Genomic DNA, 52076 nt, shown 5'->3' on the forward strand with positions numbered 1-52076 from the left:
CCCGCGCAAGTCTCAGCCGATCGAACAGCACTTCATGTTCACGGATCAGGGCATCGACTGCGCCGACCGCAACAAGAACACTCTGACTAGCTCGTCGTCCGGCTGGAACCTCAATGGCGCGATCATCGACAGCAAGGGCAACATCACGACGCCCGGCAACATGACGGCCGGTCAAGGGACCGGTGATCAGGTTGATCTACAGGGCCACACCCACGGCACCGGCCCGGCGCCCACGGCAGGGACCTAGGCCGTGACGTTCTCGCGCAAATACATTGACGTTTCGATCTCGCTTTCGAACGGTGAATTTCAGGGCGGCGGCAACACCGCGAAGTTGAGTGGCTTGCGCGTTCTCTGTGGAATTGAGAATGCCGGCTCGCCCGACATGGGCAAGGCGACCGTCAGCATCTACGGCCTGCCGCTGACCTTGCTGAACCAGTTGACGCAGATGCCGTACAACTCGGATGCCATCGGCCAGAACACCATCACGATTATGCCCCGCGAAAAGGGTGGTCAGAGCGGCATCGGCTTCAAAGGCACAATCATCCGTTCCTTCGCCGACATCGAGCAGCCGCTGGGCGCGCTACGGGTCGACGCACTGGCTGGCGTCTACGAGGCCGTTGCCGAGGCGAAGCCGACCAGCCGCGCGGGGTCGACCGACGTTGCGCAGCTCATGGGCCAACTCGCCAACATGGCCGGGCTGACGCTGGAGAACAACGACGTTCAATGCAAGGTCATGAACCCGTATCTGCCGAGTTCGGCGCGTCAGCAGATCAAGTCCTTGGCTCGAATGGCCGGGATCAATTGGTACATCGAGAACGGCACGCTCGCGATCTGGCCTAAGAATGGCTCGCGGCAAGGCGCCTCCACTCAGATCAGCCCGCAAACCGGCATGCGAGGCTACCCACGGTTCACGGCCAGCGGCATCGAGGTGACGACGCTTTACAACGCATCGTTCAAGTACGGTGGAAGCGTCGAAGTACAGAGCGACCTCAAGCCGGCCTGCGGCATTTGGTATATTACCAACTCCTACCATGAGCTTGAGAGCGAGACGCCAAGAGGGAAGTGGTTCACGACACTTTCTTGCTCAAAGCTGAAGATTTAAGGACACGCAGATGCCTACGGTTGTGGACGCTTTGATCGTGACCTTGGGCTTGGACCCCAAGGAATTTACGAAGGGCCAGCGCGAGGCGGCCAAGGCGGCGATCCAGGGTCAGAAGGACATAGAGAAGGCCGCGCTCGCTCAGGAGAAAGCGGCGGTCCGGGCGGCGCGCGAGACCGAGAAGGCGGCCAAGCAAGAGGCCAAGGCCCATCGAGACGCACTCAAGCAAATCGAAAAGGACGAGAGGGCGGCAGCTAAGGAGGCTGAGCGGCACGCCAAGGAAGTCGCCCGCGCGCACGACCAGGCGGCGGACTCGCTAAACCGGCTCGGCCGAAACGCCCTAAAACTGTTCGCCATCTTCACCGGGGGCCGCGCGGTCGGCCAGTTCGTAACCGATATCGGCAAGGCCGACGCCGCTATGGGCCGGATGGCTGACCGTCTCGGGATCGCACCCGAACGGATCGCGGCCTTCGACAACGCTGTGAAGCGGGCGGGCGGCACGGCGGGTGAAGGGTCCGCCTCGTTCCAGCAGCTCTCAGATACCCTCAACGAGCTGCGCACTTCGGGCAATGCGTCGGCCCTCGTGCCGTTCGCCCGGTTGCAGGGTATCAGCGGCCAGCAGATCCGGCTCAACGGCAAGCTGGAGGAGTCGTTCGGCGACCTTGCAGAGGCGGCCAAGGGCACGGCCGAGAAGGCGGGGGCCTCTACGGCGAGCTTCCTCCTCAAGCAGGCCGGCTACAGCGAAGCCACCATTAACCTGCTGCTGAAGGGCAGGAAGGCCGTCGAGGAGGCCCTGTCACGGTCGCAGAAGGCCGGGCTCGTGTCCAAGGCTGACTCCGATGCGGCACGCGCCTTGGGCGAGCAGTACGAGGATCTGTCCGACCGGGTGACGGACTTCGGGCGGAAGATCAGCACGGCTCTCACGCCGGTCATTACGGATTTGATGAAGCGCTTCGCCGACTGGCTGGACCTGAACAAGGACTGGCTCAAGGACGACATCGTGGGCGAGGTGACGAAGTTCGCGACCGAGTTGCGCAAGATCCCGTGGGACGATGTCGGCAAGGGCATCAAGGCCTTCATCCAGGGCGCCAACAGCGCCGCGCAGGCGGTCGGCGGCTGGACCCGCGTCGCGGAGATCTTCTTCGGCCTATGGGCAGCCAGCAAGGTCGCCAAGGTACTCGTTGGTATCGCGGCGATCCGGAACGCGCTCGTCATCGGGGACACGTCGCTATTGGCCGCTATGGCCCGCGTGGGCTTGCCAGTGGCGATCGGCGCCGCCGCGATGGGGCATGGGTTCCAGACGCCTGAGGAGGCCTCCAAGGATCCGGACCAGGCGGTACTTCAAAAGGAGGGCATCGACCGCCGCGAGCGGTTCCGGGGCGCCGTCCGACGCGGTTGGAATGGCGTCAAGCGGTTCTTTGGGGGCGGCGAGGCCGAGGCTGATGAGGGTCGCGGCGGCATCCGCACGCGAGCCAATCGCGCCGGCCGGCGCCGTAACGCTGCGATTGATGACGCCGTTGCCAGCGGGGGCGTCGGTGTCGGACGGGGCGCCACGTCTGCAGAAGGACGCGAGAACGTCAAATCGTGGCTCGACTTCTTCCAGCGCGATAAAGACAAGGGTGGCATGGGTCTCCCACTGGGCAAGGCCGAGGCGATGGTCGCTATGATGCAGGGTGAGAGCGGTCCAAATCTTAATCCGCGATCCTACAACCCGAATGACAACGGCGGCCCGAGCGGTGGCACCGCACAGTGGCACGACCGTTTCGGCCGTCGCGAGCGGTTCTCCGGCCTCAAGGCTTTAGCCGACAAAATGGGCAAGCCGTGGACGGATCGAGAGGTGCAACAGGCTTATTGGAAACAGGAGGCCGAGACTTCGCACAAGGCTGTTTTCCAGCGGATCGAACGTGCAACGAGTGACGAACGAGCCCTTGGGGAAGGCGTAGCTGGTTTTGAGGTGCCGGGTGATCCTGCGGGTGAAATCCGAAAGCGGCTCGCCAATCTCCGACGCTTACAGCAAGAGCGAAAGCAGCGTGACCAGGATGTATCTACCATCCAAGCCGGCCCGCGCCGTCCCGAGATTCTAGCCGACCCCTCAGATGAACGCCGGAAGCCGATGGCGTCTCTGATGTACGGCGACACTCCTCCCGCTGCCCGCATCGGTGCTGCGGCTGTTGTGGCTCAGTCTAGCTCAGCGCAGAGAGATCGGTTGGCCTCAATCAGCAACGACAACCGGAACACCAGCACCTCAACGGCCGAGTCCCATTTTCATGGCGATATGATTTTCCAGAACGCCGGAGACAGCCGTGAGATTGCCAGCAATTTGAGAGATCGTCTGAAGGAAAGGCAGTTCGTACAGGCGGCGAACTACGGCCAAGGCTAGTCGTCACCGCGCATCGAGTTTTGCGTGCATCTGTGCCAACGATATTGCGCCGTGCTTTGACTCTTAAGGCCGTAGCAGAAGCCGCGCTCGACTAACCGACCAGCAATAAAATCACGCTTCTGACACGCTATCTTCGTCTCAAAACCCTCTGGGTCGGTGCTCCCCTGGCAGGCGCCATTAGCCTCGCCCCATGATCGTTGCAGATTTGGGGTGGAGGGCGATACGGCGGCCTGCGCCATCGTGGCGGTTGTGAAGATCACGACGGCGAGGGCGTAGCGCATTCTACCAAAATGGGCGCAGGAAGCGCGGCTGTCGAGATGCATCATGGATCGCCCTTACGCCGCCGTTGGGTGGGTGTCTCGGTTCGTAGGCCCGCGCCTAGTCCTGATCCGATTCCGGAAACGTCAGGGTCGTCGGACCCCCGACAGCCTTGAACTTCACCGTGTAGGTGTAGATCAGGCCGTTGATTTTTTTCGTCAGGTACGATTGGGCGTAGTTCGCATCGGAGGGTCGAAAATCTGTACCTGCCTCCCGCTTGATGTCGACGATCGCGGCCTCGACGACCTCCTCCACGATGTCGCCGCAGATCCCCAGCGCCGCCTTGCTTAAGATGTCGGCGCTGTCGCCCGATGGAAGAAACTGCTTGAGGTTCGTGTCTAGGCACCCCTTGAGCTGACGAAGCTTGCTGTCGGCCAGCGTGTCCGCTCTTGCGGTAACACCCGTACAGACGGGCAGGGCAGCGGCGAGGGCAAAGAAGGCGTAGCGCATCAGGTGTTCCCTGGCCCGTCCCGAGCAATGCGAGTCTGAACTTTCGCAAGAGCAGCTAGGATCCGATCTTCTCCTAGAGGGAGATCGCCGCGGATCTGGTCGACGCCGCTCGCCAGCCGGGCGCTGTCGTCGCGCATCCGGTTCCAGTGCTTCTCTAGGCGCATAAGCATTTCGCAGGCGAGGCCTTCGGCTTGCTGCTCTCGCCTCACCATCTCGGCCACCTCGGCACGCATGCTGACGATCTCTCGGAGGAGAGAGCCGGCATCGGGTGCGGGTGCGTCGGCGACCATGGGGTATCCAATACCCGTGCGGGCTTCCGGTTCAAAGGCTGGCGCGGATGGTTGCCCAAGCGGCATCGCGGCGCCTCTGTCACAACCCTTCGTTAACCAGCCTTGACCACCGACGTGCAACCTTTACGTGGGATTGTACGGAACGGCGCGCGACACGGTGAAAGCTCGCAAGGGCTGAGATCTGCCGGCCGTAGGACGATGGACGCTTTACCGCCCCATCGGTTCGCAATGTGGGGTTACCTGGCAGGCCCCACCGCGCTGGGCTTGGCGGGCGGCTTACGGGCCGCCCGTCACAGCCGCCGATCCGCTCTCCGCAGAACCAACGGGCTGTTGAGGTAGCGCAGCATCGGCTTCGCATTGATCCGGTAGAATGCCGTCAGCCACATGTCGCAGCGCGTGCCCGACAGCTTCACGACGGCTCTGAAAGTCCGGTTCGTCCGCGCGAACGTGTAGATGGTTCCTATCGACATCGAAGGCGGATCTTCGGCAACCAGGGTGCCGTGAGCCAGGATCTCCGGCGTCCACGTCAGATCGAAATAGTCGATGTCCGCATGCCGTGCCCTGATCTTCACCAGCGACTCTCGTGACAGGTAGACGTTGTGCAGCCTCGCGCCGAGGTGCGCGCGCCCTTCCTCCGGCATCTGACCGACGACGACCGAAGCGTCCGGCGGCGACATGAGCAGGGCGTGGATTTGGTAGGCTTCTGCTGGCACCCCTATGATTGATCAGGGCGCGTGGAGCGAGTCAATTGCACTCAGGTTGCCCGGCTCTGTGAGCGCCGCTACAGCCTCCCCGATGTCCGACAAGCTCAACGCCCTCCTCGAACGTCGGAAGGCGCACCAGCGCACGCTCATCATCGCGATGGCCGAGCATGATGGACTGCCGGCCGGGAGTGCTCTGCGCCAGGTCGCCGAGTTGGAGAACGTCATCGCGGCCGTTGAGGCGGTGGTGGGTGAAGAGGCCGAACGGGCGCGGCGTCAGTGATCCCGAAGGAATGCACATAACTATGCGGATCTCCGCCTCAATCGCCGCGCGCCTGCTAAGCTACCAACTCCATCTTACCCGTTGAGCCAGGTTACGTATCGGCCCGGCCTGGGCGTCATTGAGCGTTCCTCCAACCTCATGGTCAGAGTGGCGCGGCTTCGACTTAGAAACCTAGGCATAGGCCGAAGCCTTACACCTCCCCCCAGATCTGGCGTACCCGAGCCACTGTAGGCCGTGCAGCCATTCGTTCGAAATGTGCCGCGAGGTTTGGAGGGAGCGGGATGTCTTGCTGCGGCGCCCAGCGCTCTGCGTAAAACAGCGCGGTATCGCCGATCGTGAAGGCATCGCCTGCCACGTAGGCGCGGTCTGCCATCTGCCGATCGAGGATCGTCAGAGCCTGATCGATGATCTCGCGGCCCTGCTCCTTCACCGAGCCTTGGCCGAGCTTGAGCGTCTGGTGCAGCATGTCCTGCGGCTCGTAGTTCTCCGTCTTGAAGATCCGACCGAACCCTTGCAGGTGCAGGGTGCCGATCGCGTAGTCCATGATCTCGAAGCCCCACCGCTCGGCTTCAGGATCTGCCGGGATCAGCCTCTTGTCTGGGTTTGTGCGGGCGAGCCACGTGGCGATGGCGCCGTACTCGGTCATGACCGTCCCATTATCTCCCACGAGGGTCGGCACCTTGCCCTTGGGATTGATCGACTTGAACGGCTCCTGCTGCGTAGCGCCGCCGGCTACGTCCATCTTCACGCTTTCGTAGGGCCTGCCGATCTCCTCCAGCAGGATGTGAATGCCGATCGCACAAGTATGCGGTCCCCAGTAGAACTTCATCGACTGTCTCCAACCTCGAAGGGCGGTAGTGCGCGGAAGCTCGAAATGGCCCGTCGCGCCTGAGCGGAAGTATGCGCCCTATTTTGAGGGCTCGGCGGAATTGGTGCCCGATGGTGACGCCGTGCGGTTCGGCAATGGGGCTTGAGGATCGTGCGCGGAGTCACCGGTCGGGTTCGCAGCCGGAACCGGCCGATCCTTGTTTTCTGCGGTCGAGTGGCCGCCGGGGTTCGGCGCATCCTTGGCGGCCGACTCCTCCCGAGGCACCGGCGCTTGGCTCCAGCCATCCTGCGCGCTGCGATCCTTGTCGCCCATCGCGTCGACCCCCTTGATCTCACCGGGCTTGGTCTGAGCCTGCACGGGTGCGGCAAGCGCTACAGAGGCAAGCAGGGCGACGGCCATGCTCAGGGAGAGAGAAACACGGACCATCGACTGTCTCGGTGGGCGGTAGGGGGATCCACGAGAAACCAGCTTCGCCATCGGCATGTTCCAGCTTCATGGAACACCCTTCCACAGCCAGATCGCTCAGCCGACACTCAAAACTCGAGAAGGCGCTGAGGTGGCGAGTGGCTGAGCCGATGTCGGGCTTTCCGCTCTCAACGGAGCGCTTCGTCAGCACGGCAGCGGGAAAGAGGCCGATGCCCGGGAACAGCACAACGTACGGATGGATATCCCTGCAGGTTTGACCTGCGGGAGAACGGGTTCGATGAAAGCGCTGACATGGCAGAGCCGAGGCAAGATCACCTGCGAGACCGTTCCTGATCCGAAGATTGAGCACGGGCGCGACGTCATCATCAAGGTCACTGCCTGCGCGATCTGCGGCTCCGATCTCCACCTCATGGGTGGGTTCATGCCGACCATGGAGTGCGGCGACGTCCTCGGTCACGAGACCATGGGCGAGGTCATCGAGGTCGGGCGGGACAACCAGAAGCTCAAGGTCGGCGATCGCATCGTGGTGCCGTTCACGATCTGCTGCGGCGAATGCCGGCAGTGCAAGTGGGGCAACTGGAGCTGCTGCGAGCGCACCAACCCGAACGGCAAGATGCAGGCGGAGACCTACGGCTACCCGCTCGCGGGTCTATTCGGCTTCTCGCACATCACCGGTGGTTTTGCCGGCGGCCAAGCCGAGTACCTGCGCGTGCCCTACGCCGACGTCGGTCCCATCGTCGTGCCAGAGGGCCTCACCGACGAACAGGTGCTGTTCCTCAGCGACATCTTTCCGACCGCCTACCAAGCGGCCGAGCACTGTGACATTGGCCCGGAGGACACGGTCGCGATCTGGGGTTGCGGCCCGGTCGGCGTGCTCGCCGTGAAGTGCTGCTACCTGCTCGGGGCCAAACGCGTCATCGCCATCGACAGCGTGCCCGAGCGCTTGGCGCTGGCCCGGGAGGCTGGTGCGGAAACGATCGACCTCTCCCACCAGAACGTACAGGACACGCTGATGGAGATGACCCATGGCCTCGGGCCAGACTCGGTCATCGAGGCGGTCGGGATGGAGTCCCACGGGGCGGACACCACGCTTCAGAAGGTGTCCTCCGCCATCATGGAGCACACCGTCAGCCTGGAGCGGCCGTTCGCGCTGAACCAAGCGATCCTGGCCTGTCGCCCCGGCGGCAACGTCTCAATGCCGGGCGTATTCGCCGGGCCGGTCGGACCGGTGGCTCTCGGCGTTCTGATGAACAAGGGACTGACCCTGAAGACAGGCCAGACGCACATGGTCCGGTACATGAAGCCGCTGATGGAGCGTATCCAGAAGGGTGAGATTGACCCGTCCTTCATCATCAGCCACCGGTCCACGAACTTGGAGGACGGCCCAGCGCTGTACGACATGTTCCGAGACAAGACCGACAACTGCACCAAGGTCGTGTTCAAGCCACACGGTTGATATTGAGCCCGAGCCGCCCCTTGTAATCAGGAGAGGGGCGGCTACCGAGCTACCGCGCGTGCCGACGTCGAGGGTTTTAGGCGAGCATAGATAAAAGGTCGCTGATCCTGCTGTTCCCGGCGAAGCGGGCAAACAGGGCGAGGCTGACGTCCACCATGCGCTTGGTTTTCGAGACCACGATGGAGCGGCGTCGGAAGCGGGCCAGCCAATGCCGCTGCCGGGCGTTGTCCCGCTCAATGCCGTGGGTCTCGTCCTTGCCGGTATAGTGCTGCCCGAGCGGCAGGAGCACGGTGTAGGCAGCGTAATCGTCGGTGCAGTAGAGCCGGGTGCGCCAGCATGTGAGACGCGCGATCAGGCGCTCGCACGTGGCCTTGTCACGACCGCCGCACTCCCAGTCCACCAACTGCCCTGAAGCACGATCCCAAGCCTTCCAGATCCAGAGCGGCTCGGACTTTTTTTCAGGTAGTGCCACATCTCATCAAGCTCGATCACCACAGCCCGGCCTTCCGGCTCGGGCTTCTGCGCGTAGGCGGCGGCGAACTGCTCCAGCCAGGCCTGGATCGTGGGTGTCGAGACACCCAGCAGCTTGGCGGTGCGGTTCATCGACAAGCCGCTGACATACAGCAGGACCGCGGTGGCTTTCATCGCCAGCGGCTTGCCGCGAGCGGGCGTGTCGGTGAAGTTCAGCCCACAGGCCTTGCACCGATACCGCTGCTTGGAGCGCATCAGCCCGTTCTTGACCTGCTCCTCACTCCCACAGCGCTTGCACCGCAGCCCCATAACCCACCTCCTGCCAAATTCGCTCGGCGAGGAAGGTGGGTCATCTATGCAGTCCTAAAACCCTCCCGACGTCAGCCTCTCTGCGCACGACGTCAGCCCGAATTGGGCGCACAGGGCAAGGCACAAGCCCTGATCGCAAAAGCTGCCAGAGAAGGCACCCCGAGCGTCCCTGTCAGCCGCTGATAAGGAGTAACGGGGGAGTAATGGGGTCAGGGGTCAGCCGCTGATCGAGAACGGCGTTGCCCGAACCGTTGTGACGCTCTGGCTTATGCGGCGACGGCGTCGCAGCGGAAACGTTGCGAGGGATCCGCCAGTGCCCGTTCCATCTCCTGCCGAAAACCCTCGGCTCCATCGTGCCAGCCGGCCGGGTCAGCCTCGTACAACGCCATGACCTCGTGAAAGCGCTTGTGTGCGCATCCAAACGCGGTGTCGTGCATGTCGTGCTTGTCGAAGAACACCCCGATGCTGCAGGCATGCGGATCCTTCGATGCATCCTTCCAAGCCACCGGTAGGGGCTGACCCATCAGGGTCCGACACGCCTCCACCACGCGCAGGTGGCCTGCATAGGCGCCCAGCATCGACGTCGGCGTCCGGTCCATCTCCATGCCCACCGTCGGCCGTGCCGCTATCCATGATGCGACGGACGCTCCAGGCATCGGCCGTGCGATCCCGTAGCCTTGCCCGAGATCGACCCCGAGCACGCGCAAGGCGTCGCGGATCTCAGCCGTCTCCACGCCCTCGACGATAAGCCGCTTGCCGATGCTGTGAGCTAGGCTTTGTAGACTGAGCACGAAGTGTAGGTCCCGGGGCTGCTGTCGGAGCCCTCGCGCAAACGACTGGTCGAGCTTCATGATGTCGACGGGCAGGTCGCGTAGATTAATCAGGGACGAGTAGGCGCTGCCGATATCGTCGAGTGCGATGCGGATGCCGAGCGCACGGATGGCCTGCAGGCGCTCTGACATTCGAGCATAATCCGGGGTTGCGTGGCCTTCCAACAGCTCCAGCACCACTGCGCCGTGCGGACTGAAGGCGTGCTGATCGAGTACGTCGCGCAGAAGATCGACGAACCCATCCGCGAGCACCAGCGGCACCTCGACGTTGACGCTGACGTAGGGACCTGGACCATCACCCGCCAAGCTCTGCCGCAGCGAGACCGCTTGCCCGAGCATCGTGCGAAACAGTTCGGTGACGGCGTCCTGTGGCAGGCTGGACAGGAAGTCCGCCGGCGGAAGGAGCTGGTTGCCGCGCATGAGCCGCGCGAGCGCCTCGTAGCCGACGATTTCGCCTGTGCGCAGATCTTCGATCGGCTGAAAGGCAGCCTGAACGTTAGCATTCAACTGGTTTGGCTTGAGATCACTCCGGTTAAGTGGCTTGCAGACCCGACGTGGGCGCTTGATCATCAACTTTCCTAGTTGAAGGCGAGCTAACCGGGATTGAGTACGACCCAGAATTGCAGTCTGATCCAAGTTAGATTTATCAGTCGTTAACGGCTGCGACAAAGCAGCACATATTTATTAGGCCTGCTCGACCTGCCGAACGCCGACAGAGCTTTTTCCGCATAGCTCGGACCGCTGTTTTCTGGCCTCGGTCGCTAGACCTGAAATGATCAATGGCCGGGCAAAGGGGCTGCTGCGAAGGCTGCGGGCGGCCGCACGGGCGGATGGTCTACCACCTCGGCGACGGTCGCTGGTGGGATGCGGATGCCGGTCGGTGGGGCGACGGCTGGGGCCGTCGGATCCGGATCGTGGCAGAGGCCGACATCCTCAGGCGGGTGCGCCGGACCCGGGTGGTTCTGGCCGCCGCCCATCGAGACCACGACACCTCGAACAACGCGGACGCCAACCTCGCGGCCTTCTGCCAGCGGTGCCACATGATCCACGACCGGCCGGAGCACCAGCGGCGTCGGTGGCGCACCCTGTTCCGGCGGAAGGCGCTCGGCGACCTGTTCGGCGGGCCCTACGCGTAGAGCGTCTCCAACCGCCTACTGACCGCCGTGGCGGCAGAGTAAACGAACGGTTCACCAACTCAGCGCAATTGCTCGGATCGCCTTGATCCCACCGCGATGTGACGACGTTCTACCGGCACACCCACCGGAGATACGCAGCCATGCTGATCCTCAATCCGCTCACCGGACAGATGGTCGAAGTGCGTGTTCCCCGACCGGGACCGAGGACCGCCTGATCAACAGCCGCCCTTCACGCGCGACCAAAGCCATGACCCTTTCCGACCTCAACAAGCCCGCCGAACTCACCGTGTGGCCCGGCCATGCCCCGGCCCATGTCGCTGACGCTCGTAGCTTCTCGACCCTGCGCGCGGCGCTGGTCGCAGCAGCCGAGGCGATCGACATGGAGGGTGCAAAACCATGGATCATCACCGAGGCCGGCGACATCCTGGCGCCCAACTGGATCCGCGCCAACATCGGTACGTCCCGTCTGCAATAGGGGGTCGTGGGTCGGTACTTGCGGTGTACAACTCCCCCGCCGTGCCCACACTTAAGCAACTGCTCAGCCAAGGCCTTGCTCGCCGCGCGGCATGACTGCTGCTAGATCGCATCTTGGCTTCGGTCCGCCGTGACAAACTCCGGGTGAAGCCAGGAGCCCGCCCGGTTGCCCCCAACGGGCGGGCTCTTTCACGCCTTACCGTGTCGATCGCGCGCTGGTGACAGCCGCTTCCTCATGGCACCCACCGGCCATGGCGATTTTCGACAAGGCCACCTGCGAGGTGCGGATCGACGGTGCGTGGCGGCTTATGCCGCTGATCGAGGCACATACCCAACATCGTGCCGCCGATAAGCGATGCCCGGCCTGTCACGGGCGGGTGCACACGCAGGGATCCTACGCAGCGCAAGGGACCGTCGCCATGGCGCACCGGCGCACCCACGACGGCTGCCCGAGGTTGCCGCGGTACTTCACCGGGGAGCCGAAGCCGCACCCGCAGGCCCTGGACTAAAGCCCACCACCCGCGCGGGTCCTATACGCGGATCCTCGGAAAATCTTGCAGCTGTGAAACTTCGCGCGGGGCGGTTCCGTACCGCTCGGCCATGAGTGCTCAACACGACAAACCCACGTCCCAGGCTTCCGCCTTGGCCGTGCAAGCCCATGCTGCCCGCATCCGGAGTGCCTTTTCGATCGAGACCCTGGCGGCGCTGGCCCAGGTAGATCCCGAAACGATCACGGCATTGGAGAAGGGCGACACCATCAAGGATGTGGCTGCATGGGATCGGGTTTTGGACGTGCTCGGTCTACGTTCTGACAGCCACCGCTAACTTGCAGGCCATGGGCCGGCGCTCGCGGTGCCCAGTTCCCCCGCCGCACCGACCCTCACATGACCGCCCGGCCAAGGCTTCACGGGCGAGACCCAGGGAACTAGCCTGGGAACACTTGTCGTCACGTGCTCGCCCGCTGCACGCCTTGTGGTGTCGCGAACGCCTCGGGCGCGCGAGCGGGAAGAGGCGGGGCTTTAGCATGGGTTTCAATCCAAGCCATCGTGCCTGCGAACCCCGCACCCTCGGTTGGCACTGAGTAACGTAGGCTGAAGCGTCGGAACTGCTCCGGCAAAGCCGATAGCCGCGCTTGCGCGAGAACGTCGATAGCGTGGTTCGACGAGCAGGAGAGCGCGGTACTGCTCGCTCCAATTCGCCTTGAGCGCTATGGGCGAGGCTATCATCGCTGCGGCAGTCGCACGATGCTGTCCACGGATCTGTCCGGGAAGAGCTGACTATGCCGAACACGTTTGGCCTGAACCGCACGCTGGGCGGTGCCATCGGCGTCATCGCGCTGGTGTCGGTCCTCAGCAGCGGCGCAGTTTTGGCAACGCTCAATCGACTGCACGAAGCGACCGAAGAACGCCGCCAGGTGACACTGGTGATCCGCGGGCTGGATGCATTCCGGGCCGCTATGCTCAACCAAGAGACCGGGCTGCGGGGCTACCTGCTCACTGGGCGAGAGAGCAGCTTAGAACCCTACCGCGCGGGGCGTTCTGCTCTGGACGAGACGATCGACCGTCTCGGAACCTTGATCGGCAACGATACCGTGTCGGCACGCTTGCTCGTTGATGCGGTGGCAGCCGCCCGTACATGGCAAGCTGACGTAGGTGAGGCTGCCCTACGCAGCGCAGCCGACCCAGCGACACGCCCTGCCGCAGTCCGGATCGAGGCTGAGGGAAACGGCAAGCAGCTCTTTGATGCCCTGCGGGAGAAGCTCGCGACCATCGAAGCACTCAATGAGAAAGCTCGCGTGGCACTGAATGAGCGGGTCGCGTTGGCTGAGCGCAACGCGAGTATCGCCTTGTGGGGCGGCACTCTGATCACGCTCCTGATCTGTCTCGCGATTGGGATCGCCATCAACCGTCTGATCGTCCGGCCGCTGGTGCGCGTGATGAGCTTCGTCGAGCATATCGGGACGGGCGACCTCTCGCATACGCTCGGTGAAGGTGGGCACAACGAAATCGGCCGTCTGGGTCGAAGCCTGAACGCGATGGTGGCTGGGCTCTCGGACCTCGCCAGGACCAACCGGGCCGCCACCGCCGACCTCAACGCCGCCGCGGCCGAGATCCGCGCCTCGGCCCAGGAACAGGCAGCCTCCGTCGAGCAGCAATTCGCCGCCGTGCAGGAGACCGCCGCCACTATGGATCAGATTACCCAGTCAGGCGCGCAGACGGCCAAGCGCGCCACCGAGGTGATCGCCACCGCCCAGGCGACCGCCCAAACCTCCCGCCAGGGCCTGCGTGCGGTCTCCGACACCGCCAAGGCCATGGACGCGATCCGCGAGCAGGCCGAGGCCGTGGCCGGCAACATCGTCAGCCTGTCGGAGAAGACCCAGACGATCGGCGACATCATCGAGACGGTCAACGATATCTCGGAGCGCACCCACCTGCTCGCGCTCAACGCCGCCATCGAGGCGGCCGCGGCGGGCGAGAGCGGACGCAGCTTCTCGGTGGTCGCTTCGGAGATGAAGCTGCTCGCCGATCAAGCCAAGGCCGCCACCGTACAGGTGCGCGGGATCCTCGGGGAGATCCAGCGGGGCATCAACACCTCGGTGATGCTGACCGAGGAGGCGGTCAAGCGCGCGGCGGCCGGCAAGACCCGCTCGGACACGACGCAGCGTACCATCGAGGAGATCACCGCCCGGGTGGAGGAGGGCGCACAGGTGTTCCAGCAGATCATCGCCTCGACGAACCAGCAGCAGATGGGCATCGAGCAGGTGATGGGCGCGCTGCAGAACATCCGGCAGGCGAGCCAGCAGACGGCGGCCGGCACCCGGCAGGTCGAGACCGCCTCGGCCAACCTGACGGAGCTGGCCCAGGCGCTCATGGCCCTCGCCGAACGCTACCGGCACTAGGCATCGGCCAAGGTCTATTCCGGTGCCCCGGGCTGGGTCAGTCCCGATTGAGCGATCTCCGCGAGGAAGACCTGTGCACGCGCGATGAATACGTCGATCTGCACGATGCCATAGTTGATCGCCGTGATGAGGTTCACGTTGGCGTCGTCGATCTGAGGATCGCCGGTCGCTTCGCGGCTACGCACATCCGCGAGTACCACCGTCATCTGATCGCGCTGCGCTCGCATGTCGGCGAGGATGACCTCACCCCGCGCCGCTTGCAGACTCGTCGCCCGGCCACTAGCCAGCAGCTGCACCGCAGCGACATCGACCCGGTCGAGCGAAGTACGCTTCTCGCCTCTTCTGCGTAGCGGGACGATGCCTTCGCTCATGATCCTGCGTCCGTAGGTGGCCGATCCCGGATAAGCGGACGTCGTCTCGGCACCGCGAGTACGTGCCCGGAGCGCGACACCGTCAATGGTGATGGCCATCATGCCATCTCGACTTGCCTTCCCGTCTGCGCCACCCGCCGCTCAGCCTTCAGCTCACGCTCGGCCATGACCCAGAAGTGCAGATCGTAGCCCACGGGCCGGTGGTTCCGGTCCCACAGATCGTAGGCGCGCTCCCGGATCTCAGCGTGCGAGATCGTGGGCTCTACCGGACACGCAGCGCACGGATCCTGACTCACCTGCCGACCTCGCTTGATCCGCCGAGCGCCGAAAGCATCACCCCGTCACTTCCGATCTCGGTAGCCGGATAGCCGAGCGCCCGTGCGAGCTGATCCCGGGCGCGCCAGACGCGGCTCTTCACGGTCCCGACTTGGCAGCCCATGACCACAGCGGCTTCATCGTAGCTCAGATCTTTGATCGTCACGAGCACCAGCGCCTCCCGCATCACCGGCGCGAGCCGGTCGAGGGCGGTGCGCACGTCCTGAAGGTCGAGGCGCCCGGCCTGGTCGGGCGGGATGGCGAGCCGGGCAGTGTAGCTGCCGTCCTCATCCTCAACCTTTCGATGCTTTCTACGCCCCGAGTAGAAGGCGTTGCGCAAGATCGTGAAGGTCCAAGCCTCGAAGTTCGTACCGGGCTGGAAACTAGATTGATTTCTCCAGGCTCGTAGGAGTGTATCCTGCACGAGGTCGTCGGCTGCCGTGACGTCGTGTGCGAGCGAGATGGCGAACCTTCGCAGGCTCGGCGCTACGGTGAGGAACTGCCGTTGAAACTCAGCCTCATCGCGGCTGCGTGCTTCGCCAAACGCGATGTCGAGTTTGGCCAGCAGGTCGGCGAAGTGCCCCGCAGCATCCAGCTCGGCATCCTCCTGCGCGTAGGCAGTGGCGAGCAGGTTCCCGAGACGTTTCCAGATCTGGTCGGAGAGCACGGCCCGGGATGCGTGTGAGGGATCCTCGACCGGTTCCGTACTCATCGTTGGAGCCAATAAGGAACGTGCGTCATCAGCTATCGCGGTTCGTTCGATAAATCGTCCGCCTGCATACCCTCACCGCATAGCTTGGTCAGTGCGACCAACCGCGCGAATTCTCAAACGGTCTGATCAGTTGAGGTCGCCCGCTGCCCTTCGCCAGCCAATTTCAGAACATCCACCCCAAGCCTACAACGGCATGGGGCAGATCCAGGGCGGCGGCGTGCCGGATGGGGTATATGGCAAGGGGGCATGAACGACGTCGTACAGCGCAGCGGCGCGCAGATGCGGCGGGCGGATTGAGGCTCACGGAACCGCCTCCCCGCTCGCGTGTCTACCTAGTACCCCAAGCGTAGAGACACCTATGCCCGCCCGGCCCAGTGCCGCGGCGGGTTTTTCGTCTTGCCTAGAATAGGAATGCAACTTTGACACGTTTTACAGTCTCATATGCAGCAGGCATGAGCGAGATAACGACAAAACATCAAACCAGCAGATCTGCTTTTGAAGAAGCGCGCGAGTACATCCGCAAAGGCTATCATGATGTGACGTTGATGGATTTTGGGACGGGTGTCCGCAGCAGTGAGAGAGAAATCCGGACCAGACTTGACCGTGTTGATGAGTTTTACCGCGACAGCTGGGTGAAATGAGGCTTAGGCGCCGTAGCATTTAACGGGAGGCTAGGCGCACCAACCATTCTTGTGGCGTCCCGAACTGAGGACAGCAGACAGTGAAGGTGGAGTGGCGCGAAAGACACTCAAACGCATGTTGCTATTCGTGTCCGGCGTGCGCGGGCACACACCGAAGCAACGTCGGCGACTTGATGCAGGATCGATCGCGCGCAATCCGAGTTGCCAGACGCTTCAGGAGTTTCCTGCCGCACCAATCCCGACAGGAGATCGACATGACCAAAATTACCCTCGCCACCGCGCTCGTCACGGCTCTGGCGACCCCGGCATTTGCCCAGGCCGTCATCGAGACCCCAACCAGCACCACCGTGATCGTGCCACCTGGTGCGCCCGGCGTCGTCACCCGTCAGCCTGGGTCGACCGGTGCAGAAGCAGCCGGCACGTACTCGCCAACCGGCCGGGCTGCGGATGGCGTCGCCACCGACTCCGCCGCTGCCGGCAACGAGGGCCAGCCCTCGCGTCTCGGCTCGACCGGCAGCGGCGGCGGTAAATGATCCGATAGCCACAGCTTCGGAACGGGCTTTGCTCTAGCAGACGCCAGTTCGTTCCTGAGACCACGAACCTCCTCAGCCCCGCCGGTCCAGCCGCGTGGGGCTTTCTTTCGACCTCAGCGCTGGTACTCTTTCGGCAGAGGCTCGGCGTAACGCACCGGGCGCTCCTTACCTTCAGCCCGCTCGGTTCGCCGGCGCGGGCTTTTTGTCGGCATCAGCGCGTCACCGCCTCGATGTCGTCCTCGTAGATCGAGTCCGGCTGGCAGGCGTGCCACTCCTTCTTCTCCTCGCTCTGCCCCTTCCGACCATAGCAGTAGCCGGCCTGGGCGAGACGCCCGCTCAACCGGTCATGAAGCCTGCACTGCTCATGGGTGACAGCCGGGTCCCCGGCGGCCTCACACGCTTGCGATGCTTTCAGCTCGGCGGTCAGTAGCTCGGGAACGGTCGGAAGCTGCTGCTGGGCCTGCGCCCCACCGGCAGCGACGACGAGAGCGAGGGCGGCGAGGGCTGTGCGCATCCCGGCAGGATAGCGGCCGGGATGGCGGTGTCGAGGATATATGCTGTACGAGCTTTCAACGTCTATGACTTCCGAGCTCCTACAAAAATTCCGGTCAGCACCATGCCAACAAGGCCTATGACGGTCACTCCTGTACTGCCGACGAGATATTTCAACACATCAGCGTCGACTGAAAATCCTTTAAACTTGAAACCATCAAGTATAATAGTCGCAAAACTCAATCCGCAATAACCAACCATAAATCGGTAGGTTTTTACAGCGAAGGGCTCAATGAGCTTATCAAGAATTTCGGTGGTGGCATTTTTGCGCTTTTGCTCGCGTAATTCATCCTCGAGGACCAGCTTCTCCTGAGAGATGCGATCGAATTGTGCCAGAAATCCGCTAAATTGTTCCTGAGTATATATTGCATCTGGCGCCGGTATTGAGACCGGCGCGCGCTTAAGATCATCAAGACTAGCTCGTTCTTCAGTGGGCACGCCCGGCCCGAGCTAGATCTAGATAATGGCGACGGATGAGTGAGTCCTGTATATCAGAGTCTCTACCAAGTTTAACGTATGTCTCTGTCCAAGGAGTTCCCGGCTGATGAGTCATTCGAGATAGCTCTGAGCCAGAAAAGCCGTTATATTTATCCCAGACCAAGTCAATTATTGCTTGCTCATCAACGCTCAAATGGGCCGCAATAGGCTTTGAAGTCTCCGGATCCTCCAAGAGCTTACTGCTTCTGCCAAACCCGTATCTCTTAATATGATTCCAGATCGACCTGTATACCGGCCCGCCATCCCAGGCCTCGGCATTTTCAACAACTAACGGCTGACCATTAATGGCTAAATTCCAACCGTGAGCAATGTACACGAGCTTTTGAATCCACATCTGGGCAGGAAGCCCAAATGCGCTGCGTCGTCTCAGAAACTCGTTTGCTATGCCCTTGGGCGAATGGTTCGGCATTTGATGGCACCGCCCCGCACGTGCGGCCCCCTCGAATCATCAGCCCGCGTCGGATTGTATCCGCGCGGGCTTTGATATCATGTAGTGGATATCGGACAAAAAGCGAACCATCTGCCTTGACGCACTTTTCGAAGCCGCACCCCCGGCCCATCGCCGTTCTCCTCAATGAAGATGACGCCGGCGGCTCGTGGTACGGCCATTGCTCGCCCGGCCCAACCACCCGTGCGAGGCGCCGCCATGCCGACCAGGAGCCAGGATCCAGCCGAGTACAGCACGCTCGCCGAGCGGTGCGCAGTTGCCATCGCCGACGCACACTGGTTCCGCCACATGGCGACCCGAGCCTTGCGGGACGGCAAGCCCAGGGCGCGGATCCGAGCCGAGCGGGCCCGCACGGCGGCACGTATCATCCTGATGCGAGCGAAGCAGGATGCCGCCACGCATCGCATGATCGTAGAGGCAGCGACGGCTGGGAAGAAGGCTACCTGATCCGGGTTGCCTTGGGCGCCTCTTCCATAGGAGCACCTTGCCAGTCTTGCCGATGGAGATGACGCCGGCGGCTTCGTGAGCTGATCCTGATCGCTCCTGAGATTGCGATAGCATGGCGATCAGGTCGTAGCTCAGATCTCGATTAGGCGACCTTGCGACGCCCCTTCGGAGCGCTCTTGGCCATGGCGCCTGGGCGTCCGAGGCCGATCGACTTCGCTAAAGCTGAGCGCATCTCGGCGTAGCTCGCAGCCACCATCGGGTAGTCCGCCGGCAGGCCGTAGCGGTCGCGGTAACCGCGTGGGTCGAGACCGTGCGTGGTCAGGTGTCGCCGCAAGGTCTTGTACGGGCGCCCGTCGATGAAGCTGATCAGCGCGTCCGGCGTGATCGACTTGCGGATCTGGGCGGCGGTCGGCTTCTCGACGTCAGCTGCTGGAGCATCTATGCCAGGGGCGCTACTGGACGCCAATCGAGAGACCGCGCCGTGCACATTCCTGATAAGGCTCGGAAGCTCAGATGTGGGGACCGGATTCTTTGAGACGTAGGCGGCGACGATGTCTCCTGCCAGTTCGACGGATGAATAGTGGGGCATAGGCTGATCCAATCGGATTCAGGCGAACCAGCTCGGTTCGCGACATGCGCCCTTATTGCATAGATATTTTATAAATTATTTGGTTATCGATTGAGTCTTTCAATACTCGCATGCGACAAATGTGTTGTGTTATCAGACCGCGAGCTTAGCATTGAGCCTGATAAAATTACCGTCTTTTGATGAGATAGTCGGGGCGGCATAAATCTTGGCGGGTGGCATACTGGCTTCAGCGCCTCTTCCACCAGGCGGAGGATGGGGCGCTATGGTTCGCTCAACTCTCGTTGACTTTCGTATGTTGCCGGATCTTGTCGAGGGCCTCATGCACAGCAGCCGGCCATGCCACATCATTCTCGTCGAGAAATTGGGCAGCGCCAATCAGTGCCCTGAGCCTTGGACGCGAGATTGATTGTGCCGGGATCTCGGACGCCAACATCTGCTCAGCAAGCGCTGTCGCCAAGCGCAGGACCTCGTCGAGATCCCGCGGATGAGCGTCGTCATCGCTCATTTCAGATAGCCCTTCGCCTTCAGGTACTTGGTACGAAACATTAGCTCGCTCCCGCGGCCTTCCTCAGCCGCCGCCGCCCGGCCTCTCGCCGTTGTCCCCAATGAAGTTGACTTCGGCGGCGTTGAGGGCGGCCTGGAGCTTGGCCCCGGTGTCGGCGCGGCCGCCGATCGGGCCGTCTGCTTCCTAAATCTCGCCAGCGAGTTGCTGACGGCCACCCTCATTATCGCTGTTCATAAAGTCGCCTGTCTCGCAAGCTTGCTGAAAGGGCTGCTGCGCAGTCCCGAGGCCTATCCTTCGCTTATAGGTCCATCGCCGCCGACACCGCAGGTCTCGAATGATACCGCGAAGTGATCATCCAATTCCCGGGCGGCCGCCTCACCGAACGTGCGACGCGCCATCGCCACCAGTTCGTCCCGCGTCGGCTCATTCATATCGACGGGGCAACAAGCGCTGAACGCAATGAGCTGCGGATGCATGGCGGCACCGGATGGCTGAGGGAACCTCTACAACGCTCATCCGGCAAGTTGGTTACTGCCATCTGAAGGTTTGCGCGTCAGTGCCCTGCTACCTTCGCCTGGAGTATTGCCTGCAGGACCGCCAGCGCGGCGCCACCCGGATGCCGGATCGGCTCCAAGCCTTCGTAGCGACCATGACCCCGCGCGCCTGGCGGTTGTGACCTTGCCCCCTGGTCTGCCCACGTTCTGAAGCTAGGGTCCGTCGATCAGGAGACGGACGATGAAGAAGAGCCGGTTCAGCGAAGAGCAAATCATTGGCATCCTGAAGGAGCAGCAGGCTGGGCTGCCGGTCACTGAGATCTGCCGCCGCCACGGTATCAGCGATGCGACGTTCTACACGTGGCGTTCGCGCTACGGCGGCATGGAGGTCTCGGACGCGCGCCGCCTGAAGGCGCTCGACGAGGAGAACCGGAAGCTCAAGAAGCTCCTGGCCGAGGCGATGCTCGACGTGGCGACGCTGCGTGAGGCGCTGGGAAAAAACTTCTGACGCCCGGCGCACGGAGAACAGCCGTGAGCTGGGCCATCAAGGAGAAGGGCTATTCGCAGCGTCGCGCCTGCAGGCTGATCGGCCTGGAGCCGAAGACGTACCGCTACGCCTCGACCCGTGGCGACGATGCGGCCGTGCGGGTACGCCTGCGCGGCCTGGCTGGCGAGCGCCGTCGGTTCGGCTACCGGCGTCTGCTCATCCTGTTGCGGCGGGAGGGCCTCACGCTCAACCACAAGAAGCTGTTCCGGCTCTACCGAGAGGAACGGCTGTCGGTGCGCAAGCGCGGGGGTCGCAAGCGAGCACTGGGCACGCGAGCGCCGGCCGCGGTGCCGCAGGAGCCAAACCAGCGCTGGAGCCTCGACTTCGTTTCTGACACGCTCGACAATGGACGCCGCTTCCGCATCCTCGTCGTGGTCGATGACTGCACGCGGGAGTGCCTGGCGCTGGTGGTCGACACGTCGCTGTCTGGACAGCGGGTCGCGCGCGAACTCGACCGGATCAGCGCGGGCCGGGGCAAGCCGCTGATGATCGTCTCGGACAACGGCACCGAGCTGACCTCGCACGCCATCCTGCGCTGGCAGGAGGAGCGTGCGGTCCAGTGGCACTACATCACCCCCGGCAAGCCGCAGCAGAACGGCTTTGTCGAACGCTTGAACGGGCGCTTGCGCGACGAGTGCCTGAACGAGCATCTCTTCCGGAGCCTGCCGGCGGCCCGGACCATCATCGAGGCGTGGCGGGTCGACTACAACACCTGCCGCCCCCACACGAGCCTCGGCGGGCTCACCCCGAACGCGTTTGCAACCCGGTCCAAACAGGACCAGAACCAGAACGGACTCTGGTTATGAACGGGGGCAAACAGGGGGCAAGGTCAGTTGCATCTTGGCCTCACCCGATCACGGGCCGGCTCGCGTCACGACACCCCATTCTGGGAGGGCGTGCGCAGCAGTGATCAATGCGGCGTCGGTCCAAGCCTTCGCCTCCATGAACAGGGCGAACCGTACCTTGATACTAGGATGCTGCTTGCCAGTCGTGGCGAACCAAACCTCGGCGAACAGCTCACGCGATGGCTCGCGAGCCTCAGCGACCTTCTCGGTAATGGCGCTCAGACGAGATGTGTTGGGCTTCATGTCAGTGGGTCAGTCCCGCTTGCTCTGAGCGTCAAGGCCCTTCAGCGGCACGCCAGTTCTGAACCGACCGTACTTGCGGCCGAGCGCTTCAAGGTAGGCTCCGACGACTCCCATGGCGGAGGGACGATCCTTCTCGGCGACGACCCGTAGCAGGCGCTGGCGGAAGACGGCGTCGGGCTCGGCATCGCTCAAGCCCTGTTCAATAGCGCGACGAGCCCGCACGCGAGAAGGCCCGCGCCCAGGACCACCAAAGGAGCGTACTCAACGCCTTCGTCGGTGAGAAGCTGCGTACCAGCCACTGCTACGACCGCGACGCCTATGACTGTCGCGGCCCGGCCGAGGCTCATCTCATGACGCCCTTCGCTTTCAGGTACTCGGTGAGGGCGGCAGACATGCCTAACCCTTGCTCCGATTGTTCATCTGAACAAGCCGGGTCAGCACCTCTTCAAAGCTCGGGTCTCGTTTCACGCCATCCACGACGGCCGCTGTCGCGATCAAATCGCGCTGCATGTCGGGCTCCAATAAGGGCCACGCCAGGATCACGGCCGCTCCTAATTGGGCCAAGGCGACGTTGTCCTGTTCGCCGTGCGGGTCGATGAGCGCACGATCTTGTTCGACCATGAAAACCTCCTGCTTGGCATCGAATATACACTCGCGGTAAAGGACGCTCGCGGGTACGAGAGGGGAATGAGGAGTAACCTAAACTGCCGGCAGCTTCGAATTTAAACAACACTACCTGTTGGAATGGCGCTGTCTAGCATAGCCTCCTCGTCCACGATGGCCCTATCGATCGCCTCGATCTCGGCCTGCACATTCTGAATACTCTCCTGCTGGTCCACCAGTTTGCGGCGGCCCATCACCATCTCCTGGCGTAGCTTTCTCAAAGCTTCAACTGGACTCAGCATAGGTTGCTCCTATCAGGACGCGTGGCTTTGACTTTTCGCCATGCTCCTCGATGTAAATGACGCTGGCGGCTGGCCCCGATCAGAGATCGGGCACATTCGCGTCGAGCCACTTTGCAGCCCCCAACAGTGTCGGGAATGCGTGCTGCCCGCGCTCGAACGGCGGCGGATACGGCGGGCTATCGTCGAGGGTCTCTGCCATCCAATCGCCCTCGCGACCGTCCTCGGACACGTCTCGGACGAGGCTGCCGACGACCTTGCCGTCGAGGACGAGATCGAAGCTGCCCGGGGCGAGGCGCTGAAGGGTGTAGGGCATCGGTTTTCCAAAACGGACGCCGCGCCACGCGACATCAGCGCTGCAACGCTGGGCGGGGATGTCAGTTCGCCCCCTCAGGATCCTCGCGGTGCCGCACGTAGCTCCGGCCGGTCAGACTACTCGGCTGAGGATACGGTCAGGCATCGTCTTCGGTGATATCATCCTTAAACCCGTCGAAACCCTTCAGGGGCACACCGGTCCGGTAGACGTCATACTTTCGGCCGAGCCTGTCGAGCTGCGCACCCACTCCGACCTGTGCCGTGTGCCGATCTTCATCAGCAACGACCTGCAGGAGACGCTTGCGGAAGATCGCATCGGGCTCGGGATCGCTCATGGCCTACCTCAAAGGGTGAACGCTCCGTCGGCGAGACTGATGGCTGCTGCCACAATGAACAAGGTTTGACCGGCAAGCGAGTGGCTCACAGTGAATCCAGCAGCCAGGCTGCCGCCATCATCGCGATCCCGCCGCACACCAGCGCTGTCGTGATATAGAGGTGGAAGCGGTCATAGAGGGGGATCGGCATCGGCGGCGATTCCGGAGGAGTGAGCCCATTGATGCCCGGGAACTAAGCCCACCCGCCAGCCCGAAATTTTCGCAGCCCATCAATTCAGTATTTGCGTGATCCACAGGCCACAACAGCTCGTGGTCAACCCTTGCCGTGGCCCGCGAGGCCGCCGAGGAGGACGACCGCGATAACGGCAATAGCGACTACTGCAGCGATGAGGATGGCACGCATCCAGCCGCTCCGCGATCACCGAAGGACGCCACTCTCATTTTAAATAGCCCATCGCCTTCAGGAAATTAATGATAAAGGTTATGAATGCGCCCACCACGGTTGTGCGGCATGACAGTGCCCACGCCGATTCCGCAGATCAACGCCAGTAGTCATCTGCTGAGTGGTTGAGAATGCGCAAGGCAGGGCGAACCGTGATGGTATGGCCGCCCGGCCAGCGTGCAAATAGGTTACCCCTGTCGCCGTCACGCTTCCCGCCAGTCGTTGCCCAGCGACGGAAGCATCCGCCTTCTCGTTCGTTGAGCCTTCAAGGGTGACGTCGTGCCCCGCGAAAAACCTGCTGAGGCGTCATGACAGCGCTCGCTATCCTGTTCGCAAGCATTGCTACCCTCGGTGCGTTCGTCGGGCTTGAGTATGTCGGCCACCCGATCGGTGGTCAGTCGATCACCGCCTACGGCTGGGGGCTTTGCCTTAACGCGGCTGCGATCGCTGCCTTTTTGGCTTACAGGAGCCTTCAGCGCGCCTGACCTTGGCCCGCCTCCGACCGGTTTTAGGTAAATTTGAACTTGTGGCTTAGGCCTCGTGCGCCAGCCGCTGTCCAATCTAGTGGTCCAAATCTAACGCTTGGTACCCGCCGCCAAGGGCTGCTCCCTACCCTTCTCTGAAGTTCAGAAGGTCCGCTTGCGCGCAGCCTGATCCAATTCTCTGACCAATCCTGACCAGGGGCGGCGAGAGGCGGTTTGTATCAGCGAGGTGACATGGTTCCGCAGCTCGACCTGACCGCATACGATCGGAAGCCCTTCCACATCGTCGATATCCCCCAGCCGCACGGGCTCCTGCGTGCCCTCGATGTGCACACTCTGGTGATTGTCCAAAAGGGTAGATCAGCGATGAGCATCACGAGGTCTCCCAGCGTCCGTCAACTTGCCTGCTGCAACAGCAGGTCAGTCGGCATCGATATCAGCACGCGCAGGCCTTCGGCTTCCCAGTTATAGACGATCTTGCCGCCGAGTTGGCCGCCGACGCTACGCTGGACCAGGGTTGCACCGAACCCAGCATATTCCGGCGGATGCGCGATCAGCGGCCCCCCTCGCTCGCACCAGATCAGGCCGATGCTCTTGGCGTAGCGGCGACAGCTCAGATTGACGGTGCCTGTGTCACTGGACAGGGCTCCGTACTTGACCGCGTTCGTCGCAAGTTCGTGGATGATCAGCGCGAGGCTCGTCACCGCCGTGTCGCGGATTGGAATATCGGCCCCATCGAACAACCGGATGCGGCGATGCGCGTTGCCCACGCCCTCGTAGGGCATCAGCAAGGTACGCAGTAGCGCCTGCAGGGTCTGCGCCGGGCGCGGCGCTGCCTCATCCGGGGGCGGCACCTGCAGGTACTCCAGCGCCCGACCGAGACTGGTGAAACGATCCCGCAGCGTCCGTGCATACGGCTGAACTGCTGGAGTGTTGCGTGCAGACAGGGTGACGAGGCCGTTGACCAGAGCGAAGACATTCTTCAGTCGGTGGCTCAACTCACGGCTGCACAGTTCGCGGTCGGTTCCTGCCTGAGCCAGGGCGGTGATGTCTCGCGAGACCGCGAGCAGGCCGATGGGATCCCCGTCATCGTCCAACATGCGCGAGAGCGTCACGTCCCAGTAGCGCGCCTCTCCGGAGCGGCCCGGACGCCAATGGCTGAAGCGAGCGACGCCCGTCTCCCGCACGACTTCGAGCCCTTCGAGAACGGCCGCCCGCGCATCATCGGGCCAGGACAAAACCCAGGGCTCGCCCTCGTTCTCGGCAGTTTCGCTGCTGCGCAGCTGCTGTAGCGCGGTCGGGTTGGCAAACTGAAGGTTGCCCTGCGGGTCGAGCACCTCGATGCAGTCCGGGCTCGCCTCGACGATGCACCGGCTCAGGGTCTCGACCGACCACAGGCCGCGCCGTACAGCCTCGATCGTGCCGGTATCGAACAGCCGGTGTTCCGCAGGCGCACGGCGCCGGGGTGAGCCGTAGCCATTCGGGCCGGGAGACAGCGCCAGAGAGAGACGATCCCACAGAGGTCCTGCCGCCATTGTCGGTTCCCGCGCCTTGGTCATGCATGACGAAGTGTCTAGCTATCGCTTGGCTACGGGAACTGCGCTTTCCCCCGCGATCAAAAGACAGTTACGCGGACATTTTACGGTAAATTAATCGTTACTTTGGCGAGCGCGCCCTCTATTGAGAATAAATCTGGATGAAATCTGCTTTTTGACGAGATGCGCCTCCCCCGCCAGTGTCATGGATAGCAGGCTGAAGCTGTGATGTTGCAAGCGCAGCGAGCCGCGCGAGCGTTCCTTGCCCCTTCATCGCCTGCACGGCTTCTTCCGACCCGAGCGCACTCAAGCCCCGTCGCCCGGTCCGGGTGGCGGGGTCTTTTACCGGGCGGATCATCGATCGTGGGACAGGGCGTTGGCATCCAACGTTGCCCTGATAGTGATGTCGTTGGATTGGCGACGCTCAATTTTGTGTACCTCCGAAGGTCACCTTCAGAACGATTGCCGCGTTCTCCCTTCAGGGAGGACGGTCAAATGCAGCAGGCGCTGACGCGCAAGCTGGAGAGCTTCGAGCCGCTGTCCGACCAAGCCCGCTGGGCCCTGAACCGCGTGGCGCTCAAGGTTCGGCAAGTGGACGCGCGCCAGGATCTGATCCAGGAGGGCGACAAGCCCGAGAACGTGCTGCTCATCCTCGACGGCTTCGCCTGCCGATACAAGGTGCTCCCGGACGGCCAGCGCCAGATCATGGCCTTGCTCGTGCCCGGCGACTTCTGTGACCTGAACGTGTTCATCCTCGACGAGATGGACCACGCCATCGGCACGATCTCAACCTGCCAGGTCGTGGACATACCGCGCCAGGTCATCGACGAGATCGCCAGTGAGCACGCCGACATCGCGCGCGCCTTCTGGTGGTGCTCGCTGGTCGACGGCGCGGTCCTGCGCGAGTGGCTCGTCAACATCGGCGGCCGGCTCCCGCCCCAGCGCATCGCCCACCTGCTCTGCGAGCTTCTCATGCGCCTGGAGGCGGTAGGGCGCGTCACCGACAACAGCTACGCGTTCCCACTCACGCAGACGCAGATCGCCGATATGACGGGCCTGTCCGACGTGCACGTGAACCGGACGCTGCGGGATCTGCGCGCGCAGGGCCTGATCCACCTGAAGCGGCGGGTGCTGACCATCCTCGACGTCGAGCGGCTGCAGGCTTTCTGCGACTTCACGCCGAACTATCTGCATCTGCGCAACACGCGCTGGGGTGAGCGGCGCGACCTGAGCTGGCCCGGTCACGCGCAGGAGGGCTAGGCGATGTCCGAGCGGAGCAACATCGCGACGCTGCTCGTACTTCAGCTTCAGACCATCGCGGTCGACACCGGAAGCCCAGATCGGGACGGGATGCTGGTGATCGCCAACGGCCTGCTGGTGGCCGTGCTGGTACGCCTTGCCGAGCCAGAGCATGACAATGTCGGAAGCTGGTTCCTGGAAGCGGGGTTCGGCCGGCTGCAAGGGCAGAGGGCGCCGACCTTCCTGAACGTGGAGGACGCCACGCGCTGGCTGCGACGGCGCCTAACGCCGACCTAACCTCGTCGGCGCTGTCCCATGGTTGGGTGACACGGGTCTCGGCGCAGTGCTGGAACACGGTGCCCAAACTCTTCTCAAGCGTCGGGGGCACCTTCACCAAATGAGCTAATCGCCTGTATCGCACGTGCCCTACGCCCTCGTCGTGGACGACGATGCGCTGATCCGCATGACCGCGATGGATATCTTACAGGAGGCGGGTTTCCATACCTTCGAGGCTGGAGACGGCGACGCGGCCATGGCACTGCTCGCTGAGAAGCACGCCCTGATCGTTCTGCTGTTCACCGATGTGCAGATGCCCGGGTCCCGCAACGGCTTTGCCGTCGCCCGGGAAACGGCTGGCCAGTGGCCGCACATCTCGATCGTCGTCGCGTCGGGGCAGGCTCGTCCTTGCTCCGGAGACTTGCCGGAGGGTGCGCGCTTCCTCGGGAAGCCGTTCTCGGCTGAGATGGTCCGAGAGCATATCAAGGAGATCCTGCCAGACGGGCAAAAGCCCGCGCCGCTCCGCGATTAGTGGCAGGGCCGACTTGATGTATGCTACGAGTTAAAATTGCGTATTGAAGTCACGCCCCCTCCGCGCGGCAAAGTTCTATTAGAGGCGTTCTATCACGCAAGACCTATTGGTCCGCTTTTCCTTTCGTCCAATTTGGGAAGCCGCGCGCATCGGCCTCAATGGTGGGGTCAGGTCGGATGTGTCACGTCCGCTTCAGGATGAGAAGCCAAAGTCCGGTTTCCACCCGAAGCAGCCCATCGAGCCGGTACGGTTTGGGTATGCCTCAATCGAACTGGACGATTAGCAGTCTCATATAATCAGCTTGACCATTCAAATCGAACCACTATCATGATACCTATTCTAATCGAACCGGTTGGCGGGTTTCATGTTCGTCCGCGCCTATTTGCGCGCTTCCACCTCCGAACAGGACGCGACCCGGGCGCGGGCGCAGCTCGACGCCTTCGCGCATGAGCGCGGCCTGGCGATCGCGGCGGCCTATGTCGAGAACGAGAGCGGGGCGACGCTGGCCCGGCCGGAACTTTTCCGCCTTCTGAAGGACTGCCGACCGGGGGACGTGCTGCTGATCGAGCAGGTCGACCGCCTGTCCCGCCTAACCTCAGACGATTGGACGAAGCTCCGGGCGGAGATCGACGCCAAGCGCGTGCGGATCGTGGCGCTCGACCTGCCGACCTCTTGGAGCCTGGCGACGCCGGCCGACGAGTTCACGGGTCGGGTCTTTCAGGCAATCAATGGCATGCTACTCGATGTCCTCGCGGCGGTCGCCCGCAAGGATTACGACGATCGGCGCCGTCGCCAGGCGCAAGGGCAGGCCCGGGCAAAGGCTGCGGGCCTATACAGAGGCCGCCAGGAGGATACGAAGCGGAATGAGGGCATCGCGGCCATGCTGAAAGCCGGTTCGCCCTGGAGCCAGATCCAGGCCGCCACCGGATGCAGCCGCTCGACCCTTGCCCGGATCGCCAAGCGGGTGAAGGCTGGCCTGATGCAGGACGCGGGTCACTGATGCCGATCCGTCGCGAGCATCGCTACTTCTACCCGATCGACTGGAAGCAACTCTCGGCCATGATCCGCTTCGTGCGGGCAGAGGGTCGGTGCGAGGGATGCGGCCGGCCGCACATGGAGGATGTGCAGCACCTAGGCGACGGCAGATGGTGGGATGCCGAAGCAGAGCGGTGGCGTGATGATCGAGGTCGCTTCGTGCGTCGCGCCTTATCCCTTCCCGAGAGCATGGAGCCGGGACTGGTGAAGGTGACGCGCGTAGTGCTGGCGACGGCACATCGCAACCACGATACAGCCGACAACACAGACGCCAACCTCGTGGCGTTCTGCCAACGGTGTCACATGAACCACGATCGGCCGGAGCATCAGCGGTGCAGGCGGGTGACCCTTCGTGCCCGTAAGGCGATAGGCGATTTGTTCGGCGGAACTGGTTGATAGCGAGCCGCCGACCTTTCCGAACAAAAACTCGTCACTGCCCAGTCGATGCCCTGGGTGGATGCCCGCGCTCGTCCCACATGGATGATCGACACCCGTTGAGGAGTACCCGCATGGCATCACACGCTCGAACGGGAGGCCTATCGCCACTCCAGGCTGCGGCCCTGGCGGTCGGCGCTGTCACGGCAGCCCTACTCATCGGGCGGCGCGCTAGCCCGACGCCTGACCACCCCCGGACAAGGCGCTGGTATCGACACCTTTCAAAGCCAGACTACACACCGCCGTCGCCGGTCTACCCGGTTGCCTGGACGGGCATCCAGGCGTCGCTCGCCTATGGCGGTTATCGACTGCTTCGCGCTGAGGGATCGCCTGAGCGGACGACGGCTTTGGCGTTCTGGGCCGCGAACCAAATCGGTATCGCCGGCTGGAGCGAAGTCTTCTTTGGTCAGCGATCGACGGGATGGGCCACCGTCACATCGGCCGCCCTAGGCGCAAGCGCAGTCGGTTACGTGGCAACGGCCGGTCAGGTCGATAAGACCGCAGGCCAGCTTGGCATTCCACTGGTGGCCTGGGTATCGTTCGCGACGCTGCTCGCCGAAGAGATCTGGCGAAAGAACGACTAATCGACCGAGCTATCTTATGCCATTGTTTCGCTGTTCGGCAGAGCGCGCAACAGGGCCGATGCTAAACTCAAGACTTCCGCACCATGCCGCACACGTTGAAGTCGTTGGGCTTCTTCGGTGCAGATTGCCGGTGCGAATTACGCCTTAAAGCCGAGGGTGCGATAGAGGTCGAAGTCTTTGATCCAAACCTGGCCGAACGAGTTGCAGACATCCGGCACCTTGCGGTTGGCCCGCTTCTTAGAGGGAGCAGAAACTTCCTTTGTCACGATCGTGCGATTGGGCGCGGCAAGGCCGTAGGCGACCAAAAACATATCCTGACCGATCTTCTCAATTTCGGTGTCGGTGAGGTTCGGGCCATAGCCGCTATCAAGAACGTCGTTCAGTATCGCGGGGTCGGCTTCCTCATCCAGGATCAGTGCGGCCTTTACGTCCTTGTCGTTGATCCACTGGCCGAGCTGGGTCCGCGAGCCACAGACTTCCTGCCAGATTTCGAGTGGCATTTTGACATGCCCCGCCTGGCATTGGCCAAGCAGCCAATCCCAGAACTGCGGTACGAGGTCGAAGCCGTAATATTCTTCATCCGCTCGGATCAACACGTTCGCATCAAGGAGGTAGAGCAATCAGTCCCTCCCGATGCCGGGCACCATGGCACCCCTGGCATATTCGTATCGTTTGATAAGTGGCTCGACGACGCCTGGACTGACACCCAAGACTTTCGCGGCCTTAGTGTGTGACAGGAGGTTATCGCGGACGGACCGCTGCACCAGCCCGACAAGCGCAGCACCTAGCTTGAACTGCTTGACGGTGTAGTAGCTGGGGCCGCCTTCGGACTCCTTGGCGTCGTCCTTGGCACGCGCCTTCTGGCCTTGCCAGCGAGCGGCGTACTGGCTGGCAAGGTCGCGATAGGCCGGACCGCTGATCCACTTCATGCGGTGCATGCGATAGGCAACCATAGGCTCACTGACGCGCCAAGCCTCTGCCATTCTGGCGATGGCAGCCATGGCGCGCGGCAGATCGGCCGGGGTGAAGTCCGGTCCGGCGGCGAACGCCTGGTCGGGCAGCAGGAACCGCCCGGCGACATCGTTGCAGAACAGCTCGATGGCACCTTGGGGCGTCTTGGCCTCGCCTTCTCCGACCATGCCGCTGACGCCGGTTTGGCCCAACCAGATATGCGCCAGCTCATGCAGGAGCGTGAAGGCACGAGCGGCTTTGGCGTCCTGATCGTTGATGACCACGAACGGCGCAACGCGATCCGCAATGGCGAAGCCTCGGAACACGCGCTCGCTGATCGTGTGGTGATGCGATCCTAGGTCCCCGACTAGGAGGACAAACACGCCGATGTGTTCGGACCGGCTACGAAGATCCTTGAACAGGTCGTCGGCCGAGCCGTTGCGGCGGCTCAGCGTATCAAGCCGGATTTCCAGCTTTGCGGCGATGCTGTCGATGACAGCCTGAACGCCCTGCTGGACGGTGGCGGAGCCGACGAAATCAAGCGGTGCGGCCTCGTCCTCATCTTCGAGGATGCTTTTGACCATCTCCTGCCGCGCCCGGATGTCCCGGAGCAGCGCGTCCAGCTTGGCGCTCTCGCGCGGCGGCACGTCGAAAGGCAGGGTGCGGAAGTCCTCGCCCCGCGAAGCCTGGGCCGGGGGCTGTTTGAGATAGAAGGTCACAACCGGGCGGCGATAGACACTCGCGATCTTGGCGAGCTGGTTGCGGGTCGGAAACCGCTCGCCGCTTTCAAGGGCCTGCAACTTCTCGGCGGCGGAGCTGACCGCGCTCGGCTGGATGCCGATCTTGCTGGCCGCGTCCTCAAGGGACAGGCCAGCCGACTGCCGCGCCCATGCCAGGATACTCGGGTTGATGTTCTCGGCTCTCTCCATGGCTGGCTATAGCCTCGCGCCAGTGGCGTTGATGTGCCGACGTAGCGTCGCAGGCGCGACGCCGACCAAGCGGGCAATCTCCGCCCTGCCCTTGCCATCCTCAATCAGACGGACGGCAAGCTCTCGCTTCTCCAGTGTGAAGGAAGGCGGACGCCCTGCCCGCTTGCCGCGCCGCTTGGCGGCTTTCAGCCCAGCCTTGGTGCGTTCGGAAATCAGGTCGCGCTCTAGCTGGGCCAGGACGCTCATGATGCCATACAGCGCCTTGCCTGCGGCCGTGCGGGTATCCATCCCGTCCATGATCGAGTGAAACTCGACGCCGCGCCCGTGCAGCTCGTCCAGAAGCAGGGCAAGCCCGGCCGTGGTGCGGCCGAGGCGGTCGATCCGCCAGACGGTCAGCATGTCACCGGCCTTGGCCGCTGCCAGGGCGGCGGCGAGGCCGGGCCGCTTCATGGCGGTGCCGGAAACGCCCTGGTCGTCATAGACGACATCGCACCCGTTCGCCTGCAACGCGTCATGCTGCAAGGCTAGAGTCTGCTCGTCGGTGGAGACACGGGCATAGCCGGTTTTCATGCTTAAATTATAAGCGCACGTTTTCGCGCGATCCAGCCTTAAATTTCGCAATGGCTTAGCGGGTGGCCGAAAAGCCGCTCAAAAACGGTTCTATTCAAGCGGTCGGGTTATCGTGACGGGTGGGAGAAAGGTCGACTATTCTTTTCCCTTACTGCTTCCCGGCCCGCCGTGCGCGTCGCCGTTCTACAGTCGCTACGGCTTCAGTGCCATTTGCCTCCATCCAGGCATCTACAGCTTGGCGGAGAAGCTCCTGGATTTGAATGCCTTCATCTAACGCAGCCTGCTTGATTTCATCGTGTCGCTGCGGCTCAACATAGTAGCCGAGGAACCGCTTTCCCTCGCGCGTAGTCTTGGCCGGAACCGGCTCCGCTACTGCCGGTACGACCGGCGGTACAGCCTTTGCCTTTTCTGGGGCTTTCAACGACTCGGCCACCTGCGCAGCCATCGACAGGGGGTTCGGCTTAGCCATCACACAATCTCACTCGCATTCTTGCGTGTCCGTGTCTTAGCACGCAGGCTAGCTTGTTTTGAAACATGCTTCCACACAGCTCGTACGTCGAGGGCCCCCTTCCCTTCCGGCTCGACCTCAATCGCGGTCTGGCCGGCGTCGGCTGACCGCGGGAACACCTTCAGATCGTGGATTACAGATCGCAAAATCGGCATACCGATGTGATTCAGCTCGCGGCGGATCCGGGCCGCCTCGCGGTCACTGCGATTTCCGACCCTGTTGAGCACCACGCAAGTTGGCTTGTTGGCCTGTGTGGCAGCACGCACCGTGCGGGTGACGGCCTTCAGATCGAACAGGGCGACGCCGGTCGGTATCACGACAGCATCTGCTACCGCCAGGGCGGCTTCCACCTCATCTGTCGCGTTGGGCGGGGTGTCGATCAACATTAGATCTAGGCCGAGCCCGCGCCCGGCCTCAACAATCTGCGCCACCGCGCGGGGCTTGGCGTCAGATACGAACGGCTGCTCGGCTTCCCGCCGGTCTGACCACTCAGACAACGACGACTGCGGGTCGAGATCGATAATGCCGACCTTATGACCGTCCTCAATCGCTGCGGCGGCAAGGTTGATCGTTAGGGTGCTTTTGCCGACCCCACCCTTCCAGGCTAGCAACGCAACCACCTTCATCAGTGTGACCCCACACAGGTTGTCCGGCACAGCTACCGACAATCCTACATCTACACCATCCAAACTGCCGGAACGTCAACATGAATGAAAAAACACAAGCTAGCTTGTGTGGAAATGTGGTTGCATGGAATGCGTATCAAGCGCAGTGAGTGAACCGGCAACATTGACTTAGCCGTGCGACCCAGCCGACATGCCATGTCCGGCTGACGCGCTCTCTGTGCGAGTCGTCGGGAGCATCAGGAGACCACGCCGCCGCAAGTCGACCTCTGAAAAGCCAACGGCCCCCCAGTCGCCAAACTGGAGGGCCGTCGAAATCGAAAAGGGCCTGTGGGGCCACAACGCACTCCCCACAAGCCATGAGACGCCCCCGGGCGTCAAGCGGGAACGCCAATTCTCGCGACGATGAGGCTTTGCCCTGTGGACCGGACGCCCCTGCGGTGGCCCGGAACGACCTGTTGCGGCCCGATGAGGGCCGAGAGACGTGTTTGTAGACGAGATCCGCCGCGCCATTGAGGCGTCGAGCCGAATCACCCTGCCGCAAGTGACGGCGCTGCTGTGGCGCGCCTTCGGGGAGGGGAAGGTCACGGAAGCTGAGGCCGAAGCGCTGTCTGGGCTGATCGAGGCGCGCACGGACGCGCCTGCGGCTCGCAGGCTACCGGCGAGCTCGCGACCCAGCACCGACGCTGCAATCTCATCCCCGACCCAGGACAGAGCAAAACCTCCCAAGAGAGATATCGGCTCGCGCCCTCGCACGGACTCCTCTCTGAAGCGCCGCCGCCGCTGGGCCGCCTCGGGGCGGCTTCCGCCGGGGCTCGCGGCGCAGTTCACCGTGGCCGAGCAGGCGGTGCTGGCCCTGGTCGCCACGGAAACCTCAAAACGAGGCGATTGCCGACTGGCCGTGGGGCAGCTCGCGGCGATCGCGGGCGTGGCCGAGACCACCGTCCGCAACGCCCTGCGCGAGGCTAAGAAGCTCGGGCTAGTCACCGTCGAGGAGCGGCGGGTGACGGGCTTCAGGAACGACACCAACGTCGTGCGCATCGTCTCACCCGAGTGGCAGGCCTGGATGCGGCTGGCGCGTAAGCCGGGCAGAGAACTCTCGGGTGCTGAGGTTCACCGGGCCACGCTGAGCAGTGGGGGAGGGTGCAAATCCGCGAAGCGCACGAGTACTGAAGTTCTAATCCTGTCAGAATCGGGGGAAACGGACCCGTCAAAATGCTGCCGACGGGCAGCGAGTGACCTCGACCGATCAGACCGAACGCGAATCCGCGTGGGTCGTGGCACGGGCCGAGCCATGCGCTGAGGGTCTGAGCTCGTACGGTCTGACGAACGCCCCTCTCTCCTCGGGAGGAGGCTTGGGCTTCTTCGACCAGAAGCCCATCAGCTTTCTACTGACCGAACGCCATCCCCGCGCAGGCCCTGGGAGGACGATCCATTTCGCTCTACGCTCACGCATCCGATCCGAGCGTCGAACCGCACCATGCCGATCCGGCGCGAGCACCGCTTCTTCTACCCGATCGACTGGCCGCAGCTCTCGGCCGCGATCCGGTTCGGGCGTGCCCGGGGCGCTTGCGAGGGTTGTAGGCGACCGCACGGGCGAACCGTGGTCCACCTCGGCGATGGCCGCTGGTGGGACGAGGCGGTCGCCGCCTGGCGTGACGGGCGAGGGCGGCGGGTGCGCGTCGCGCCCGGGGCGGTCGACATCCTCGGGAGCGTGCGTCGGACCCGGGTGGTGCTGGCCGCGGCCCACCGCGACCACGACACCGCCAACAACGCGAACGCCAATCTCGCCGCGTTCTGTCAGCGCTGCCACATGATCCACGATCGGCCCGAGCACCGTCGCCGCCGCTGGACCACTCTGTTCCGACGCAAAGCGCTGGGTGACCTGTTCCGCGGGCCCTACGGGTGATCCCAGGCGGCTGAGATCAGCACGCCCGTGAGGCGATCGGTCATGCCCGCGGGCTGACGATCACCGCTCGATCCCGGGCTCGCGACCGCGTTCCGGATCGGGGCGACCGAGATGGCGCGCGAGCTGCGCCACTAGGCGTCGAACCGCCGGGGCCGGCGCGCGGCCGAGCCGGCGCCCAAAGGCGTCGATCAGGCGAAAGGCCGGCACGATCATATGGCCGACCCCGAGCCACGCTGCCGCCTCGCGCAGCGCCCGGGCCGCGCGTACCGCCCGGCCGACGTCGATCCCCGGGGCGACACGCTCGGGCAGCCCGAGCACCCCGTCGCGCACGAACGCCACCCGGTCGGCGGCGTAGTCGACCACGTTGGCCTTCTCGCGGTAGCCACGCGCTTCCCGGAACAGTCGCTCCAGGACCATCGTGTCGTTGGCCGGCATGCGTGGATCCGCTTGGCGTTGCCGACACAGGGCGTCGAGCCGGTCACGCTCGACCACCACCCGCGCCGCGTGCCGGTGCCGGGTCAGGCCGACATAGACCTCGCGCGCGTCGGTGCCGGCCCCGAGGTACACCACCGCCGCGGAACAGGTCCGGCCCTGCGCCGCGTAAGATGTGCCGGCGTAGGCGTGGACGACCTTGGGATGGGCCGGCCGACGGCCGAACCGGGGGACGCGCCGGAGCTCGTCCCACGCCGCCTCGATCACCCGCCCGTCCTCCAGCGCCAGATGCAGGCGCGCACCGCCATCCGAGTCCGTGACCAGCGCCTCGATCCGGGCGCGGGTACCGTTGCGCAGGCCGAGGTGCGGCAGGCTCTCGCCGAACCGGAGAGTATCGCCGAGCGCGAGCGCGAGTGGCACTAGCCGATCCTCGCGGTCGCGCGCCGGCGGAGCGATCAGGTCCGGCCCGAGCCGGCCCTCGGCCCGCAGCGCAGCCCGCGCCCGGGCGTTCAGCGTCGCCGCGTCGGCGTTGCGCCGGGTGACGATCAGCACGTCGTCGCCGTAGCTCACGCGCTGCTCGGTCCAAGTCGCGATCACGCGCGCCTGCGCCGCCTCGGCCCCCGCGACCAGCTCGACCTGTCCCTCCGCCGCGTAGGCGCGCAGACCTGCCTCGGCATCGCCGCGCGCCATCACCACCGAGGCGGCGCGCTGCCACGCCACCGTCTGACGGCGGACCTCGCCGAGCACCGCGGAGCGCCCAACCACCTCGGCCACCGCCCGCAGCGCACTCGCGCCCCCGACCGAGGCGAGTTGCCGTCGATCGCCGATCAGCACGACCTTCGCACCGGCCGCCTGCGCCGCGCTCAGCACCGCCTCCAGGTCGCGGCTCGACACCATGCCGGCCTCGTCGACCAGGACCAGGGTGTCGCGGTCGAGCGCCGCGGGGTTGGTTTGGGACTCGGCATCCGAGCGGGTCGCCCGGGCGCGGTCGTGGCGCCAGCGGGCGATCGCCTGTGTGGGGATCCCGGTCGAGCGTCCGAGTTCGTCGGCCGCGACCCAGGAGGGCGCCAGGCCGATCACGCGCATCCCGGAGTCGTGCGCGGCCGCGACCAGGACCGCGGCCGTCGTCGTTTTCCCGGTGCCCGCACCGGCCTGGAGCAGCGATACCCCATCCGGGCCGGCGGCATGGCGCACGGCTTCGGCCTGTTCCGCGCTGAGGCGGCCGTCCCGGGCCAGAGCCGTCGTCACCGCCTCGGGGGCGATCCAGCGCCGGTCCAACGGGCGATCGGCGGCGCGCAGCATCGCTGCCTCGCAGGTTGCGATGCCCGGGCTGGTCCAGCACGCGCTCGCCCCCGGCACCATCTCGGCGGCCGCCAGCGGCAGCAGCGTGCCGTCCCGCTCCAAGTCGGCGAGTTCCGCCTCCACCACCTCGACCCCGAGCCCCTGCACCCCCGCGAGTTCCAGGGCGCGCTGGAGCAGATCCTTGCGCGTCACGACGCTCTCGTGCCGGAACAGGGCCGAGGCGGCGCGCGCGACCGGGCCGTCGCCGGGGATCTCGGGCGGGTCGAACGGGGGTTCGCGTTCCGCATCGCGCGCGGCCGCGCGCGTGTCCTCGGGATGGCGCGCGGCGTCCCACGGATCGAGCGCGCAGGCGGCGAGTTCTTCGCGCCAGCGCGCCTCCAGCTCCGCACCGGTCGGCAGCTCGTGCTTGCCCCGGCGGGTGGCGAGCGCGGCGACCTCGCGCTGGGCGGATGTGGCCCCGGCGCCGGCATAGTCGAGGATCTGCTCCGAGCGCTTGGAGAAGGCCGCCAGCAGCGCCTCAGGCGGCCCGGCGACCTCCCATTGCCCGCGCCCGGCCTCGCGGTAGCGCAGGCCGAACCGCTCCCGCAGGTTCTCCGCCAGGGCGGCACGATAGGCGGCACCGACGGCGATCTGGTAGGCGTAGAGTTGCTCGACCTCGATGGTCAGGTGCGTCTGAGATTTGTATCGACCGGATCCGGAATGTTTCGGCGCACCGGCAACATTGATAAATACACAATGCGTATGAATGTTTGGATCACCTTCACGCGTCGTGTAATGATCGAAGCGGCCGACGATCAGATCGCTCGGCCGGTGTCGTTCGACGCCCCCCGCACCGGTCCGGACGGTGACCAATACCTCCGCCGCGACAAAGGTGAGCGCCCGCTCGACCGCGGCGCGGTGCGCCGCCTCGATCGCGGCGCGCTGCTCGGGCGTGCCCGCCATCCACAGCACGGAAACGGATTTCCCGGGGGTTAGGGTGAGGTCCTGACCGGCCCAGTGGCCCGGGCCAGCGCCACGCACTAGCGGCTTGCCGGTGCCGGGATGATATCCGGCACACAGGTCGCGGAACGAGCTGGCGGCGATCGGCGCGCCGTGGCGCACGACCGTCCCACCAGAACTCCACCACATGCCATCGCCATCCTTGGCATAATAGTCGTCGCGTCGGTCCGGGCGCGCCTCACGCTGGCCGTCGTTGGTGTAATACAGCCCGGCCGCCGAGCCGGCCCCGAGCCGGTGCAGCGAGGCGGTCACGCCGCCGGGGCCCCGGTACCGTCTTTGGCTCGAAAACGACAGACCTTGGTGAGGTCGATGGCGCCGGAGGGCGCACCGAGTTCGCCCACGGCCTGGGCCATATCGAGCAGGGCGGCGTCGATCCGTTCGGCGCGCTCGATCAGAACGCGGTGGCGGATCGCCACCTCCAGGCGTTGGGCCACGCACTTGGCCGCGAGGCTTTCGCTGGACCAGCCATGCTCGGCCGCGGCGGCAGTCAGGCGGGAGGCGAGGGGGGCCGCCAGGATAATGGTGAAGGAGACCTCGTCGGCCATTGGCGCACCTGATAGGGGTGGTTCGGGCTGGGCAGCCTGACACCCTCGGGCTCGATCGGCGAGGCTTGTGAACCCGCTCGGTTAACGCCGGGTCACTTCAGTGCGTGTGGTGTGATCATCCTTCATCATGGCAGGTTAACGGTCATTTCACTGGCAGACGCTGGCAACGCCGGCACACGCTGGCAGGCAGGTTTAGCTTAACCGGCCGGCCGGTATGCCGATCGCATGCCGCTCGATCCCAAGCGCCTCGTGCGTGACGCCAAGAAGGCCCAGACCGCCCGACCCGCGACCCTGATCGGACGGGAGACCACCGGCGTCACCCGGGCGGTCCGCGCCGCGCTGCCGACTATCCGAAAGCTGCGCGCGGCCGGCGTGAGCTGGGCGGCAATCGCCCAGGCCATGGCCGAGCAGGGAGTCCGCCAGAAGGGCGACGTACCGCTCACCGCCACCCGCCTCACCGCCATTGTCGGCCAAGTAGAGGTCCAGGACCGCCGCCGCGACGCGTCCGCCGCCCCCCGGAACCGGCCGGATCTCGCCACCTCAGACCCTACGTCCGTCGCACGACCGGAACTGACGTCCAAACCCCCTCGCGGACCGGCGCCCTCCGATCCAGCCGGTCATCCGACCGCCGAAGCCATCCGACGCGCCGGCTTGGCCGAACTCAACCGTATCCTGAAGAAGGTCTAGCCGCATGCCTCGCATCCTCCTCGTGGCCCAGGACAAGGGCGGCGCCGGCAAGACGCTGCTCGTGCGCGGGCTGGCCGAATGTCTCCCGAGCGCCAGCCTGGTCGAGATCGAGTCGGACCATCGGCTCGTCGAACTCGACGATCGGCTCGCGTTCTTCCCGGTCCGCGCCGCCCGCCAGGAGGTCGAGCGCAGCGGCGGTCAGGCCGCGCGCGCCGAGTTCGACGCACCCCTCAACGCCATCGCGGCGGCCAACGGCCCGACCATTGTCGATATCGGTGCCAACGCCGCCGCCTCGTTCCTGCCGCTGATCCGCGCAGCGAGCGCGCGTTATGCACGGCGCGAGATCACCTTCGCGCTTCTCGTCGCCGTGACCAGCGCCTCGGGGGCGCTGGCCAGTGCGCCGGTGCTGATCGAACTCGCGCGGCCGTTCGCTGCGGCGCTGTTCGCCGTGGCCAACGAGGTCGAGAACCCGCTCGACCTCAAGGCGCTCAAGGGCACGTTCGGCAAGGATGTCGGCCTGTCGCGACTGGCCAAGCTCAGCCTTGATCAGCGTGCCAACGAACTTCTGGAGAAGGGCGGCCTACGCTTCATCGGGCAGGACCTCGCCGCGGCGGAGCCGGCGCTCAGCGAGCGCTACGGCTTCAGCGAGGCCGGTCGCATCCTGGAGGACCTAACCGGGTTCCGGGCCGGGGTGATGGAGGCGGTAGCCCCTGCGGCACGCTGGCTTGAGGGTTGAGGCGGTGGGGCGCAAACCGATCGTCGATGGACAGGTGACGCAGGCCAGACGCGACGCCGATGCCGCCGTCGCCCGCAACCACGCCGCAAGCGAAACGCGGCTGAAGGCGCTGTTGTGTCTGGCACCGGCGGAGCGCTTCGCGCACCTCGACGACGCAGACTTGAGGCCCGAACATCGCACCGCCCTGCGGCGGTCCCTCCGCCCGCACCTGCGCCGATCCCGCCGTCGCCTGCCACGGCTATGGCCTTGGCCGCGTCGCGCGCGCCTTCGCGCCTGGACGTCGAGACTGCTGGCGGCCTTGGCCGCCTTCGAGATCAGCGTACCCGTCGCGCTGGCGCTCGCCTGGGCGATCATGACTTGGCACAACACCACGCACTGGATGGTTCTCACGCGTGCGGTGCAGTTCGACGTCACGCGGGCCGGTGGCACGACCGAACCGTACACGGCCGGACCGGGTAAGACGATCGTGCGCTACGGCTGGGACGGTGTCCCGCGCACGACGCTTGCCCTTCGCGACGGGACATGGATAGCGGTCGCGCTCTCTTCCGCCGATTTGCGGCCTCTGCCCTAAGCCGCGGTCATCCAGTCGGGCCGACCGGCGGCACCGGATCGAGGAGACCCGCGAAGCGCGGGTCGTCGAACGCGCGCGTCTTGGCGAGCTTGAGCGGGTCGGTGGTGTAGCGCGGCATGTTGAGGAAGACGATCGCGTTGTTCCGGGTCAGGGCCGCGATCCCGGTGGCGGGAACCAGTGGCGCCGCGACGGCGCTGCGGCTCGTCGTGATCTGTCCGGTCTTCGGATCGCGCGTCTCGGTCTCGTCCACGCCGGTGTAGGTTCCGAGCGCGTCAGACAGGCGCCGGCATCCCTCGACGTCGTCGCGCGAGACGTTGAAGTACTGGATCACCTCGGCGGTGTTCTTGAGGATGGCCGCGCCGTCCTGGCCGTAGGTCCGGGTGAGCTGCGCCTCGCTCTGCCAGAACGTCCACAGCGACACGCCGTAGCCGGGCAGCTCGCCCGCGCCGGACAGGATGCTGTCGAAAGCGCCGAGCACGAAGGCTTCGTCGACGATCACGAGCAGGCGTTCGGCCACGCGCTCGGCGCGGACCGCGCCGAACAGGTCGGCGAGCAGCCAGCGGACGTAGGGCGCGATGATCGTGCGGCGGTCGTCAGCAGGCAGCACGATGAACAGGTCGGTCTCCCCGGCACACAGATCCGCGAGATCGAAGGTGTGGTTTTGCGCTACAGCCTGCATCACCGGATCGAGCGCCCAGGAGAAAGCTTGCGCTGCCGTCGAGAGGATATTGGAGCGGTTGCGCTCGTCGCCAGTGAGGATCGCGCGCACGTCGGCGGCGACTGCATCCTGCTCGCGCTCCAGCGCCTGCATCAAGCGCTCGGGATCACGGACCAAAGCGGCGGCGGCGATGGTATCGTGGTGGCCGTCGCGGATCGCCATGCGCAGGGCAGCCACGATCACCACCGAAGCGCGGTCGCGGAAGTACGCACCGCCCTCACTCGTGTGGTCGGCGGGCGGCATCAGGGCTTGGGCCATGGACTGGAGGTAGAGGATGTCGCTGGTTCCCCGATGCAGCAGCGGGTTCCAGCGATCACCGCCCCCGGCCATGCCAAGAGGATCGAGGCAGCGTACCCTCCGCCCGAGAGCGGTGCGCCGCCGCGCCGCCGCACGGTAGGCGTCACCTTTGGGATCGACGACGACCGCCGGACCGCTCCAGGCGGTGGGGTCGGGAATAGCGAGGTTAGGCAGGACCAAGCCCGAAGTCTTACCCCGCCGAGGCGGGGCGATCGTGATCAGGTTGCCCTCGACCTCAACCCGCACCGGCTGGCGGGTGGTGGGATCAAGGCCGAGTTCCAGGCCAGTGCGCATCCGGGTGAGCGCGCGTGGTTTGGCCCAATCGGCATCGCCGAAGCGTTTGGAGGCGTGGCGCAGGGGTTCGAGGCTTCGGCTGAACGCGATGACAGTGGTCAAAAGGACCGTCGCGACCACGATCGCGAAGCCTTCCGACGTTCCCCCATCAACGAAGGACGAGGACTGGCCCAGCAGTAGCTTGAGGGGCATGACCACGACTTGCACCAGCGCGTGGGAGGTCTTCTCGATTGCGGTTCTGCCGTTCGGCTGGAACCACGTGATCGCCGTGTCTTGGACGGCCGGCCACGTACTGGGATCGAAGCCGTGACGAGCGAGGAAGGCGGCCGGAAAGCCAAGGACGAGCCCGGCGATACAGGTCAATACGGCGGCGGAGAAGCGGAGCCCAGACATCACAAGTCAGCGCTTAGTAGATGATTTAGTCACGATACTCTTACCCGGTATAATTTTATAATATTGAAGTTTATATAAATAAACTGAGCAACATAATGCATAAAAATTTTTCATGCTCTGAGTCCGATAGATAGTACAGCGGACATCATAGCTTCAATTCTATCTTTATTGGCCAGAAATATTTTAGCTTCTCGCTTATTGATTGCATCTTCTACTATTTTGCCCTGGAGAGGCCTCAGGATAAGTATTTCATTAGGCATATTTTTATTTTTGATGAGATGAGCAAGCACGTCTTGGTCATTGAGATAATAGTTACTTACAAAATAAGCACGACACGCTGCAAGGGATCTGTCATTCGATGCATGAATTGATTTATACATAAATAATCTAATGTTCTGATTTGCCAGAAATTCGTACGCAATCTGCAGGTTCTGACCGGGTACATCAAGATGGGCAATCATCGCATTCACTGATTTCTAGCAGGGAATTAGGCGTTTAGCCTACAGAGTGAAACAAAATGCAAAATATATTTGCAAATAATGCGTTAAAAATACTGGAAAATGCTGATATAATAATCTGTTGCAAATTCAGTTTTTGACTATGGTACTATTTGCGCGAGCACGTGGGAAGTAGCCGTAGAATGTATCTCGGTTAACCCCAAGCCGCTTGGCGATGTCAGCAACGCTGATCGTGCCTGCCGCCAGAAGCGCTCGACCAACGGCGATGTCATCCTCGTTCAGCTTCTTCGGCCGGCCGCCTTTGCGTCCACGGGCGAGGGCAGCCTTCAATCCCTCCATCGTCCGCTCGCGATTGAGGTCAAGGAAGTACTCGGCCATCGCGCCGTGCATCTGCAGGGCGAAGCGCCCGTGAGCGGTGGCGCTGTCGAACTGCTCGGTTAAGCTCCGGAAGTGCACGTCCTTCACGCGCAGTCCGTCAATGGTGCGCATCATCTCGACCAGCGAGCGACCGAGCCGGTCCAGTTTCCAGACCACGAGGACATCCTCAGGGCGCAGGTAAGCCAGCGCAGCCTCGAACTCTGGACGCTTTGTGCCGGCCTTGCCTGACTTCTTCTCCTCGAACAGGCGCTCACAGCCGGCGCGAGTCAGGGCGTCGCGCTGAAGGTCGAGGTTCTGGTCCAAGGTTGAGACGCGGGCGTATCCGATAAGCATGTCGGGATTATGCCAAAACGGCGTTTATCCGGCAATAGAAAAGCCGACACGTTTTTCCGACAGAAACGGACCTGTTTTGAGGGATTCGCGACTGGCTCCGGCCGGACGTCGGGAAAACGGTCGATTACACGACATCGAAGTGTTAGGACTTTTGTCTTTTAAGTCTGGGTGGCAGTTGGAACCGGTCGCTTCCCAAAGTACCTTAGTCGTGACACTCACCTTCCATGAGCCGTTTGCACAATCTGATTGGGACCGTCGCCCGCCGACGTTCTTCGCCGGTCATCGACTTGACCTGACCGGCTGGCTTTGGACCGGGCTGATTGAGAGGATCAGCCAGGACCGAAGGAGTCGGACATGCGGCGAGGTCAGAAGACAAACGCGGAGCAGGTCGTGCTGAAGCTGCGCCAGATTGAGGTGCAGACGGCACAAGGCAAGAGCTTGGCGCTGGCCTGCAAGGAGGCGGAGATCTCCGAGCAGAGCTATTACCGCTGGCGCAAGGAGTACGGTGGGCTCCAAGTCGACCAGGCCAGGAAGATGAAGGACCTGGAGCGCGAGAACGCGCGGCTGCGCCGGCTCGTGGCGGACCTGTCCTTGGAAAAGCAGGTGCTGGCGGACGTCGCCTCGGGAAACTTATAGCCCCCGAGCGACGCCGGCAGGCGGTCGACGGCATCCGGGAGAAGTACGGCCTCTCGGAACGTCACGCCTGCCGGATCGTCGGCCAGCATCGAGGCACGCAGCGCTACGTGCCGACCGTGCCGGCCGACGAGGATGGGCTGACCCGAGCCATCGTTGCCCTGGCCTCCGAGTACGGGCGCTATGGCTATCGCCGCGTCACCGCGCTGCTGCAGGCGGCCGGCTGGCGGGTGGGCAAGGACCGGGTCCAGCGCATCTGGCGTCGCGAGGGGCTGAAGGTCCCCAGCCGACATAAACCCCGCAGACGCCTATGGCTGAACGACGGCTCATGTGTGCGGCTGCGCCCGCTCCACCGCAATCACGTCTGGAGCTTCGACTTCGTACAGGCGCAGACGCACGACGGGCGGAGTCTGCGCATCCTGACGCTGATCGATGAGCACAGCCGGGCCTGTTTGGCGTTGAAGGTGGCGCGCCGCATCAACAGCGTCGGCGTGATCGAGGCGTTGGCGGAAGCGATGTGCCTGCACGGCATCCCGGAGCACATCCGCTGCGATAACGGCCCTGAGATGATCTCGAAGGCACTGCGCAAATGGGTCGCCAAAGCTGGCTCGCAGATCCAGTACATCGCGCCAGGATCCCCGTGGGAGAACGGTTATTGCGAGAGCTTCAACGGCAAGCTTCGTGACGAGTGTCTACGCCAGGAGATCTTCTACTCGCTGAAGGAGGCGCAGATCGTGATCGGTCTATGGCAAACTACCTACAACCGCGTCCGGCCGCATTCGTCCCTGGGCTATCGGCCACCCGCGCCCGTCAGCTACCCGGATCTGGCCTTCCGGCTACCCATGGCAGCGGCCATGCAGTAGCCTCCCAATCAGCTCGGTCCAAAATATCGGTCAGGTCACTCCCGCCTCCAAGCGATCGCGTAGGATTTTGGATCTTTCGAGAGCACGCCGTCGCTAACGCTGCGTTAACCACATTGGTTGTGCAGTGCGAGATGTCCAGAGGGACTAGCCATGCGCCACATCCACGTCGTGCCCGGTCTGCGCCTGCGGTTTGCCGGCCGCGACGAGACCTTCGACGAAGGTGTCGAAATCGGTCTCCTCGCGGCTCAACTCGCATCGGGCATAGTCGAGTTCACGATGATGTTGGCCGCCGGTACGCTGGACCAGGCGCGCATGCTGGCGACAAATATGGGCTACCGCCTCCACGTCGCGTCGATGAACGAAGGCGCAGTCGAGGTCATGTTCCTCACCGGAAGCCGCCGGCCCAAACTGCAACTTGTGTGTAATAACCTCCTCGCGCGCTCATAAGCGTAGTTCCTCGGCCTACGATCTGCTCAGCCGGTTTATTCGCGGCGATCGGCCAGATCAAGGACACGCAAACGCGGCAGTCTGAGCTTTTCCTCACATTCGAGCGTTGGCGCTTCGGATGGAGATACGCCGATGGCCGATGCGGCTCATCACACGCAGATGCAGCAGATCGTGGCCGGCCTGTCCGAGGGCGTGATCCTGATCGAGCCGGATCAGACTATCGCCTACGCGAACGATGCCGCCGTGATGATGCATGGGGTTGCAGATGCCGGCGACCTCGGCGCCACCGTGTCCGAGTACCGCGCGAACTTCACGCTGCACTACCGCAATCATCGGGAGATCGGCCCGCTGCAGCATCCCCTCGACCGCGTGCTAGCCGGCGAGGTGTTCCGCGATATCGTCGTCGAGTTGACCCCAACTCGCGATCCGAGACACAGGTGGATGCACCGCATCCGCAGCTTGGTGACGACCGATGCGGATGGCACGCCCAACGGCCTCGCCCTGGTGATGCAGGACGTGAGCGAGCGCTATCAGGCCGAGGCCCGGTTCGAGCGGATGTTCAACGCCAACCCGGCCCCGGCGATCATCTGCCGGATCGCCGATCTGCGCTTCGTGCGGGTCAACCACGGTTTCCTCGACCTCACCGGGTACCATCGCGACGACGTGCTCGGCCGATCGTTCTGCGAGATCGACCTGCTGCGCGAGGCCGAGCGGCGGGAGATGGCGATCCATCGCCTGCACGAGGGCCGCACTATCCCACAGATGGAGGCTCAGCTCGCCACGCCGTGTGGCCGCGGCCGCTACGTGATCGTGGCCGGGCACGCCATCGAGATGCCAGGCCCGGGCGGCATCGAACCGTGCATGCTGTTCACCTTCGCCGACCTGGAGGATCGCCGCAAAGCCGAGATGGCCCTGCGCCACAGCGAGGAGCGCTTCGCCAAGGCGTTCGACCTCTCGCCGGTGCCGAGCGCGTTGATGGACGCGGACGGGTTGAGGATTACCAGCGTCAACCAAGCTTTCGTCACCATCTTCGGGCACGCCCCCGAGACCGCGGGCGGCCAGTCGCTCGCCGACCTTCCGCTCTGGGTCGACCGCGCCGAGCAACGCAAGTTCGCCCGCGACTTGAGGCGGCTTGGCAGCGTCCGAGACTTCGAGGCCGTGCTCCAGGATGCAGCGGGGGCCGAGATCGACTGCCTTGTCTCGGCCGAGCGGGTGAGCATCAACGACGAGGCGTGCGTGCTGTGCGTCCTACAAGACATTACCGCTCGCAAGCGCTCGGAGCGCGAGCTGATCAGCGCCATCGAGGCGGTGATGGCCGACGCGTCGTGGTTCAGCCACGGGGTGATCGACAAGCTGGCGACCCTGCGCCGCCCGCCTCGCTCCGGCCGGCCGTCGCTCGGGGTCGAGAACCTGACGATCCGCGAGCAGGACATGCTCACGCGGATCTGCCAGGGCGCGACAGACCGGGAGATCGGCGCCGAGCTGAAGTTGTCACCCAACACGGTGCGCAATCACGTCTCCGGGCTGTACCGCAAACTCGGGGTCAACCGCCGCAGCGCGGTAGTGGTTTGGGCGCAGGAGCGCGGCATCGGGCCGAACACGCGGCACCGGGGCTGAGAACGACGAAAACCGTGACAGAACTACCAAATCGGTTTGGTACAAATGTACTTTATGTAAATCGTCGGAACTTCCAATAAAACGCCTGATTAAACGGTGGTAGCTCTGCTCACGCGAGCATCTCGAAAGATCATCCCAGCGGGTTGATACGAGGAGATCCGTGTGGCCGAGCGTCGAAAGGTGCTCTCGTCCGACCATGCCCGGGCGCTGATCAAGGAAGCCATCGGCATCATCGAGGGCGACCGTACGATCCAGGTGGAAGCCGCCGCCGAGATCGTCGCGATCGAAGCTGCATACGCGTCGTCGAACCCCGAGCCGAGGCCAAAGCGCTTGACCCGCTCGTGATGCTGGAGCGCGAGCAAGACACACAGGCGGCAACCAGTTCGGTCAGCCCGGCGTCGGGGGGCTGAACCTCTGCAGACCTGCTCGTCACCGTCGTCGGCGCGGTGGTCGGGCTGCAGCTCGACAACACCTTGATCGGCCGCCGGGTGCTGTGAGCCCCAACAAACCCGCTTTCGCCGACTTCGGCCGAAGCTCGAACCACACAGATCTGAAAGTACCGAGCATGGCGTTATCACCCGACACCACCCGCGCGGTCTACGACCGCGACCTGCCAACTACCAGCCTGGCCTCCCCGGCGGAGGACCTGCGCACGATAGCGCTGCACTCCATCTCCTGGGGGGCGGTCTTCGCCGGCGCGGTGATCGCCTTGGTCGCCCAAGTCATCCTCAACATGGTCGGCCTCGGCATCGGGCTCTCGACCGTCGACCCGGCCGGCAACGGCACCCCGACCGCTGGGTCGCTCTCGTCCGGCGCGGGGATCTGGTTCGTAATCTCCGGCATCCTCGCCTCCGCCGCCGGCGGCTGGCTCGCCGGGCGCCTCTCGGGCAAGCCGGCCAACACGATCACCGCCTATCACGGGCTGATTGCTTGGGCGGTCTCGACGCTGGTCGTCGTGTACCTGCTGTCCTCGGCGGTCGGTGGCGTCGTCAGTGGCGCGTCGAGCGCGGTGTCGAGCACGCTGGGTAGCGCCAGCAACCTGATCGGCGGCTCAGTGAAGACCGCCGCACAGGCCGCGGCCCCGTCGCTGCCGGGCATGGACAACCCGTTCTCGAACATCGAGAGCGCGGTCCGCAACGGCACCGGCAACGACCCGGACGCCCTGAAGAACGCCGCCGTCAGCGCGATGCGTGCGGCGGTGACGGGTGACGCCGCCCAGCAGAAGGACGCGCAAGAGAAGGCCGCCCAGGCGCTGGCCAAGGCGCAGAACATCCCGGTCGAGCAGGCTCGGACGCAAGTCGCCCAATACGTACAGCAGTTCAACGACGCGACATCCAAGGCCAAGGATCAGGCCAAGCAGGCAGCCGATACCGCGGCACGGGTCGGGTCGCAGGGCGCGCTCTACGGCGCCCTGGCGCTGATCCTCGGCGCGCTCGCCGCCTTCTTCGCGGGGCGTGGCGCTGCCGTCGACCCGGTGGTGAGCCGCACCGGCGTCACCGCCACGACCCAGCGCCGGGTCTGACCATGAGCGATCCCGCCGCCAGCCAGCCGAAGCTCTCCCGGACGCAAGGTGTAGAGTCGGCGGAGGTCACTGTGGGCGAGGAGGCGGTCCTCCCGCTGATGGAGGAGACCGCTCGCATCGACAAGCAGGCGGTGGAGACCGGGCGAGTGCGGGTCTCGACCCGAACGGAGACCGTCGAACAGGTCCTACGCGAGAGCCTGCGCAGCCAAACGGTCGAGGTCACCCGGGTGCCGATCAACCGGACACTGTCCGAGGGCGAGGTGCCCCCGGTGGTCCATGAGGAGAACGGTGTGACCGTCATCCCCGTCCTCGAAGAGATCCTCGTCGTCGAGAAGCGCCTCGTCCTTAAGGAAGAAGTGCACGTCCGTCGAAGCTCAGCAGATGAGGACGTCGAGGTCCCGGTGACGCTGCGCAAGCAGCGCGCCGTGGTCGAACGCGTGAGCCCGGACGGCCACGCCAGCGAACAGATCGATCCCCTTTCAGCCCAGGAGACAACACCATGACACAGACGATCACCGCGCTGTTCGACCGCCCGGCAGAGGCACAGGCCGCGCAGGCCAAGCTTGTCGCCGCCGGCATCCCGCAATCGGCGATCAAGCTCGTGCAAGGTGCGCAGACGGCGCGCGCGAGCGGCTCATATGACTACCACAAGGACGAGGGCGGCTTCTGGGGCTCGCTGAAGGACTTCTTCATGCCCGAGGAGGATCGCTACGCCTACAGCGAGGGCCTGAGCCGCGGTGGCACGCTGCTGACCGCGAGCGTCGAGCCGGCGCAGACCGAGACGGCCTACGATATCCTGGAGCAGCACGGCTCGGTCGACCTCGACCAGCGCGAGAGCACGTGGCGCAAGGAAGGCTGGAGCGGGTACTCGGCGACGGGCGGCACGACGACGGCCAGCTCGACCACGGGCACGACAGCAACCGGAACGGCGGCTACAGGCGCCGCGGCCCTGAAGGGTGCCGGCACGACCACGGGCGAGACCGACTACATCCCGATCGTTGAGGAGCGGCTCAACGTCGGCAAGCGCGTGGCCGAGAGCGGCCGGGTGCGAGTTCGCTCCTTCGTCGTCGAGAAGCCGGTCGAGGAGCAGGTCACCCTGCGCGACGAGACCGTGCACGTCGACCGGCGCGCGGTCGACCGGCCGGTGACGGCGGCCGACGAGGCCTTGTTCGCGAGCAAGACCATCGAGGCGACCGAGATGCGTGAGCAGGCGGTGGTGTCGAAGGAGGCCCGCGTGGTCGAGGAGGTCGGTATCCGCAAGGACGCGGGTCAGCGCACCGAGACCATCACCGACAAGGTGCGGCATACGGAGGTCGAGGTCGAGGACGAGCGCGGCAACGTCAGCCGCACCGGCACGGCCGGCACCGCGACGGCCGGGACTACGCTGGGCACGCGCAAGCCGGTCTGAGCCACCTGGATGCGCGGCCCGGAGCCTCGATGCGCCGGGCTGCGCACACTGCCGAGATCCGAGTTCGGATCGGCCCGTCCCTCCACCGCAAACAGACAAACAGGCCTGGCCATGTCCCTGAACCGCTCGATCCTGCTCCTGTTGCCGTTGCTCGGGGCCGCGCCCGCATCGGCGCAGACGACCGTCACCGGGCAGCCTGCGACGGGTGGTGCCTCCAGCGCAACCTCCGGCGGGCAGAACGCCGTGACGCGGCCGAACACCGATCACGCCCACGACGACAGGCCAGCGGCCACCGGGACAGGGACGAACGTCAAGCTGGAGCGGGGCGCCAACAGCTTCACCGAGGGTGAAGTCCGCCGGCGCTTGGAGAAGGCCGGCTACCACGAGGTCAAGGATCTGAAGAAGGACGGCGACGGCATCTGGCACGCCAGCGCGATGGTGGACGGCAAAGCTGCCAGCATCGGCCTCGACTTCAAGGGGAACGTCGCGGTCCAGTAGCCGGTCCCCACGCTCGATCTGTCCCACCCGAATATCTTGGAGTCATCCCATGCCAGCACAGACCCTCTCGGCTCTGTACGACCGCTACGACGACGCTGCGGCGGCTGTGACGAAGTTGGAGGCGGCTGGCGTGCCGCACTCCGATATCAGCCTCGTCAGCAACAAGGCGGAGACCGGCAATGCCGGAAGGGGCGACACGGCAGACCATGCCGCCACCGGGGCGGGGACCGGCGCGACGCTCGGCACGATCCTGGGCGGTGGCGCGGGCCTCCTTGCCGGCCTCGGGCTAATGGCCATCCCGGGCGTCGGTCCGGTCGTGGCCGCCGGTTGGCTCGTGGCGACGCTGACCGGTGCGGGCATCGGTGCAGCAGCGGGCGGTTTGACCGGCTCGCTGACCGGCGCCGGTGTGAGTGAGACCGACGCGCATGCTTACGCTGAAGGCGTGCGCCGCGGTGGCTCGCTGCTGACCGTGAGGGCGGATGAAGCTCACGCCGGCGTGGCCACGCGCATCCTGGAGGAGCACGGTGCCGTCGATCTCGACGCGCGCGCCCAGGGTTGGGAGAGCGAGGGCTGGAGCAGCAAGACTGCCGACGGGACCCCAAGGGACACATCGACCTTGATCGGCTCGGACGCGACTGCAGGCTCGGTCGTGCGCGAGAACGATGCGGTGAGCGCTCCCATGGCCGGTACGGATACGCCGATGTCGGGTGCCCGCAGGGTGCGTGTCTACAACCACCCAGTCTGATCCTCGGCATCCATCCTTGGGTCCGGCCTCATCGTCGACCCATACGATCATCCCGGCTTTAGGGCCGCTCCCGGAGCACCACTCATGGGCCTACTCGACAGCATCATCGGCAGCGTGGTCGGCGGTAACGCCGGTCAGCAACAGGGCGGCAGCGCTAACCCCCTCGTCGGCGTCCTGATGAGCCTTCTGGCAGCGCGGGCCGGAGGCGGCGGCCTCGGCGGCATGTTGGGTAACGCGGGCGGCGGCATGGCTGGCGCCGGTCAGGGCGGTCTCGGCGGTCTGCTCGGTGGTGCAGGCGCAGCCGGCGGTCTCGGTGCCCTGATCGAGCAATTCACCCAGGCCGGCCACGGTGGGGCGATCAATTCATGGATCGGAAACGGCCAAAATCAGCCGATCGCGCCGCACGATCTTGGCGCCGCGCTCGGTCCGGAGACGGTGGGCCAGCTCTCGCAGCAGACCGGCATGGGCAGTTCCGACCTCCTGTCGCAGCTCTCGCAATTGCTGCCT

Annotated in this window: 67 protein-coding genes and 1 pseudogene (1 of these 68 running past the window's edge); 36 read left to right on the forward strand and 32 right to left on the reverse strand. The window is 64.3% G+C overall.

What is annotated here, in order from left to right; all coding sequences use genetic code 11:
- The 3 genes from BLQ49_RS29895 to BLQ49_RS26065 form a co-directional block, all read left to right on the forward strand.
- Positions 1-247, forward strand: a 247-nt coding sequence (locus BLQ49_RS29895; RefSeq protein ID WP_167627789.1) for a hypothetical protein, incomplete at its 5' end; no start/stop codon positions are given.
- 3 nt (positions 248-250) lie between these two features.
- Positions 251-1102: a baseplate hub protein gene (locus BLQ49_RS26060; protein ID WP_091721791.1), complete on the forward strand. Its 852-nt coding sequence runs from the start codon at positions 251-253 to the stop codon at positions 1100-1102.
- A gap of 10 nt (positions 1103-1112) precedes the next feature.
- Positions 1113-3479, forward strand: a complete 2367-nt coding sequence (locus tag BLQ49_RS26065) for a phage tail tip lysozyme (protein WP_091721794.1) — start codon at positions 1113-1115, stop codon at positions 3477-3479.
- Positions 3480-3857: 378 nt separating this feature from the next.
- On the opposite strand, the gene BLQ49_RS26070 is transcribed toward BLQ49_RS26065, so the two are convergent.
- The 3 genes from BLQ49_RS26070 to BLQ49_RS26080 form a co-directional block, all read right to left on the reverse strand.
- On the reverse strand, positions 3858-4247 hold the full coding sequence (locus BLQ49_RS26070; protein ID WP_091721797.1) for a hypothetical protein: 390 nt from the start codon (positions 4245-4247) through the stop codon (positions 3858-3860).
- A complete protein-coding gene (locus BLQ49_RS26075; RefSeq protein ID WP_091721800.1) occupies positions 4247-4537 on the reverse strand; it encodes a hypothetical protein in 291 nt (96 codons plus the stop codon). The genes BLQ49_RS26070 and BLQ49_RS26075 overlap by 1 nt, the downstream gene beginning before the upstream one ends.
- A 290-nt stretch (positions 4538-4827) precedes the next feature.
- The gene (locus BLQ49_RS26080) at positions 4828-5250 is read right to left on the reverse strand and encodes a hypothetical protein (RefSeq protein WP_091721802.1); all 423 of its coding nucleotides are present in this window, start codon (positions 5248-5250) and stop codon (positions 4828-4830) included.
- 82 nt (positions 5251-5332) lie between these two features.
- Between BLQ49_RS26080 and BLQ49_RS26085 the strand changes: the two genes are divergently transcribed.
- A complete protein-coding gene (locus BLQ49_RS26085; RefSeq protein ID WP_091721805.1) occupies positions 5333-5521 on the forward strand; it encodes a hypothetical protein in 189 nt (62 codons plus the stop codon).
- A gap of 190 nt (positions 5522-5711) precedes the next feature.
- Here BLQ49_RS26085 and BLQ49_RS26090 read toward each other — a convergent pair whose 3' ends face one another.
- Both BLQ49_RS26090 and BLQ49_RS26095 read right to left on the reverse strand, forming a co-directional pair.
- Positions 5712-6350: a glutathione S-transferase family protein gene (locus BLQ49_RS26090; RefSeq protein ID WP_091721807.1), complete on the reverse strand. Its 639-nt coding sequence runs from the start codon at positions 6348-6350 to the stop codon at positions 5712-5714.
- 78 nt (positions 6351-6428) lie between these two features.
- Complete coding sequence (locus BLQ49_RS26095) at positions 6429-6827, reverse strand: hypothetical protein (RefSeq protein ID WP_244507768.1); 399 nt, start codon at positions 6825-6827, stop codon at positions 6429-6431.
- A gap of 226 nt (positions 6828-7053) precedes the next feature.
- On the opposite strand from BLQ49_RS26095, the gene BLQ49_RS26100 reads away from it, so the two are divergent.
- Entirely contained in the window at positions 7054-8232 is a 1179-nt protein-coding gene (locus BLQ49_RS26100; protein WP_091721814.1) for a zinc-dependent alcohol dehydrogenase, read from the forward strand.
- A 76-nt stretch (positions 8233-8308) separates the two neighbouring features.
- Here the strand turns inward: BLQ49_RS26100 and BLQ49_RS26105 are convergent.
- Together BLQ49_RS26105 and BLQ49_RS26110 are read right to left on the reverse strand one after the other, a co-directional pair.
- A protein-coding gene (locus BLQ49_RS26105; RefSeq protein ID WP_208859119.1) for an IS1 family transposase occupies positions 8309-9012 on the reverse strand; the annotation gives its coding sequence in 2 pieces (ribosomal slippage) (positions 8309-8688 and positions 8688-9012; 705 coding nt in all).
- Positions 9013-9278: 266 nt separating this feature from the next.
- On the reverse strand, positions 9279-10412 hold the full coding sequence (locus BLQ49_RS26110) for an EAL domain-containing protein (protein WP_091721821.1): 1134 nt from the start codon (positions 10410-10412) through the stop codon (positions 9279-9281).
- Between the two features lie 221 nt (positions 10413-10633).
- Here BLQ49_RS26110 and BLQ49_RS26115 point away from each other — a divergent pair.
- From BLQ49_RS26115 to BLQ49_RS26135, 5 genes and pseudogenes are all read left to right on the forward strand, one after another.
- Positions 10634-10978 (forward strand): annotated as a pseudogene (locus BLQ49_RS26115) (hypothetical protein); the annotation flags it as partial.
- A gap of 247 nt (positions 10979-11225) precedes the next feature.
- Positions 11226-11453 (forward strand): hypothetical protein, encoded by a 228-nt coding sequence (locus BLQ49_RS26120; protein ID WP_091721824.1) that lies wholly within the window; start codon positions 11226-11228, stop codon positions 11451-11453.
- A gap of 250 nt (positions 11454-11703) precedes the next feature.
- Positions 11704-11961: a hypothetical protein gene (locus tag BLQ49_RS26125; protein ID WP_091721826.1), complete on the forward strand. Its 258-nt coding sequence runs from the start codon at positions 11704-11706 to the stop codon at positions 11959-11961.
- Positions 11962-12094: 133 nt separating this feature from the next.
- Positions 12095-12277 (forward strand): helix-turn-helix domain-containing protein, encoded by a 183-nt coding sequence (locus BLQ49_RS26130; RefSeq protein WP_143012324.1) that lies wholly within the window; start codon positions 12095-12097, stop codon positions 12275-12277.
- Between the two features lie 454 nt (positions 12278-12731).
- Entirely contained in the window at positions 12732-14351 is a 1620-nt protein-coding gene (locus tag BLQ49_RS26135; protein WP_091721831.1) for a methyl-accepting chemotaxis protein, read from the forward strand.
- A gap of 14 nt (positions 14352-14365) precedes the next feature.
- Here BLQ49_RS26135 and BLQ49_RS26140 read toward each other — a convergent pair whose 3' ends face one another.
- The 3 genes from BLQ49_RS26140 to BLQ49_RS26150 are packed head-to-tail and all read right to left on the reverse strand — an operon-like array spanning position 14366 to position 15749.
- Positions 14366-14824 (reverse strand): hypothetical protein, encoded by a 459-nt coding sequence (locus BLQ49_RS26140; RefSeq protein ID WP_143012325.1) that lies wholly within the window; start codon positions 14822-14824, stop codon positions 14366-14368.
- Complete coding sequence (locus BLQ49_RS26145; protein ID WP_091721837.1) at positions 14821-15018, reverse strand: DUF2934 domain-containing protein; 198 nt, start codon at positions 15016-15018, stop codon at positions 14821-14823. Before BLQ49_RS26145 ends, BLQ49_RS26140 begins: the two co-directional genes overlap by 4 nt.
- A complete protein-coding gene (locus BLQ49_RS26150; protein WP_091721840.1) occupies positions 15015-15749 on the reverse strand; it encodes a sigma-70 family RNA polymerase sigma factor in 735 nt (244 codons plus the stop codon). The genes BLQ49_RS26145 and BLQ49_RS26150 overlap by 4 nt, the downstream gene beginning before the upstream one ends.
- 452 nt (positions 15750-16201) lie before the next feature.
- Between BLQ49_RS26150 and BLQ49_RS29260 the strand changes: the two genes are divergently transcribed.
- Positions 16202-16390, forward strand: a complete 189-nt coding sequence (locus tag BLQ49_RS29260) for a hypothetical protein (protein ID WP_143012326.1) — start codon at positions 16202-16204, stop codon at positions 16388-16390.
- 254 nt (positions 16391-16644) lie between these two features.
- Complete coding sequence (locus BLQ49_RS26155; protein WP_091721842.1) at positions 16645-16923, forward strand: hypothetical protein; 279 nt, start codon at positions 16645-16647, stop codon at positions 16921-16923.
- 211 nt (positions 16924-17134) lie between these two features.
- Here the strand turns inward: BLQ49_RS26155 and BLQ49_RS26160 are convergent, their stop codons facing one another.
- The 3 genes from BLQ49_RS26160 to BLQ49_RS30910 form a co-directional block, all read right to left on the reverse strand.
- Entirely contained in the window at positions 17135-17437 is a 303-nt protein-coding gene (locus BLQ49_RS26160) for a hypothetical protein (protein WP_091721845.1), read from the reverse strand.
- Between the two features lie 62 nt (positions 17438-17499).
- On the reverse strand, positions 17500-17913 hold the full coding sequence (locus BLQ49_RS29265) for a hypothetical protein (RefSeq protein WP_143012327.1): 414 nt from the start codon (positions 17911-17913) through the stop codon (positions 17500-17502).
- Positions 17903-18382, reverse strand: a complete 480-nt coding sequence (locus tag BLQ49_RS30910) for a Panacea domain-containing protein (RefSeq protein ID WP_091721847.1) — start codon at positions 18380-18382, stop codon at positions 17903-17905. The genes BLQ49_RS29265 and BLQ49_RS30910 overlap by 11 nt, the downstream gene beginning before the upstream one ends.
- A 237-nt stretch (positions 18383-18619) precedes the next feature.
- Here BLQ49_RS30910 and BLQ49_RS26170 point away from each other — a divergent pair, with 237 nt between their 5' ends.
- Positions 18620-18868 carry a hypothetical protein gene (locus BLQ49_RS26170; protein WP_091721849.1) on the forward strand — a complete coding sequence of 83 codons (249 nt, stop codon included), beginning with the start codon at positions 18620-18622 and terminating at the stop codon, positions 18866-18868.
- A gap of 142 nt (positions 18869-19010) precedes the next feature.
- Here the strand turns inward: BLQ49_RS26170 and BLQ49_RS26175 are convergent, their stop codons facing one another.
- Both BLQ49_RS26175 and BLQ49_RS26180 read right to left on the reverse strand, forming a co-directional pair.
- Positions 19011-19457, reverse strand: a complete 447-nt coding sequence (locus BLQ49_RS26175; RefSeq protein ID WP_091721851.1) for a Ros/MucR family transcriptional regulator — start codon at positions 19455-19457, stop codon at positions 19011-19013.
- A 271-nt stretch (positions 19458-19728) separates the two neighbouring features.
- Positions 19729-19962, reverse strand: coding sequence for a hypothetical protein (locus tag BLQ49_RS26180; protein WP_091721854.1), 234 nt, complete (start codon positions 19960-19962; stop codon positions 19729-19731).
- Between the two features lie 735 nt (positions 19963-20697).
- On the opposite strand from BLQ49_RS26180, the gene BLQ49_RS26190 reads away from it, so the two are divergent.
- A protein-coding gene (locus BLQ49_RS26190; RefSeq protein ID WP_091721857.1) for an IS3 family transposase occupies positions 20698-21809 on the forward strand; the annotation gives its coding sequence in 2 pieces (ribosomal slippage) (positions 20698-20947 and positions 20947-21809; 1113 coding nt in all).
- A gap of 48 nt (positions 21810-21857) precedes the next feature.
- Here BLQ49_RS26190 and BLQ49_RS26195 read toward each other — a convergent pair.
- The 6 genes from BLQ49_RS26195 to BLQ49_RS26220 all read right to left on the reverse strand — a co-directional run bounded on the left by BLQ49_RS26195 (position 21858) and on the right by BLQ49_RS26220 (position 23643).
- Entirely contained in the window at positions 21858-22091 is a 234-nt protein-coding gene (locus BLQ49_RS26195) for a hypothetical protein (RefSeq protein ID WP_091721860.1), read from the reverse strand.
- Positions 22092-22100: 9 nt separating this feature from the next.
- Positions 22101-22283 carry a hypothetical protein gene (locus tag BLQ49_RS26200; RefSeq protein ID WP_091721862.1) on the reverse strand — a complete coding sequence of 61 codons (183 nt, stop codon included), beginning with the start codon at positions 22281-22283 and terminating at the stop codon, positions 22101-22103.
- A gap of 204 nt (positions 22284-22487) precedes the next feature.
- Positions 22488-22712, reverse strand: coding sequence for a hypothetical protein (locus BLQ49_RS26205; protein ID WP_091721865.1), 225 nt, complete (start codon positions 22710-22712; stop codon positions 22488-22490).
- Between the two features lie 101 nt (positions 22713-22813).
- The gene (locus BLQ49_RS26210) at positions 22814-22996 is read right to left on the reverse strand and encodes a hypothetical protein (RefSeq protein ID WP_091721868.1); all 183 of its coding nucleotides are present in this window, start codon (positions 22994-22996) and stop codon (positions 22814-22816) included.
- Between the two features lie 79 nt (positions 22997-23075).
- The gene (locus tag BLQ49_RS26215) at positions 23076-23309 is read right to left on the reverse strand and encodes a hypothetical protein (RefSeq protein ID WP_091721871.1); all 234 of its coding nucleotides are present in this window, start codon (positions 23307-23309) and stop codon (positions 23076-23078) included.
- 136 nt (positions 23310-23445) lie between these two features.
- Positions 23446-23643: a hypothetical protein gene (locus tag BLQ49_RS26220; protein ID WP_091721873.1), complete on the reverse strand. Its 198-nt coding sequence runs from the start codon at positions 23641-23643 to the stop codon at positions 23446-23448.
- 750 nt (positions 23644-24393) lie between these two features.
- On the opposite strand from BLQ49_RS26220, the gene BLQ49_RS29900 reads away from it, so the two are divergent.
- Positions 24394-24570, forward strand: a complete 177-nt coding sequence (locus BLQ49_RS29900) for a hypothetical protein (RefSeq protein ID WP_167627790.1) — start codon at positions 24394-24396, stop codon at positions 24568-24570.
- A 392-nt stretch (positions 24571-24962) separates the two neighbouring features.
- Here the strand turns inward: BLQ49_RS29900 and BLQ49_RS26230 are convergent, their stop codons facing one another.
- A complete protein-coding gene (locus tag BLQ49_RS26230) occupies positions 24963-26126 on the reverse strand; it encodes a PAS domain-containing protein (protein WP_091721879.1) in 1164 nt (387 codons plus the stop codon).
- A gap of 471 nt (positions 26127-26597) precedes the next feature.
- On the opposite strand from BLQ49_RS26230, the gene BLQ49_RS26235 reads away from it, so the two are divergent.
- From BLQ49_RS26235 to BLQ49_RS26260, 6 genes are all read left to right on the forward strand, one after another.
- Complete coding sequence (locus BLQ49_RS26235) at positions 26598-27362, forward strand: Crp/Fnr family transcriptional regulator (protein ID WP_091721882.1); 765 nt, start codon at positions 26598-26600, stop codon at positions 27360-27362.
- Positions 27363-27365: 3 nt separating this feature from the next.
- Entirely contained in the window at positions 27366-27638 is a 273-nt protein-coding gene (locus BLQ49_RS26240) for a hypothetical protein (protein ID WP_091721884.1), read from the forward strand.
- A 124-nt stretch (positions 27639-27762) separates the two neighbouring features.
- Positions 27763-28149: a response regulator gene (locus BLQ49_RS26245; RefSeq protein ID WP_280141006.1), complete on the forward strand. Its 387-nt coding sequence runs from the start codon at positions 27763-27765 to the stop codon at positions 28147-28149.
- Between the two features lie 364 nt (positions 28150-28513).
- Positions 28514-29149 carry a recombinase family protein gene (locus tag BLQ49_RS26250; protein ID WP_007568925.1) on the forward strand — a complete coding sequence of 212 codons (636 nt, stop codon included), beginning with the start codon at positions 28514-28516 and terminating at the stop codon, positions 29147-29149.
- Entirely contained in the window at positions 29149-29580 is a 432-nt protein-coding gene (locus BLQ49_RS26255; RefSeq protein ID WP_007568927.1) for a hypothetical protein, read from the forward strand. The genes BLQ49_RS26250 and BLQ49_RS26255 overlap by 1 nt, the downstream gene beginning before the upstream one ends.
- Positions 29581-29693: 113 nt before the next feature.
- A complete protein-coding gene (locus BLQ49_RS26260) occupies positions 29694-30203 on the forward strand; it encodes a TspO/MBR family protein (protein WP_165486585.1) in 510 nt (169 codons plus the stop codon).
- Positions 30204-30340: 137 nt separating this feature from the next.
- On the opposite strand, the gene BLQ49_RS26265 is transcribed toward BLQ49_RS26260, so the two are convergent.
- The 5 genes from BLQ49_RS26265 to BLQ49_RS26285 all read right to left on the reverse strand — a co-directional run bounded on the left by BLQ49_RS26265 (position 30341) and on the right by BLQ49_RS26285 (position 33817).
- Positions 30341-30823 carry a DUF4411 family protein gene (locus BLQ49_RS26265; RefSeq protein ID WP_007568929.1) on the reverse strand — a complete coding sequence of 161 codons (483 nt, stop codon included), beginning with the start codon at positions 30821-30823 and terminating at the stop codon, positions 30341-30343.
- The gene (locus BLQ49_RS26270) at positions 30824-32083 is read right to left on the reverse strand and encodes an ImmA/IrrE family metallo-endopeptidase (RefSeq protein WP_007568932.1); all 1260 of its coding nucleotides are present in this window, start codon (positions 32081-32083) and stop codon (positions 30824-30826) included. It lies immediately after the preceding gene.
- A 6-nt stretch (positions 32084-32089) separates the two neighbouring features.
- On the reverse strand, positions 32090-32653 hold the full coding sequence (locus BLQ49_RS26275; RefSeq protein ID WP_007568934.1) for a recombinase family protein: 564 nt from the start codon (positions 32651-32653) through the stop codon (positions 32090-32092).
- Positions 32654-32801: 148 nt separating this feature from the next.
- Positions 32802-33122 (reverse strand): ribbon-helix-helix domain-containing protein, encoded by a 321-nt coding sequence (locus BLQ49_RS26280; protein WP_078947311.1) that lies wholly within the window; start codon positions 33120-33122, stop codon positions 32802-32804.
- Positions 33122-33817 carry a ParA family protein gene (locus BLQ49_RS26285; protein ID WP_007568936.1) on the reverse strand — a complete coding sequence of 232 codons (696 nt, stop codon included), beginning with the start codon at positions 33815-33817 and terminating at the stop codon, positions 33122-33124. Before BLQ49_RS26285 ends, BLQ49_RS26280 begins: the two co-directional genes overlap by 1 nt.
- Positions 33818-34268: 451 nt before the next feature.
- Between BLQ49_RS26285 and BLQ49_RS26290 the strand changes: the two genes are divergently transcribed.
- Both BLQ49_RS26290 and BLQ49_RS26295 read left to right on the forward strand, forming a co-directional pair.
- A complete protein-coding gene (locus BLQ49_RS26290; protein WP_007568938.1) occupies positions 34269-35087 on the forward strand; it encodes a GntR family transcriptional regulator in 819 nt (272 codons plus the stop codon).
- Positions 35088-35264: 177 nt separating this feature from the next.
- Positions 35265-35693: a hypothetical protein gene (locus tag BLQ49_RS26295; RefSeq protein ID WP_007568940.1), complete on the forward strand. Its 429-nt coding sequence runs from the start codon at positions 35265-35267 to the stop codon at positions 35691-35693.
- Between the two features lie 60 nt (positions 35694-35753).
- On the opposite strand, the gene mobF is transcribed toward BLQ49_RS26295, so the two are convergent.
- Positions 35754-38678, reverse strand: a complete 2925-nt coding sequence (gene mobF / locus BLQ49_RS26300; protein ID WP_007568942.1) for a MobF family relaxase — start codon at positions 38676-38678, stop codon at positions 35754-35756.
- On the reverse strand, positions 38675-38971 hold the full coding sequence (locus BLQ49_RS26305) for a hypothetical protein (RefSeq protein ID WP_091721887.1): 297 nt from the start codon (positions 38969-38971) through the stop codon (positions 38675-38677). The genes mobF and BLQ49_RS26305 overlap by 4 nt, the downstream gene beginning before the upstream one ends.
- A gap of 225 nt (positions 38972-39196) precedes the next feature.
- Here BLQ49_RS26305 and BLQ49_RS26310 point away from each other — a divergent pair, with 225 nt between their 5' ends.
- From BLQ49_RS26310 to BLQ49_RS26320, 3 genes are read left to right on the forward strand one after another with little or no spacing between them, the layout of a single operon-like run.
- On the forward strand, positions 39197-39658 hold the full coding sequence (locus tag BLQ49_RS26310) for a hypothetical protein (RefSeq protein WP_091721889.1): 462 nt from the start codon (positions 39197-39199) through the stop codon (positions 39656-39658).
- Between the two features lie 4 nt (positions 39659-39662).
- Positions 39663-40394 (forward strand): hypothetical protein, encoded by a 732-nt coding sequence (locus BLQ49_RS26315; protein WP_091721892.1) that lies wholly within the window; start codon positions 39663-39665, stop codon positions 40392-40394.
- Between the two features lie 4 nt (positions 40395-40398).
- Positions 40399-40965 carry a hypothetical protein gene (locus BLQ49_RS26320; RefSeq protein ID WP_091721895.1) on the forward strand — a complete coding sequence of 189 codons (567 nt, stop codon included), beginning with the start codon at positions 40399-40401 and terminating at the stop codon, positions 40963-40965.
- Positions 40966-40972: 7 nt separating this feature from the next.
- Here the strand turns inward: BLQ49_RS26320 and BLQ49_RS26325 are convergent, their stop codons facing one another.
- The 3 genes from BLQ49_RS26325 to BLQ49_RS26330 all read right to left on the reverse strand — a co-directional run bounded on the left by BLQ49_RS26325 (position 40973) and on the right by BLQ49_RS26330 (position 43836).
- The gene (locus BLQ49_RS26325) at positions 40973-42667 is read right to left on the reverse strand and encodes a type IV secretory system conjugative DNA transfer family protein (protein WP_091721897.1); all 1695 of its coding nucleotides are present in this window, start codon (positions 42665-42667) and stop codon (positions 40973-40975) included.
- Between the two features lie 110 nt (positions 42668-42777).
- The gene (locus BLQ49_RS29270) at positions 42778-43128 is read right to left on the reverse strand and encodes a hypothetical protein (RefSeq protein WP_143012328.1); all 351 of its coding nucleotides are present in this window, start codon (positions 43126-43128) and stop codon (positions 42778-42780) included.
- A 126-nt stretch (positions 43129-43254) separates the two neighbouring features.
- Positions 43255-43836, reverse strand: a complete 582-nt coding sequence (locus BLQ49_RS26330) for a recombinase family protein (protein WP_091721900.1) — start codon at positions 43834-43836, stop codon at positions 43255-43257.
- 354 nt (positions 43837-44190) lie between these two features.
- Here BLQ49_RS26330 and BLQ49_RS26335 point away from each other — a divergent pair.
- From BLQ49_RS26335 to BLQ49_RS26380, 10 genes are all read left to right on the forward strand, one after another.
- Positions 44191-45332, forward strand: a protein-coding gene (locus BLQ49_RS26335) for an IS3 family transposase (protein WP_091721902.1) whose coding sequence is annotated in 2 segments (ribosomal slippage) — positions 44191-44458 and positions 44458-45332 — 1143 coding nt in all. Because the reading frame shifts where the segments join, the coding sequence is not laid out codon by codon here.
- A 150-nt stretch (positions 45333-45482) separates the two neighbouring features.
- Positions 45483-45779 (forward strand): hypothetical protein, encoded by a 297-nt coding sequence (locus BLQ49_RS26340; RefSeq protein ID WP_091721906.1) that lies wholly within the window; start codon positions 45483-45485, stop codon positions 45777-45779.
- A 132-nt stretch (positions 45780-45911) separates the two neighbouring features.
- Positions 45912-47396: a PAS domain S-box protein gene (locus BLQ49_RS26345; protein WP_091721909.1), complete on the forward strand. Its 1485-nt coding sequence runs from the start codon at positions 45912-45914 to the stop codon at positions 47394-47396.
- A gap of 162 nt (positions 47397-47558) precedes the next feature.
- On the forward strand, positions 47559-47741 hold the full coding sequence (locus tag BLQ49_RS26350) for a hypothetical protein (protein WP_091721912.1): 183 nt from the start codon (positions 47559-47561) through the stop codon (positions 47739-47741).
- Positions 47742-47961: 220 nt separating this feature from the next.
- Positions 47962-48918, forward strand: coding sequence for a PhnA-like protein (locus BLQ49_RS26355; RefSeq protein WP_091721915.1), 957 nt, complete (start codon positions 47962-47964; stop codon positions 48916-48918).
- Positions 48919-48920: 2 nt separating this feature from the next.
- Positions 48921-49421: a YsnF/AvaK domain-containing protein gene (locus BLQ49_RS26360; protein ID WP_091721918.1), complete on the forward strand. Its 501-nt coding sequence runs from the start codon at positions 48921-48923 to the stop codon at positions 49419-49421.
- Complete coding sequence (locus BLQ49_RS26365) at positions 49418-50326, forward strand: YsnF/AvaK domain-containing protein (RefSeq protein WP_091721921.1); 909 nt, start codon at positions 49418-49420, stop codon at positions 50324-50326. The genes BLQ49_RS26360 and BLQ49_RS26365 overlap by 4 nt, the downstream gene beginning before the upstream one ends.
- Before the next feature lie 111 nt (positions 50327-50437).
- Positions 50438-50824, forward strand: coding sequence for a hypothetical protein (locus BLQ49_RS26370; RefSeq protein WP_091721924.1), 387 nt, complete (start codon positions 50438-50440; stop codon positions 50822-50824).
- A 49-nt stretch (positions 50825-50873) separates the two neighbouring features.
- Positions 50874-51569 carry a hypothetical protein gene (locus BLQ49_RS26375; RefSeq protein ID WP_244507769.1) on the forward strand — a complete coding sequence of 232 codons (696 nt, stop codon included), beginning with the start codon at positions 50874-50876 and terminating at the stop codon, positions 51567-51569.
- 84 nt (positions 51570-51653) lie between these two features.
- Positions 51654-52076, forward strand: the 5' portion of a protein-coding gene (locus BLQ49_RS26380; protein ID WP_091721927.1) for a YidB family protein. It continues 66 nt past the right edge of the window; 423 of the gene's 489 nt are visible here — the first part of the coding sequence; the start codon lies at positions 51654-51656; the stop codon falls past the right edge of the window.

It is taken from the genome of Methylobacterium phyllostachyos (assembly GCF_900103445.1).
GTDB lineage: Bacteria > Pseudomonadota > Alphaproteobacteria > Rhizobiales > Beijerinckiaceae > Methylobacterium > Methylobacterium phyllostachyos.

Coding starts and splice junctions, on each gene's coding strand:
- BLQ49_RS26270 (WP_007568932.1), bottom strand. CDS start 32,083: ATGGAGAGAGCCGAGAACATCAACCCGAGTATCCTGGCATGGGCGCGG.
- BLQ49_RS26340 (WP_091721906.1), top strand. CDS start 45,483: ATGCGCCACATCCACGTCGTGCCCGGTCTGCGCCTGCGGTTTGCCGGC.
- BLQ49_RS26360 (WP_091721918.1), top strand. CDS start 48,921: ATGAGCGATCCCGCCGCCAGCCAGCCGAAGCTCTCCCGGACGCAAGGT.
- BLQ49_RS26135 (WP_091721831.1), top strand. CDS start 12,732: ATGCCGAACACGTTTGGCCTGAACCGCACGCTGGGCGGTGCCATCGGC.
- BLQ49_RS26090 (WP_091721807.1), bottom strand. CDS start 6,350: ATGAAGTTCTACTGGGGACCGCATACTTGTGCGATCGGCATTCACATC.
- BLQ49_RS26075 (WP_091721800.1), bottom strand. CDS start 4,537: ATGGTCGCCGACGCACCCGCACCCGATGCCGGCTCTCTCCTCCGAGAG.
- BLQ49_RS26235 (WP_091721882.1), top strand. CDS start 26,598: ATGCAGCAGGCGCTGACGCGCAAGCTGGAGAGCTTCGAGCCGCTGTCC.
- BLQ49_RS26210 (WP_091721868.1), bottom strand. CDS start 22,996: ATGCTGAGTCCAGTTGAAGCTTTGAGAAAGCTACGCCAGGAGATGGTG.
- BLQ49_RS26155 (WP_091721842.1), top strand. CDS start 16,645: ATGACCAAAATTACCCTCGCCACCGCGCTCGTCACGGCTCTGGCGACC.
- BLQ49_RS26100 (WP_091721814.1), top strand. CDS start 7,054: ATGAAAGCGCTGACATGGCAGAGCCGAGGCAAGATCACCTGCGAGACC.
- BLQ49_RS26125 (WP_091721826.1), top strand. CDS start 11,704: ATGGCGATTTTCGACAAGGCCACCTGCGAGGTGCGGATCGACGGTGCG.
- BLQ49_RS26240 (WP_091721884.1), top strand. CDS start 27,366: ATGTCCGAGCGGAGCAACATCGCGACGCTGCTCGTACTTCAGCTTCAG.
- BLQ49_RS26365 (WP_091721921.1), top strand. CDS start 49,418: ATGACACAGACGATCACCGCGCTGTTCGACCGCCCGGCAGAGGCACAG.
- BLQ49_RS30910 (WP_091721847.1), bottom strand. CDS start 18,382: ATGCCGAACCATTCGCCCAAGGGCATAGCAAACGAGTTTCTGAGACGA.
- BLQ49_RS26160 (WP_091721845.1), bottom strand. CDS start 17,437: ATGCGCACAGCCCTCGCCGCCCTCGCTCTCGTCGTCGCTGCCGGTGGG.
- BLQ49_RS26070 (WP_091721797.1), bottom strand. CDS start 4,247: ATGCGCTACGCCTTCTTTGCCCTCGCCGCTGCCCTGCCCGTCTGTACG.
- BLQ49_RS26260 (WP_165486585.1), top strand. CDS start 29,694: ATGGCATCACACGCTCGAACGGGAGGCCTATCGCCACTCCAGGCTGCG.
- BLQ49_RS26280 (WP_078947311.1), bottom strand. CDS start 33,122: ATGGCTAAGCCGAACCCCCTGTCGATGGCTGCGCAGGTGGCCGAGTCG.
- BLQ49_RS29260 (WP_143012326.1), top strand. CDS start 16,202: ATGAGCGAGATAACGACAAAACATCAAACCAGCAGATCTGCTTTTGAA.
- BLQ49_RS26250 (WP_007568925.1), top strand. CDS start 28,514: ATGTTCGTCCGCGCCTATTTGCGCGCTTCCACCTCCGAACAGGACGCG.
- BLQ49_RS26355 (WP_091721915.1), top strand. CDS start 47,962: ATGGCGTTATCACCCGACACCACCCGCGCGGTCTACGACCGCGACCTG.
- BLQ49_RS26205 (WP_091721865.1), bottom strand. CDS start 22,712: ATGGTCGAACAAGATCGTGCGCTCATCGACCCGCACGGCGAACAGGAC.
- BLQ49_RS26110 (WP_091721821.1), bottom strand. CDS start 10,412: ATGATCAAGCGCCCACGTCGGGTCTGCAAGCCACTTAACCGGAGTGAT.
- BLQ49_RS26195 (WP_091721860.1), bottom strand. CDS start 22,091: ATGAAGCCCAACACATCTCGTCTGAGCGCCATTACCGAGAAGGTCGCT.
- BLQ49_RS26325 (WP_091721897.1), bottom strand. CDS start 42,667: ATGTCTGGGCTCCGCTTCTCCGCCGCCGTATTGACCTGTATCGCCGGG.
- BLQ49_RS26230 (WP_091721879.1), bottom strand. CDS start 26,126: ATGACCAAGGCGCGGGAACCGACAATGGCGGCAGGACCTCTGTGGGAT.
- BLQ49_RS26275 (WP_007568934.1), bottom strand. CDS start 32,653: ATGAAAACCGGCTATGCCCGTGTCTCCACCGACGAGCAGACTCTAGCC.
- BLQ49_RS26370 (WP_091721924.1), top strand. CDS start 50,438: ATGTCCCTGAACCGCTCGATCCTGCTCCTGTTGCCGTTGCTCGGGGCC.
- BLQ49_RS26255 (WP_007568927.1), top strand. CDS start 29,149: ATGCCGATCCGTCGCGAGCATCGCTACTTCTACCCGATCGACTGGAAG.
- BLQ49_RS26170 (WP_091721849.1), top strand. CDS start 18,620: ATGCCGACCAGGAGCCAGGATCCAGCCGAGTACAGCACGCTCGCCGAG.
- BLQ49_RS26120 (WP_091721824.1), top strand. CDS start 11,226: ATGACCCTTTCCGACCTCAACAAGCCCGCCGAACTCACCGTGTGGCCC.
- BLQ49_RS26315 (WP_091721892.1), top strand. CDS start 39,663: ATGCCTCGCATCCTCCTCGTGGCCCAGGACAAGGGCGGCGCCGGCAAG.
- BLQ49_RS26330 (WP_091721900.1), bottom strand. CDS start 43,836: ATGCTTATCGGATACGCCCGCGTCTCAACCTTGGACCAGAACCTCGAC.
- BLQ49_RS26345 (WP_091721909.1), top strand. CDS start 45,912: ATGGCCGATGCGGCTCATCACACGCAGATGCAGCAGATCGTGGCCGGC.
- BLQ49_RS26085 (WP_091721805.1), top strand. CDS start 5,333: ATGTCCGACAAGCTCAACGCCCTCCTCGAACGTCGGAAGGCGCACCAG.
- BLQ49_RS26310 (WP_091721889.1), top strand. CDS start 39,197: ATGCCGCTCGATCCCAAGCGCCTCGTGCGTGACGCCAAGAAGGCCCAG.
- BLQ49_RS26095 (WP_244507768.1), bottom strand. CDS start 6,827: ATGGCGAAGCTGGTTTCTCGTGGATCCCCCTACCGCCCACCGAGACAG.
- BLQ49_RS26305 (WP_091721887.1), bottom strand. CDS start 38,971: ATGGCCGACGAGGTCTCCTTCACCATTATCCTGGCGGCCCCCCTCGCC.
- BLQ49_RS29270 (WP_143012328.1), bottom strand. CDS start 43,128: ATGATTGCCCATCTTGATGTACCCGGTCAGAACCTGCAGATTGCGTAC.
- BLQ49_RS26150 (WP_091721840.1), bottom strand. CDS start 15,749: ATGAGTACGGAACCGGTCGAGGATCCCTCACACGCATCCCGGGCCGTG.
- BLQ49_RS26220 (WP_091721873.1), bottom strand. CDS start 23,643: ATGAGCGATCCCGAGCCCGATGCGATCTTCCGCAAGCGTCTCCTGCAG.
- BLQ49_RS26140 (WP_143012325.1), bottom strand. CDS start 14,824: ATGATGGCCATCACCATTGACGGTGTCGCGCTCCGGGCACGTACTCGC.
- BLQ49_RS26295 (WP_007568940.1), top strand. CDS start 35,265: ATGCCGATCCGGCGCGAGCACCGCTTCTTCTACCCGATCGACTGGCCG.
- BLQ49_RS26215 (WP_091721871.1), bottom strand. CDS start 23,309: ATGCCCTACACCCTTCAGCGCCTCGCCCCGGGCAGCTTCGATCTCGTC.
- BLQ49_RS26175 (WP_091721851.1), bottom strand. CDS start 19,457: ATGCCCCACTATTCATCCGTCGAACTGGCAGGAGACATCGTCGCCGCC.
- BLQ49_RS26065 (WP_091721794.1), top strand. CDS start 1,113: ATGCCTACGGTTGTGGACGCTTTGATCGTGACCTTGGGCTTGGACCCC.
- BLQ49_RS26375 (WP_244507769.1), top strand. CDS start 50,874: ATGCCAGCACAGACCCTCTCGGCTCTGTACGACCGCTACGACGACGCT.
- BLQ49_RS26180 (WP_091721854.1), bottom strand. CDS start 19,962: ATGAGCGATGACGACGCTCATCCGCGGGATCTCGACGAGGTCCTGCGC.
- BLQ49_RS29900 (WP_167627790.1), top strand. CDS start 24,394: ATGACAGCGCTCGCTATCCTGTTCGCAAGCATTGCTACCCTCGGTGCG.